This is a genomic window from Bradyrhizobium sp. SZCCHNRI1009, assembly GCF_032487575.1.
Taxonomy (GTDB): domain Bacteria; phylum Pseudomonadota; class Alphaproteobacteria; order Rhizobiales; family Xanthobacteraceae; genus Bradyrhizobium.
This window is the reverse complement of record NZ_JAUEUL010000004.1, coordinates 401,727-454,941: the sequence shown is the minus strand read 5'-3', so window position 1 is coordinate 454,941 and position 53,215 is coordinate 401,727. Positions and strand designations below refer to the sequence as shown.

The 53,215-nt window shown below is 66.7% G+C and carries 43 protein-coding genes (1 of these 43 running past the window's edge); 27 read left to right on the top strand and 16 right to left on the bottom strand.

Translation table 11 applies throughout. The features are described from left to right. Positions 1–651: 651 nt before the first annotated feature. The gene (locus QX010_RS10980) at positions 652–1,107 is read left to right on the top strand and encodes a fasciclin domain-containing protein (RefSeq protein ID WP_316179440.1); all 456 of its coding nucleotides are present in this window, start codon (positions 652–654) and stop codon (positions 1,105–1,107) included. 312 nt (positions 1,108–1,419) lie between these two features. Here the strand turns inward: QX010_RS10980 and QX010_RS10975 are convergent, their stop codons facing one another. Together QX010_RS10975 and QX010_RS10970 are read right to left on the bottom strand one after the other, a co-directional pair. Continuing rightward, entirely contained in the window at positions 1,420–2,559 is a 1,140-nt protein-coding gene (locus QX010_RS10975; protein WP_316179409.1) for an acyl-CoA dehydrogenase family protein, read from the bottom strand. Positions 2,560–2,704: 145 nt separating this feature from the next. Further along, positions 2,705–3,889 (bottom strand): acyl-CoA dehydrogenase family protein, encoded by a 1,185-nt coding sequence (locus QX010_RS10970; RefSeq protein ID WP_316179407.1) that lies wholly within the window; start codon positions 3,887–3,889, stop codon positions 2,705–2,707. Between the two features lie 153 nt (positions 3,890–4,042). On the opposite strand from QX010_RS10970, the gene QX010_RS10965 reads away from it, so the two are divergent. Continuing rightward, a complete protein-coding gene (locus QX010_RS10965; RefSeq protein ID WP_316179405.1) occupies positions 4,043–4,588 on the top strand; it encodes a carboxymuconolactone decarboxylase family protein in 546 nt (181 codons plus the stop codon). 271 nt (positions 4,589–4,859) lie between these two features. Here QX010_RS10965 and QX010_RS10960 read toward each other — a convergent pair whose 3' ends face one another. Further along, positions 4,860–6,077, bottom strand: a complete 1,218-nt coding sequence (locus QX010_RS10960) for an MFS transporter (RefSeq protein WP_315801646.1) — start codon at positions 6,075–6,077, stop codon at positions 4,860–4,862. A 209-nt stretch (positions 6,078–6,286) separates the two neighbouring features. On the opposite strand from QX010_RS10960, the gene QX010_RS10955 reads away from it, so the two are divergent. After that, positions 6,287–8,353, top strand: a complete 2,067-nt coding sequence (locus QX010_RS10955) for a prolyl oligopeptidase family serine peptidase (RefSeq protein WP_316179403.1) — start codon at positions 6,287–6,289, stop codon at positions 8,351–8,353. Between the two features lie 197 nt (positions 8,354–8,550). Here the strand turns inward: QX010_RS10955 and QX010_RS10950 are convergent, their stop codons facing one another. Next, positions 8,551–9,228, bottom strand: a complete 678-nt coding sequence (locus QX010_RS10950; RefSeq protein ID WP_316179401.1) for a DUF938 domain-containing protein — start codon at positions 9,226–9,228, stop codon at positions 8,551–8,553. A gap of 188 nt (positions 9,229–9,416) precedes the next feature. Here QX010_RS10950 and soxX point away from each other — a divergent pair, with 188 nt between their 5' ends. From soxX to QX010_RS10905, 9 genes are all read left to right on the top strand, one after another. Continuing rightward, the gene (gene soxX, locus QX010_RS10945; protein ID WP_316179438.1) at positions 9,417–9,710 is read left to right on the top strand and encodes a sulfur oxidation c-type cytochrome SoxX; all 294 of its coding nucleotides are present in this window, start codon (positions 9,417–9,419) and stop codon (positions 9,708–9,710) included. A gap of 18 nt (positions 9,711–9,728) precedes the next feature. Continuing rightward, on the top strand, positions 9,729–10,223 hold the full coding sequence (gene soxY / locus QX010_RS10940) for a thiosulfate oxidation carrier protein SoxY (RefSeq protein WP_316179399.1): 495 nt from the start codon (positions 9,729–9,731) through the stop codon (positions 10,221–10,223). A 15-nt stretch (positions 10,224–10,238) separates the two neighbouring features. Next, on the top strand, positions 10,239–10,550 hold the full coding sequence (gene soxZ / locus QX010_RS10935) for a thiosulfate oxidation carrier complex protein SoxZ (protein WP_315801650.1): 312 nt from the start codon (positions 10,239–10,241) through the stop codon (positions 10,548–10,550). Then, positions 10,547–11,395 (top strand): sulfur oxidation c-type cytochrome SoxA, encoded by an 849-nt coding sequence (soxA, locus tag QX010_RS10930; RefSeq protein ID WP_316179398.1) that lies wholly within the window; start codon positions 10,547–10,549, stop codon positions 11,393–11,395. Before soxZ ends, soxA begins: the two co-directional genes overlap by 4 nt. A 23-nt stretch (positions 11,396–11,418) precedes the next feature. Beyond that, the gene (locus tag QX010_RS10925) at positions 11,419–11,721 is read left to right on the top strand and encodes a hypothetical protein (RefSeq protein ID WP_316179396.1); all 303 of its coding nucleotides are present in this window, start codon (positions 11,419–11,421) and stop codon (positions 11,719–11,721) included. A 137-nt stretch (positions 11,722–11,858) separates the two neighbouring features. After that, on the top strand, positions 11,859–13,610 hold the full coding sequence (soxB, locus tag QX010_RS10920; RefSeq protein WP_316179395.1) for a thiosulfohydrolase SoxB: 1,752 nt from the start codon (positions 11,859–11,861) through the stop codon (positions 13,608–13,610). A gap of 105 nt (positions 13,611–13,715) precedes the next feature. Further along, on the top strand, positions 13,716–14,753 hold the full coding sequence (locus QX010_RS10915; protein ID WP_316179393.1) for an MBL fold metallo-hydrolase: 1,038 nt from the start codon (positions 13,716–13,718) through the stop codon (positions 14,751–14,753). 457 nt (positions 14,754–15,210) lie between these two features. Further along, positions 15,211–16,434: an MFS transporter gene (locus QX010_RS10910; RefSeq protein ID WP_315801655.1), complete on the top strand. Its 1,224-nt coding sequence runs from the start codon at positions 15,211–15,213 to the stop codon at positions 16,432–16,434. 454 nt (positions 16,435–16,888) lie between these two features. After that, positions 16,889–18,607 carry an N-acyl-D-amino-acid deacylase family protein gene (locus QX010_RS10905; protein WP_316179391.1) on the top strand — a complete coding sequence of 573 codons (1,719 nt, stop codon included), beginning with the start codon at positions 16,889–16,891 and terminating at the stop codon, positions 18,605–18,607. 4 nt (positions 18,608–18,611) lie between these two features. Here QX010_RS10905 and QX010_RS10900 read toward each other — a convergent pair whose 3' ends face one another. Beyond that, entirely contained in the window at positions 18,612–19,466 is an 855-nt protein-coding gene (locus tag QX010_RS10900) for a tetratricopeptide repeat protein (protein ID WP_316179389.1), read from the bottom strand. Positions 19,467–19,548: 82 nt separating this feature from the next. Further along, the gene (locus QX010_RS10895; protein ID WP_316179436.1) at positions 19,549–20,853 is read right to left on the bottom strand and encodes an MFS transporter; all 1,305 of its coding nucleotides are present in this window, start codon (positions 20,851–20,853) and stop codon (positions 19,549–19,551) included. Between the two features lie 256 nt (positions 20,854–21,109). Between QX010_RS10895 and QX010_RS10890 the strand changes: the two genes are divergently transcribed. The 4 genes from QX010_RS10890 to QX010_RS10875 are packed head-to-tail and all read left to right on the top strand — an operon-like array spanning position 21,110 to position 25,721. After that, the gene (locus QX010_RS10890) at positions 21,110–21,769 is read left to right on the top strand and encodes an ABC transporter ATP-binding protein (protein WP_316179388.1); all 660 of its coding nucleotides are present in this window, start codon (positions 21,110–21,112) and stop codon (positions 21,767–21,769) included. Further along, a complete protein-coding gene (locus QX010_RS10885; RefSeq protein WP_316179386.1) occupies positions 21,766–24,228 on the top strand; it encodes an FtsX-like permease family protein in 2,463 nt (820 codons plus the stop codon). Before QX010_RS10890 ends, QX010_RS10885 begins: the two co-directional genes overlap by 4 nt. Further along, positions 24,218–25,300 carry a lipocalin-like domain-containing protein gene (locus QX010_RS10880; protein ID WP_316179384.1) on the top strand — a complete coding sequence of 361 codons (1,083 nt, stop codon included), beginning with the start codon at positions 24,218–24,220 and terminating at the stop codon, positions 25,298–25,300. Before QX010_RS10885 ends, QX010_RS10880 begins: the two co-directional genes overlap by 11 nt. A gap of 28 nt (positions 25,301–25,328) precedes the next feature. Then, positions 25,329–25,721, top strand: coding sequence for an MAPEG family protein (locus tag QX010_RS10875; protein ID WP_315801661.1), 393 nt, complete (start codon positions 25,329–25,331; stop codon positions 25,719–25,721). Positions 25,722–25,783: 62 nt separating this feature from the next. Here the strand turns inward: QX010_RS10875 and QX010_RS10870 are convergent, their stop codons facing one another. After that, on the bottom strand, positions 25,784–26,971 hold the full coding sequence (locus tag QX010_RS10870; RefSeq protein WP_316179382.1) for an ABC transporter substrate-binding protein: 1,188 nt from the start codon (positions 26,969–26,971) through the stop codon (positions 25,784–25,786). Between the two features lie 314 nt (positions 26,972–27,285). On the opposite strand from QX010_RS10870, the gene QX010_RS10865 reads away from it, so the two are divergent. The 5 genes from QX010_RS10865 (at position 27,286) to QX010_RS10845 (ending at position 32,064) form a co-directional block, all read left to right on the top strand. After that, positions 27,286–28,836, top strand: coding sequence for an AMP-binding protein (locus QX010_RS10865; protein ID WP_316179380.1), 1,551 nt, complete (start codon positions 27,286–27,288; stop codon positions 28,834–28,836). A gap of 97 nt (positions 28,837–28,933) precedes the next feature. After that, the gene (locus tag QX010_RS10860; protein ID WP_315801664.1) at positions 28,934–29,683 is read left to right on the top strand and encodes a CBS domain-containing protein; all 750 of its coding nucleotides are present in this window, start codon (positions 28,934–28,936) and stop codon (positions 29,681–29,683) included. Positions 29,684–29,695: 12 nt separating this feature from the next. Continuing rightward, positions 29,696–30,004, top strand: coding sequence for a cytochrome c (locus tag QX010_RS10855; protein ID WP_316179378.1), 309 nt, complete (start codon positions 29,696–29,698; stop codon positions 30,002–30,004). 328 nt (positions 30,005–30,332) lie between these two features. Further along, positions 30,333–31,715 (top strand): PAS domain S-box protein, encoded by a 1,383-nt coding sequence (locus QX010_RS10850; protein WP_316179376.1) that lies wholly within the window; start codon positions 30,333–30,335, stop codon positions 31,713–31,715. After that, entirely contained in the window at positions 31,702–32,064 is a 363-nt protein-coding gene (locus tag QX010_RS10845) for a response regulator (RefSeq protein ID WP_315801667.1), read from the top strand. The genes QX010_RS10850 and QX010_RS10845 overlap by 14 nt, the downstream gene beginning before the upstream one ends. A 379-nt stretch (positions 32,065–32,443) precedes the next feature. On the opposite strand, the gene QX010_RS10840 is transcribed toward QX010_RS10845, so the two are convergent. From QX010_RS10840 to QX010_RS10825, 4 genes are all read right to left on the bottom strand, one after another. After that, complete coding sequence (locus QX010_RS10840) at positions 32,444–34,399, bottom strand: acetyl-CoA carboxylase biotin carboxylase subunit (RefSeq protein WP_316179434.1); 1,956 nt, start codon at positions 34,397–34,399, stop codon at positions 32,444–32,446. A gap of 17 nt (positions 34,400–34,416) precedes the next feature. Continuing rightward, on the bottom strand, positions 34,417–36,033 hold the full coding sequence (locus QX010_RS10835; RefSeq protein ID WP_316179374.1) for an acyl-CoA carboxylase subunit beta: 1,617 nt from the start codon (positions 36,031–36,033) through the stop codon (positions 34,417–34,419). Between the two features lie 138 nt (positions 36,034–36,171). Further along, on the bottom strand, positions 36,172–37,770 hold the full coding sequence (locus tag QX010_RS10830; RefSeq protein ID WP_316179372.1) for an AMP-binding protein: 1,599 nt from the start codon (positions 37,768–37,770) through the stop codon (positions 36,172–36,174). 115 nt (positions 37,771–37,885) lie between these two features. Further along, the gene (locus QX010_RS10825; protein ID WP_315801670.1) at positions 37,886–38,752 is read right to left on the bottom strand and encodes a 3-keto-5-aminohexanoate cleavage protein; all 867 of its coding nucleotides are present in this window, start codon (positions 38,750–38,752) and stop codon (positions 37,886–37,888) included. A 188-nt stretch (positions 38,753–38,940) separates the two neighbouring features. Here QX010_RS10825 and QX010_RS10820 point away from each other — a divergent pair, with 188 nt between their 5' ends. Then, entirely contained in the window at positions 38,941–41,526 is a 2,586-nt protein-coding gene (locus QX010_RS10820; protein WP_316179370.1) for a cation-translocating P-type ATPase, read from the top strand. Here the strand turns inward: QX010_RS10820 and QX010_RS10815 are convergent. The 4 genes from QX010_RS10815 to QX010_RS10800 all read right to left on the bottom strand — a co-directional run bounded on the left by QX010_RS10815 (position 41,493) and on the right by QX010_RS10800 (position 45,574). Next, on the bottom strand, positions 41,493–42,287 hold the full coding sequence (locus QX010_RS10815) for a helix-turn-helix domain-containing protein (protein WP_316179432.1): 795 nt from the start codon (positions 42,285–42,287) through the stop codon (positions 41,493–41,495). The two genes, QX010_RS10820 and QX010_RS10815, sit on opposite strands and share 34 nt — an antisense overlap. A 177-nt stretch (positions 42,288–42,464) precedes the next feature. Beyond that, positions 42,465–43,121, bottom strand: a complete 657-nt coding sequence (locus QX010_RS10810; RefSeq protein WP_316179368.1) for a glutathione S-transferase family protein — start codon at positions 43,119–43,121, stop codon at positions 42,465–42,467. After that, positions 43,121–44,290: an acyl-CoA dehydrogenase family protein gene (locus tag QX010_RS10805; RefSeq protein ID WP_316179366.1), complete on the bottom strand. Its 1,170-nt coding sequence runs from the start codon at positions 44,288–44,290 to the stop codon at positions 43,121–43,123. Before QX010_RS10805 ends, QX010_RS10810 begins: the two co-directional genes overlap by 1 nt. Positions 44,291–44,434: 144 nt before the next feature. After that, positions 44,435–45,574 carry an acyl-CoA dehydrogenase family protein gene (locus QX010_RS10800; RefSeq protein ID WP_316179364.1) on the bottom strand — a complete coding sequence of 380 codons (1,140 nt, stop codon included), beginning with the start codon at positions 45,572–45,574 and terminating at the stop codon, positions 44,435–44,437. Positions 45,575–45,843: 269 nt separating this feature from the next. Here QX010_RS10800 and QX010_RS10795 point away from each other — a divergent pair, with 269 nt between their 5' ends. After that, entirely contained in the window at positions 45,844–47,076 is a 1,233-nt protein-coding gene (locus QX010_RS10795; RefSeq protein ID WP_316179363.1) for an ABC transporter substrate-binding protein, read from the top strand. 990 nt (positions 47,077–48,066) lie between these two features. On the opposite strand, the gene QX010_RS10790 is transcribed toward QX010_RS10795, so the two are convergent. Next, entirely contained in the window at positions 48,067–48,840 is a 774-nt protein-coding gene (locus tag QX010_RS10790; RefSeq protein WP_316179362.1) for a helix-turn-helix transcriptional regulator, read from the bottom strand. A 200-nt stretch (positions 48,841–49,040) separates the two neighbouring features. Here QX010_RS10790 and QX010_RS10785 point away from each other — a divergent pair, with 200 nt between their 5' ends. The 4 genes from QX010_RS10785 to QX010_RS10770 form a co-directional block, all read left to right on the top strand. Further along, a complete protein-coding gene (locus tag QX010_RS10785) occupies positions 49,041–51,308 on the top strand; it encodes a marine proteobacterial sortase target protein (protein ID WP_316179361.1) in 2,268 nt (755 codons plus the stop codon). Positions 51,309–51,408: 100 nt separating this feature from the next. Further along, a complete protein-coding gene (locus QX010_RS10780; protein ID WP_316179360.1) occupies positions 51,409–51,978 on the top strand; it encodes a class GN sortase in 570 nt (189 codons plus the stop codon). A 114-nt stretch (positions 51,979–52,092) separates the two neighbouring features. Further along, on the top strand, positions 52,093–52,809 hold the full coding sequence (locus QX010_RS10775) for a DUF1614 domain-containing protein (protein ID WP_316179358.1): 717 nt from the start codon (positions 52,093–52,095) through the stop codon (positions 52,807–52,809). Positions 52,810–52,866: 57 nt separating this feature from the next. Beyond that, a protein-coding gene (locus QX010_RS10770; protein WP_316179356.1) for an MlaD family protein crosses the window boundary here: on the top strand, positions 52,867–53,215 show its start. The gene runs 473 nt beyond the window's last position; the window shows 349 of its 822 coding nt (coding positions 1–349); its start codon is at positions 52,867–52,869; its stop codon lies beyond the right edge, outside the window.

Genomic DNA, 53,215 nt, shown 5'->3' with positions numbered 1-53,215 from the left:
GTGGCGCGCCTTCGCGCCAGCCTTGAGGCCGGCCGATCACCGGTCTACAAAAAAGACAGTTGCTCCCCGGTGTCCGGCCTGTTAGCCACCGTCGTCGTTCGGGATCACTCCCATCGACTTGACGCCAGCATCGGGGCGCCAGGACCACGCGCTTTTACGTCCGCATCGTCATCGTTCGTCGGCGCGATCTCGCGCGCTGCGATCCGATGCGTCCATCGCGTCGCCGGCCCACGTTTCGTAACGATCGCGAAGCGTCCCTCTTGCGGGCCGTGACGGCGGTAAATGTGCGGCTGATTTGCCCGACGACACAACGCCCGTCGGGTTGCGACAAAATGGCACGACGGGCAATGCGGATGCTCCTGCAAAGCAATTAGTCCCGCGGATTCATGGCTCTCGGACGCACTGCCCTGCAGGCCTCAGAGGCGGCTCACGAGTTCGTGAACTCATCCTCAAATCCATCCGAACGCAGCGATCGTAACGAGCCTGACCAATCCGGTCGGGGTGATGCGACCTGGAGGACAGGGCGAACAGGGGCCGCAAATCCCTTTTGCGCATCAACCAACTCATTAGTTCAGTTCACAGGGAAAAATTCGAATGACGCTGGGAATCCGTTCGTTCGTGGCCGGCGCGTTGATGCTGGGCGCGCTCTCCATGTCCGCCACCGCCGCTCGTGCGGCCGATATCGTCGACACTGCCGTCGGTGCAGGCCAGTTCAAGACGCTGGTGGCGGCCGCCAAGGCCGCAGGCGTCGTGCCGGTGCTGAAGAGCAAGGGCCCGTTCACCGTGTTCGCCCCGACGGACGCGGCGTTCGCCGCGCTGCCGCCGGGCACCGTCGAGGATCTGCTCAAGCCGAAGAACAAGGCCAAGCTCGCCGCGATCCTCAAGTACCACGTGATTCCCGGCGCGGTGAAGGCCGGCGACGTCGCCGGCAAGAAGCTCAGCGTGAAGACCGCGCAGGGCCAGAAGGTCGATATCGACGGCACCTTCTTCGGCGTGCAGGTCAACGACGCGCATGTGGTGCAGGCCGACGTCATGGCCTCGAACGGCGTCATCCACGTCATCGACAAGGTGCTGCTGCCACCGGCGAAGTCGGCGACGCATCATTGATGCGACGAGGGCGCGCCATCGGTGATGGCGCGCTCTTTGTCAGTGATCTCTGAGATCGCGACGTTGAAGATCGCGGGGACGCAAATGGCCGATGAGGGCCGATATCGTCCCAACAACATCGGTGTCGTCCCGGCCTTGAGCCGGGACCCATAGCCACCGTCCGGGATTTGGCGAAGGCTGAAGCTGCCAGCGCGGGTCACCACGTCATCCTGTGGTTATGAGTCCCGGCGTTCGCCGGGACGACGGCGCTGGGTGTGGCACGGGTTGGGCCGTACCTGTGGAGAGAGTGATGTCTCGCGAGCGCAGCCTTATTCAATACCCCCTCAGCTGCGCCAATTGCGCCGCGTGGTAGTTGGCGTCGCCGAACATCTCCTCGCAGACGCGGGCGCGCTTCATGAAGAAGCCAATGTCGAACTGGTCGGTCATGCCCATGCCGCCATGCATCTGCACGCCCTCCTGGACGGCGCGGGTCGCGGTCGTGCCGGCGCGTGCCTTGGCGACCGCCACGGCCGCCGGCGCGCCGGCAGGATCGGCATCGAGCGCCTGCAGCGCCTTCAGCACGGCGGCGCGCGTGATCTCGATCTCAATGTAGAGCTGCGCGGCACGATGCTGCAGCGCCTGAAATTCGCCGATCGCCTTGCCGAACTGCTTGCGCTCCTTGAGATAGGCAACGGTGCGGCCGAACACCTCCTCGCTCAGTCCCACCATCTCGGAGGCAACCGCGCCGCGGCCGAGATCGAGCACGGCGCTGAGCGTGGCAGCGCCCCCATCGACCTCGCCGAGCACGTGATCCGCGGTGACCTCGACATTGTCAAAGTTGATGCGCGCGGCGTTGTGCGCGTCGACCATGATGGTGCGCTCGATCGCCACGCCCTTGGCCTTGGGATCGACCAGGAACAGCGTGAGGCCATCGCGCTCGCCGGGCGCGCCGGCGCTGCGGCCGACGACCAGCAGGAGATCGGCGACATGGCCGTCGACCACCATCGCCTTGGCACCGCTGAGCTTGAAGCCGTTGCCGGAGCGCGCGGCCTGCAGCGTTGTGTGCAGCGGACGATGTTTCGCACCCTCGTCCAACGCCAGCGCGGCGAGCAGCGCACCGTTGGCGATCTTCGGCAGATACTCCGACTTCTGGGCGGCCGAGCCGGCGCGGGTGAGCGCCGAGGCTGACAGCACGGCAGTGGCGAAAAACGGCGACGGCATCAAGGTGCGGCCGATCTCCTCCATCACGACGCCGGCTTCGACCGCGCCGAGGCCGGAGCCGCCGTGCTCTTCCGGCACGAGCAGTCCGGCAAAGCCCATCTCGGCGAAGGTGGCCCAGAGCTCCCTGGAGAAGCCGGTCTCGTCTCTGACGTCACGCAGCTTGCGCAGGTGCGACACCGGCGCCTTGTCGTTGATCAGCCCGCGCGCGCTGTCGCGCAGCATGGATTGTTCTTCGGTGAGGAGGAGAGGCATGGGGTGTTTCCAAGAATTTTGTTTGTTGGATGCGGGCTCTCTCCACTCGTCATGCCCGGGCTTGACCCGGGCATCCATGTCTCACGTCACGAGGAAAGACGTGGATGGCCGGGTCAAGCCCGGCCATGACGGAGAGAGTGATGAACTACGCCCCCGGCAGATCGAGGATGCGCTTGGCGACGATGCCGAGCATGACCTCGGAGGTGCCGCCTTCGATCGAGTTGGCCTTGGTGCGGAGCCAGGCGCGCGGGCGGGCGCCTTCATGGGAGCGTTCGCTCTCCCATTCCAGCGCGTCGATGCCGCCGGCCGACATCAACAGCTCATACCGGCGCTTGTTGAGCTCCGTACCGTAATACTTCATCGCCGAGGAGAACGCCGGATGGCCCTGCCCCGCCTTGGCGAGATCGACCATGCGCTCGGCGGCCGCCGCGAGCGCCGCCTCGTCGACATCGAAGGTCGCGATCTCGGCGCGCAGCAGCGCGTCGTCGAGACGGCCCTGCCCGTCGCTGCCGACGGAGTCGGCCGCGACCTGGCCGAGCGGCCGGCTGCCCCCGCGCTCGCCCATGCCCGAGATCATCGCGCGCTCGTGTTGCAGCAGGTACTTCGCAACGTCCCAACCACGGTTGACGGTGCCGAGCACGTTCGCCTTGGGCACCCGGACATTGTCGAAGAAGGTCTCGCAGAACGGCGAGCGGCCGGAGATCAGGAGAATCGGCTTGGTCGACACGCCCTTCGACGTCATGTCGAACAGGATGAAGCTGATGCCGTCATGCTTCTTCGCCGCGGGGTCGGTGCGCACCAGGCAGAAGATCCAGTCGGCGTAGTTGGCGTAGGAGGTCCAGATCTTCTGGCCGTTGATGATGTAGTCATCACCATCGCTCTCGGCGCGGGTCTGCAACGAGGCGAGATCGGAGCCGGCGTTCGGCTCGGAATAGCCCTGGCACCAGCGGATCAGGCCGGCGGTGATCTTGGGCAGGTGCTCGCGCTTCTGGTCGTCGGTGCCGTATTTCAGCAGCGCCGGCCCGAGCATCGAGATGCCGAACGAGGTGATCGGCGCGCGCGCCCCGATCGCCGCCATCTCCTGGCGCACGATCTTGGCCTCCTCGCCGTCGAGGCCGCCGCCGCCGTATTCTTTCGGCCAGTGCGGCACGGTCCAGCCCTTGTCGCGCATGCGCTCAAACCAGATGCGCTGCGGCTCGGAGGAGAATTTCGCATTGCGGCCGCCCCAGAACGTATCCTCCTCGGAGGTCATCGGCCGGCGCATCTCCGGCGGACAATTGGCCTCCAGCCAGGCCCGCGTTTCGCGGCGGAATGTGTCGAGATCGGCCATGCCAGGTCCTCACGCGTTTCCATGATTGCTGTCGTTGGCAAGACCTAACCTCAGCGCTTGGCGGAATTCAACATCGATGTCGCCGCGGGCACCCTCGCCTTGCCGGGCGTTCTATGGTCATGATGCCGCCGCGTGAAATACGAGGAAACGAACATGCGCCTGAAACTTCTTTCGCCTGGCGAAATGAGCGCCGACCAGCGCCAGACCTACGACGAGTCGATCGCCAGCAAGCGCGGCTCGCCGCCGCCGCCGATGATGGCCTGGCTCAACAGTCCCGAGATGGCGCGGCATGCAACACGGCTCGGCGCCTTCCTGCGCTACGACACGGTGTTTCCCGCAGCATTGTCGGAGATCGCGATCCTGGTGACGGCGCGGCACTGGACCGCGCATTACGAATGGTACGCGCACAAGCGCCTCGCGCTGGCCGGCGGATTGGACATCAGGATCATCGACGCCATCCGCGACCGCCGCACGCCGGAGTTCTCCGATCCCAAGGCGAAAGTGATCTACGACGTCGCCAAGTCGCTGCATGAGGGCCATGGGCTGACGGATGCGCTCTACAAGGACGCGATCGCAACGCTCGGCGAGCGCGGCGTCGTCGAGATCATCGGCCTCTGCGGCTACTACACGATGGTCTCGATGACGCTGAACACGTTCGAGTTCGATCTGCCGGAGGGCGAGGTTTCGGAGTTGAAGTGACCCAAATCGCTCGAGTGCGCATAGTAGCGCGCTGCCCATGACTGCGCCCTCTCCCCTTGTGGGAGAGGGCTACACAGACGTCAGCGACGAACTCACTCGGGTGAGGGGTTCGTGCCACATATTCAGGTCTGAGCCCGGGGCGACCCCTCACCCGGCTTTCATGCTGCGCATGAAAGCCACCCTCTCCCACAAGGGGAGAGGGTGCACCACCCGTGCCGCTTGATACTCAGCATTCTCGTAGAAGTACCTGCTAGTCTAACTCCGCCAAACGTCAGCCCGCCGCCGCCTCGCGGCGCTTCGACGACCACACCAGCGCGAGCACGCACAGGCCCAGCAGCACCGGCGGGAACACCACGAGGTTCACCGCCGACCAGCCGAAATGGGCGAGCAACTGGCCCGAGGAGAACGAGCCCAGCGCCATCAGGCCGAAGATCAGGAAATCGTTGAACGCCTGCACCTTGTTGCGCTCGGCGGACGTATGCGTCTCCAGCACCAGGGCGGAGGCGCCGACGAAGCCAAAATTCCAGCCGACGCCGAGCATGACCAGTGTGGCCCAGAAGTGCATCGCGGTCAGGCCGGACAGGCCGATGACGGCCGCGACCGCTTCGAGCCCCAGGCCCAGCGCGACGATGGCCGGCGCACCGAAGCGCGCGATCAGCGACCCCGTGAAGAAGCTCGGGCCGTACATCGCGACGATGTGCCATTGCAGGCCGAAATTGGAATCCGACACCGTCAGCCCGCACATCTGCATCGCCAGCGGCGCCGAGGTCATCACCAGGTTCATCACCGGATAGGCGATGGTGCCGCACAGCGCGGCTGCGATGAAGCGCGGCTGGCGCACGATCTCTGACAGCGGCCGGCCGCCATGCAGATCGGCAGCTTCAGGCTTCGGCAGATCGACGCCGGCCACGATCCCCATCGCGACCAGCGCGACCGCCGCCTGGATCAGATAGCTGAACGCGAACAGATAGGGCTGCCAGACGTCCATGGTCCATTGCACGAGCTGTGGACCGAGCAGACCGGCGAAGATGCCGCCTGCCATCACCCACGACACCGCCTTGGGCCGGAACGCGGCGCTGGCGCCGTCGGCAGCAGCGAAGCGATAGGATTGCGCGACCGCGCCATAGAGGCCGCCGAGGAACGTCGCCAGGCAGAACAGTGCGAACGAGCCGCGCAGAATCGCGAGGCAGCCGAGCACGCCGGTGACGGCGCCGCAGCCGGTACCGATGAGGAAGGCCGCCCGGCGGCCATAGCGCCGCGAGATCGCGCCGGTCGGCAGGGTGCCGGCGGCGAGGCCGACGACGTACATCGAGATCGGCACCGTCGCGAGCCCGATGTTCGGGGCAATGGTGACGCCGACGATCGCGCCGGTCGCGAAGATCACGGCCGAGTTGGCGCCGGTCAGCGCCTGGGCGGCCGCGAGCCGCGCCACGTTGCGGCGAGCGCGGGCATCATCGGAAGTGTCTTCGCTCACGGTCAGATCGATCATCTCAGGTATCCGGGGGCGTGGCGCGCACGCTTCGCCTTGCTGGTTCAGCCGCACTATTGGGGGAAGCACGCGCCCGAGGCAACGGGCGCGAACGGAGACAAGCCATGCGGCAGCGGCCGCGCCACCGAGCGTGATTCGACACTCCCGACCCGCCCGGCTAATCAAGCCGACGGTATTCTCGCGTCAACGGCGCCCGCGGAGCTTGAGCCATGTCAATCGACGATCGTCCGACCATCGCGGCGCCCGATGACGATCCGTATCTGTGGCTCGAGGAGATCGACGGCGAGCGCGCGCTCGCCTTCGTCGCGGCGCAGAACCAGCGCACGCTCGCCGCGTTCGGCGATGCGGCCTTCGCACGCGACCGCGACGCACTAGCTGCCATTCTGGACCGGCCCGACAACATCCCGTTTGTGAGCCGACGCGGCGGGCTGCTGTACAATCAATGGAAGGATGCGGCGCATCCGCGCGGCTTGTGGCGGCGTACGACGCTGACGGAGTTCCGCAAGGCGCAACCGCAATGGGAGGACCTGCTCGACATCGACCGACTCGCCGCCGACGAAGGCGAGGACTGGGCACTGAACGGAGTCTCGAGCCTGCCGCCGGCCCATGAGCACGCCATCCTGAGCCTGTCACGCGGCGGCAGCGACGCCGTGGTGCTGCGCGAGTTCGACCTCGCGGCGAAGCGCTTTGTCACGGGCGGCTTCACGCTCTCGGAGGCCAAGGGCAGCGCCGCCTGGCTCGATGCCGACACGCTGCTGCTGGCGAGCGCGTTCGGCCCGGGCATGGCGACGCCGTCCGGCTACGCCCGGACGGTGCGGCGCTGGCGGCGCGGCCAGCCGGTCGAGCAGGCGGAGGTGATCTTCAGCGCCGAAGGCAGCCAGTCGACATGGGTGCATGTCGGCGTCGATCGCAGCGTCGCGCCGGCACGGGTGTGGTTCGCCGAGGGCATCGACTTCTTCAACCAGCATCTCTGGCTCGGCGACGGCGACGGCGCGCGGACCAGGCTCGATCTGCCGACCGACTGCTGGATGTCGGCGCATGGCGACTGGATGGCCATCAAGCTGCGCCAGCCCTGGAGCCTCGGCGAGGTCACCCATCCTGCGGACGTGGTGCTCGGTCTCCGGCTGTCGGCATTCCTTGCCGGGCGCTGCGATTTCACCCGCGTGTTCGAGCCCGCGCCGCGACGCGCGCTGCAGGGCCTGTCCTGGGCCGGCGGCCGGCTGGTGCTGTCGATCCTTGACGAGCTCAGGGCCAGGTTCGAGGTGTGGACGCCGTCGCAGGAGGCGTGGAGCTGCGAGCGGCTGCCCGGCCTGCCGGAGATCGCGACCGTGGACGTCTGGCGCCTGGACACCGACGAGGCGGAAAGCAACGGCGACCTGCTCGCCAATGTCCAGGATCCGCTGACGCCGCCGTCGCTGCAACTGATCGAGGGCTTCGCTGCACCCGTGATCCTGAAGCAGGCTCCTCGCACCTTCGCCGCCGAGGGCCACGTCGTCACACGGCACGAGGCGATCTCGGTGGATGGCGAGCGCATTCCCTACACCCAGACCGGACCGGCCGAGCTGACCGGCGACGCGCCGGTGCACATGAGCGCCTATGGCGGCTTCGGTCACACGCTGCGTCCGGCCTACAATGCGGCACTGGGCAAGCTGTGGCTCGAGCGCGGCGGCACGCTGGTCGAGGCCAACATCCGCGGCGGCGGCGAATTCGGCACCGCCTGGCACGACGCCGGCCGCTATGCCGGCAAGCGGCTCGCGCATGATGATTTCGCCGCGGTCGCCGCCGATCTCGTCCGCCGCGGCGTCACGGCGCCGAAGCGCATCGCGGCGCAAGGCGGCTCCAATGGCGGCATCCTGATCACCAACATGCTGGTGCGCTACCCCGAGCGCTTCGGCGCGCTGTTCTGCACCATCCCGCTGATCGACATGCGCCGCTATACCAAGCTGCTCGCCGGCGCGAGCTGGATCGCCGAATATGGCGATCCCGACCAGGACGCGGATTGGAGCTGGCTGCAGACCTATTCGGCCTATCACACCGCCACGCCCGGGCAGCCCTATCCGCCGATCCTGATCGCGACCACGCGGCGCGACGACCGCGTCCATCCCGGCCACGCCCGCAAGATGACCGCCAAGCTGCAGGCCATGGGCTACGACGCGTGGTTCTACGAACCCGCCGCCGGCGGCCATGGCTACGGCACCGACAACCGCGAGCGCGCCAGCTTCATCACACTCGGCACGCGGTTTCTCGCGCGGCATGTCGGGCTGGAGATGGCGTAGCGCCTACGCTCCGTTACCGTGCTGCCGGCCCCACCCACCGCTGTCGTCCCGGCGAACGCCGGGACCCATACTCCGCGGCAGGAGTTTGTCGCGAGGGCAGATGTCACGCCGATCTCGCGTCACAACTGGACCCTGTGGCTATGGGTCCCGGCGTTCGCCGGGACGACGGCGGAATTCGGAGCAGCGCCGTCGACAACTCACGACGTCCGACCGAACACCAGGATCATGTTGTTGGCCGGCATCTCCACCGTCTCGCGCAAGACGAGCCCGTTGCGCGCGGCGAGCGCGTCGAGATCGGTGATGTCGCGCACGCCCCAGTCCGGATCGCGCTCGCGCAGGGAGGTGTCGAACACGGCGTTGCTGACCGCGGTGTGCTTGCCGTCACGCTTGAACGGGCCGTAGAGCACCAGCACGCCGTCCGCCGACAGCGCCTGCCCGGCGCCGGCGAACAATCCCTCCGCCACCGCCCAGGGCGCGATGTGAATCACGTTGGCACAGAAAATCGCGGCGAGCTGCGACGGGCCGCCCGCGGCGCGGAACACTGCAGGCCAGCCGGGATCGGACAGGTCGATGCGCTGGGCGTCGCGGATGTTGGACCGCCCGGCATGCCGGCGCCACGCCGCGATGCTGGCGAGGTGGTTGGCGTTGAGATCGCTCGGCCACCACGTCAGGTCCGGGCGCTGGGAGGCGAAATGCACGACATGCTGGCCGGTGCCGCTGCCCGCCTCCAGCACGTCGCCGGTCTTGCCAGCCAGCAGCCGGCCCAGCACCGCCCAGATCGGCTGGTGGTTGCGGTGGAACGCGGCCGCGTCGAGCCGTCCGTCCGGTTCCACCGGCCGGCCGTCCCGGCCGAACTCCACGACATACTCCGCCATGCCCACTCTCCCGGCGCCAGATGAACGGCCTTCGTTAACCGCGTTGCGGCGGCCACCATAGCTGCATTGTCAGCCGATGGTCTTTATGCTTTGCAGCTCCTATATTACCGAGATCACCGAGACGTCGGAATTCCACCTTGATCACACCTGTCCTGCGTACCGCCCTGGCGATGGGGCTCTCGCTCGCCATGTCCATGGCCGCTCACGCCCAGTCCGGTGCCGCCGACGGCCAAAAGCTCGCCTTCGACCGCGGCAAGGGCAACTGCCTGACCTGCCACGAGATCAAGGGCGGCGACCTGCCGGGCTCGATCGGCCCGAAGCTGGAGAACCTCAAGGCGAGATACGACCGCGCCGAGCTGATCGCGATTCTCAACGACGAGACCAGGCGCAATCCGCTGACGGTGATGCCGCCGTTCGGCCGCAACCGCATCCTGACCGAGCAGGAAATCAGCGCCATCGTCGATTTCCTGCAGACCCTCTGATTCCGTTTGGAGACCGCCATGACTGCCTCGTTCGGCCCGTTGGCCCACCGCCGCCTGTTCCTGAAGGGCGCCGGCCTCGTCGCGCTGATCGGCCTCGGCAACGCCGTGCTGCATGCCGCGCCGGCCTTTGCCGCGACCAACGACAACAAATATCCGGAAGACGCCTTCAAGCAGAAGAACGCGGGCGACGCGGTCAAGGCGCTGTACGGCCGCGACCACGAAGCGTCCGACAAGATCAAGCTCGACGCGCCGGAGATCGCCGAGAACGGCGGCGTGGTGCCGATCGCGGTGACGACCACGCTGCCGAACGTCACCTCGATCGCTTTCATCGTCAGCGAGAATCCGTTCGCGCTGGCGGCGTCGTACCACATCCCCGACGGCACCGTGCCCGCGGTGGCGAACCGGCTCAAGATGGCCAAGACCTCCAACGTGATCGCGCTCGTCGAATCTGGCGGCAAGCTCTACAGCGCGACCAAGGAGGTCAAGGTCACCGTCGGCGGCTGCGGCGGCTAAGGTCAGGAGATCGTCATGGCATCGAGCATCCGCGTCCGCGCCGTCCTGAACGGCGACATCGCCGAGGTCCAGACCCTGATCCAGCACCCGATGGATACGGGCCTGGTCAAGGACGCCAAGGGAGAGCTGATCCCGGCGCACTACATCCAGCAGGTCACCTTCGTGCACAAGGACAAGACGGTGTTCCTGGCCGATTGGGGCACCGCGGTCTCGAAGGACCCCTATGTCAAGTTCGCCTTCAAGGGCGCGGCCAAGGGCGACGAGCTCAAGGTGAGCTGGGTCGACAGCAAGGGCGCGACCGACAGCCTGACGGCGACGATCCAATGAGGGCGCCGTGCCTCGCGCTGACTGTCGCGGCCGCGCTCGCTCTCGGCGCCTGCGGCGCCGCGGCCGCGGACAAGCCGAACCCGGCCGCCGACGCCAAGGCGTTCCAGGATTACTTCGTCAAGAAGTTCCCGAAGGTGGCGTTCGATGATTTCGTCAACGGGCCGTATTCGATGAACGCCGACATGCGCAAGCAATGGGAAGAGAAGGAGGAGTTCCCTCCTTACGAGTTCGCGCTCGATGCCGGCAAGGAGATGTTCGCCAAGCCGTTCAAGAACGGCAAGACCTATGCCGACTGCTTCCCGAACGGCGGCATCGGCATCCGCCAGAACTATCCCTATTTCGACGACAAGGAAGGCAAGGTCATCACGCTGGAGCTGGCGCTGAACCGCTGCCGCGAGGCCAATGGCGAGCAGCCCTACTCCTACGTCAAGGACGAGATGGCCTCGCTGACCGCCTACATGGCGTTCACCTCGCGCGGCAAGCGCTTCGACATCAAGATCCCCGATGACCCGCGGGCGCTCGAGGCGTTCGAGAAGGGCAAGGAGTATTTCTACACCCGCCGCGGCCAGCTGAACTTCTCCTGCGCGAGCTGCCATGTGCAGAGCCCGGGCGAGCGCATCCGCGCCGAGATCCTGGCGCCGGCGCTCGGCATCCTCAACGCGATGCCGATCTACCGCTCGGAATGGAGCGGCATGGGCACGATCAGCCGGCGCTTCGTCACCTGCAACAGCCAGACCCGCGCCGTGCCGCTGGAGCCGCAGTCGGACGAATACCGCAACCTCGAATATTATCTGTCCTACGTGTCGAACGGCCTGCCGGTTTCAGGACCGGGAGCGCGGCCATGAAAAATGTCACGATAGCAGGCGTCATGAAAAAGATCGTGTTCGCCATGATGGTATCCGCGGTCGGCGCCGGCTCCGCGCGGGCCGCGTCGGAGGCCGACTATCTCTCGGCGGTCGCGGCGGCCGAGAGCGCCAACAAGGGAGCCGGACGTCTGCGCAACCAATGGACCGTGACCCAGGCCGCACTCACCGCTGCGAAGAAGGCAGCGGATTCCGGCAATTTCGATTCTGCGCTGAAATCGGCGCAGGAGGCCGAGGCGCTCGCCAAGGCCTCGATCGTCCAGGCCACCAGCGAGAAGCAGCGCTGGAAGGACATGGAGATCCGCTAGAGCATGATCCGGAGACGTGGCAACCGGTTCTCCCTCGCGACAGCCGCCGAAGGCGTTTGCGCGGAGATCATGCTCACACAAAGGGATGGATCATGATGCGATTCCATGGAATCGCATCATGATCTAGAACGCTGGCCATGACGATGCGGCGCCGGGATTTTCTGAAAGTATCGGCTGTCGCGGCCATCGCCGCGCCGGCGCTGCTGCGCAGCGCGACCGCCGCCGACACCGTCAGCCTGTACGACATCGAGAAATTCGGCAACGCGCGCATCCTGCACATCACGGACACGCATGCGCAGCTGCGGCCGCTGTTGTTCCGCGAGCCCAGCGTCAATCTCGGCATCGGCGAGATGTGGGGACGGCCGCCGCATCTGGTCGAGCGCGCCTTCCTCGACCGCTACGGCATCCGGCCCGACAGCGCCGAGGCTTATGCCTTCACCTCGTTCGAGTTCGAGAAATACGCCGTTCGCTTCGGACGGATGGGCGGCTTCGCGCATCTGAAGACGCTGGTCGACAAGCTGCGCGCCGATGCCGGCGACCATCGCTCGGTGCTGCTCGATGGCGGCGACCTCTGGCAGGGCACCGGGCTCGCCAATGCGATGCGCGGCGCCGACATGGTGAGCGCGGCCAATTTGCTCGGCATCGACGCGATGACCGGGCATTGGGAGTTCACCTATGGCGAGGAGGCGCTGCGCGCCAACCTCGCCCGCTTCAAGGGCGAGTTCCTGGCGCAGAATGTGTTCCTGACCGAGGAGGCCGCGTTCAACGACGCCAAGGCGTTCGACCCCGGATCGGGGCGCGTGTTCAAGCCGGCCACCATCAAGGAGATCGGCGGCGCCCGCATTGCCGTGATCGGCCAGGCTTTCCCCTACGTGCCGATCGCGCATCCGCGCCGCTTCACGCCGGACTGGACGTTCGGCATCCGCGAGGAGGAGTTGCAGAAGCTGGTCGATGGCCTGCGCGGCGCCGACAAGGTCGATGCCGTGATCCTGCTGTCGCATAACGGCATGGATGTCGATCTCAAGCTCGCGAGCCGCGTCACCGGCATCGACGTCATCCTCGGCGGCCATACCCATGACGCGGTTCCGCAGCCGGTCGCGGTCAGCAACGCCAAGGGCGCGACCTTGGTCACCAATGCCGGCTCGAACGGCAAATTTCTCGCCGTGCTCGATCTCGATGTCGGCAAGGGCCGCGTCGCCGATGCACGCTACCGGCTGCTGCCCATCTACTCGGAGCTGCTGAAGCCCGATCCCGCGATGCAGGCGCTGATCGACCAGACGCAGCAGCCGCAGGTCGCGGCCTGGAGCGAGAAGCTCGCGACATCGGACCGGCTGCTGTACCGGCGCGGCAATTTCGAGGGCGCGACCGACGACCTGATCTGCGCGGCGCTGCGCCGCGAGCTCGACGCCGAGATTGCGCTGTCGCCCGGATTCCGCTGGGGTCCGACCTTGCTCGCCAACCAGTCCATCCTGCTGGAGGACGTGCTGGCGCAGACCGCCATCACCTATCCCGAGACCTATGTGCAGCGGATGACCGGCGCAGAGATCAAAGACGTGCTCGAGGACGTCTGCGACAATCTGTTCAACGCCGATCCCTATCTGCAGCAGGGCGGCGACATGGTGCGCACCGGCGGGCTGTCCTACCGCTGCGCGCCCGCCGAGCCGATCGGCCGCCGCATCTCCGATCTCACGCGCGACGATGGCCGCCCGCTCGACGCGCGCAAGAGCTACAAGGTCGCCGGCTGGGCCTCGATGAACGCGCAAGACGGCAAGCCGGTGTGGGACGTGGTCGCCAACCACCTGCGCGACGGTCAGCTGGTGCTGGTCGGAACCAACAAGGTCACGCTCTCGGGCGTCGACGGCAATCCCGGATTTGCATCGCAATCGTGACCGCGGATGGCGCGGTGCAATCCGGCCTGCCGAGCGTCCGCCGCATTGGTGACATCGGGCCGATCGTGCTAATGCCACGACGATCCTGATCGAAAGGAGGCGCCGATGATCTTCCGCCAATTGTTCGACAGCGTCTCCGGCACCTACAGCTACATCCTTGCCAGCCGCACCGGCGGCGAGGCTGTCATCATCGATCCCGTGCTGGAGAAGGTCGACCGCTACTGCCAGCTGTTGCGTGAGCTCGATTTGCGCCTGGTGAAGGCCGTCGACACCCACCTGCATGCGGATCACGTCACCGGCCTCGGCGCTTTGCGCGACCGCACCCATTGCGTCACCATCATGGGCGAGCAGACCAAGGCCGATGTCGTGGCGATGCGCGTCAGCGAGGGCGACCGGATCGCGATCGAGGGCATCAGCCTGGACGTGATGTACACGCCCGGGCACACCGACGATTCCTATAGTTTCTCGATGGGCGACCGCGTCTTCACCGGCGACACGCTGCTGATCCGAGGCACCGGCCGCACCGATTTCCAGAACGGCGATGCGCGGCAGCAGTACGACTCCATCTTCAACAGGCTGCTGCGGCTGCCCGACGACACGCTGGTCTATCCCGCGCACGACTACAAGGGCGACACCGTCTCCACCATCGGCGAGGAGCGCCGCTACAATCCGCGCCTGCAGGTCAAGTCGGTCGACGACTACGTCGCGCTGATGGCGAATCTGAAGCTGCCGAACCCGAAGATGATGGATGTCGCGGTGCCCGCCAACATGCGCGTCGGGCTGCATCAGGAGGAACTGGCGAAGCAGGGCCTGTCGCTGTCGGCACGTGAGGCGATCGAATGCCTGGGACGTCCCGACGTGCTGCTGGTCGATCTGCGCGAGGCCGCCGAGCGCGCCAAGCACGGCACGCTGTCCGGCGCGCTGCACGCGCCCTATCCTGCGATCGCCGACAATCTCAAGCCCGGCGGCATGCTGCGCGAGGTCGCCGCCGCCACCGGCCGCCGCATCGTGTTCTTCTGCGCCTATGGCGAGCGCTCGGCGATGGCCGTGCAGACCGCGCAAGCGGCGGGGCTTGCGAATACGGCACATATCGAGGGCGGACTGGACGCGTGGAAGAAGGCCGGCGGACCGGTGGTGCCGTAGGGAGTTACGCTCTCGCTCTCCTCTCCCACCTTTCGGCAGCCTTCGACCGCGCCCCACACTCGCTGTCGTCCCGGGCAAGACCGTTGACGCGAAGCGTCAGCGGGCGCCGACCCGGGACCCATACCGCGTGATCCGTCTTGAGGCAGGCTGCGTGTTGCACGACTCGCGCAACAAACATCCGCCGGTGGTTATGGGTCCCCGCGTTCGCGGGGACGACACCTGTGGTGGGGACACACCGTGCCTTTCTGCCCACAACCCCGGAACGGCGGCGGGTGACTTGCCGCCCCTCGGCCGCCGGCCATCCCGCGCAGGTGCCATGCGCGGGCGTTCATGGACAATGAACCGCAATCCGATAGTGTGGCGTTGTGTCGCGCGCCTCTGTTTAGGCAGCATCGGCGGTTTGCCGGCAACGCGTCCTCTTTTCCATCGCTGACGACCGGAGCCACACGGATCGACCATGGCTGACGTTCTCGCCGCACCGCAACATGTCCGTGCTCCGGTCCGGGCCGCCTCCCCGCTGCGCACGCTGGCGCTGATCTCGCTGGCGCATTGGGTCAGCCACCTGCACATGCTGGTGCTGCCGATGCTGTTTCCCTACCTCAAGGAGAAGCTCGGCGTCGGCTATGTCGAGCTCGGCTTTCCGCTCACCGTGTTCGCTGTGGTGTCGGCGCTAACGCAGGCCCCGGTCGGCTATCTCGTCGACCGCGCCGGCGCCCGCCGCATCCTGCTGCTCGGCCTCACGCTCGGCGGCCTGTCGCTGGCGCTGCTCGGGTTCTACCTGACCTACACGAGCCTCGTCGTCTCGGCGGTGCTGCTCGGCCTCGCCAACGCGGTCTACCATCCCTCGGACTATGCCCTGCTGTCGGCCCACATGGACGAGAAGCGGATGGGCCGCGCCTTCGGCGTGCACACCTTCGCCGGCTATCTCGGCGGCGCGGTCGCGCCCGCCGTGATGGCGGCGCTGGTCACCACCGTCGGCGGCTCCGGCGCGCTGATCGCGGCCGGCCTGGTCGGACCGCTCGCGGCGCTGCTGCTGCTCGTCGGCAACGTGCCCGAGGTGCCGCCGCATCCGCACCACACCGCTGCCGATGGCAGCAAGGCGAAGCAGCCCAGCCTGCTGACGCCGATGCTGATGCTGCTAACCGTGTTCTTCATGCTGCTCAGCCTGTCCAACGCCGGCATCGCCAGCTTCGGCGTGGTCGCGTTCATGAACGGCTACGGCATCTCGTTCTCGACCGCCAATATCGCGCTGACCGCATTCCTCGGCGCCAGCGCCGTCGGCGTGCTCGCCGGCGGCCAGCTCGCCGACCGCATCAGGCATCACAACCTGGTCGCGGCCGTCGCCTATGCGATCAACGCCGTGCTGGTGCTGATGATCACTTTCATCAACCTGCCAACCGTGCTGCTCACGGCGATTATGCTGGTCGCCGGCTTCATGAGCGGCGTGATCGCGCCGTCGCGCGACATGCTGGTGCGCAACGCCGCCCCTCCGGGCGCCGCCGGCCGCGCCTTCGGCATCGTCTCCACCGGCTTCAACTTCGCCGGCGTGGTCAGTCCGCTGCTGTTCGGCTGGATCATGGACATGAACGCGCCCCGTTGGGTGTTCGGCGCCTCGGTCGTGTTCATGCTGCTGACCATCGTGCTGGCGTTCTTCACCGAGCCGAAGAAGGCCAAGGCGTAGTTGTCGACGTAGGGTGGGCAAAGCGAAGCGCGCCACCATTTGTCACCGACACCACAGCTACCAACGGTGGGCACGCAACGCCTGATGGCGTCGCTTTGCCCACCCTAGGGACAGTAAGCTATTAGTTCGTCCGCGCTGCCCGATGCAGCGCCCTCTCCCCTTGTGGGAGAGGGCATCGCCGGCGCATCGGCGCACTCCGTCGGGTGAGGGGTCTCTCTCGGCGAAGGAAGCTGGCGGAGAGAGACCCCTCACCCGACCGAGCTTGCTGATCTGTCCTACATGCCCTCTCCCACAAGGGGAGAGGGCGCAATGATGAGCACCTCTGATAGTTGCGCGACGCTTGAGACGCGCATTCCACCTCTCCATGCAACGCTGATGTCTCTTCCCGCGTGTTGACATCATCGTGCATGCATCGATGATGTCCCGATAATGACAATATCGGGGAAGACACGCCATGACCCAGCCAGATCTCGTGATCCGCGGTGGAACCGTTGCCGATGGCTCGGGCGGCGAGCTGCGTGAGGCGGATGTTGCAATCGCGGACGGCCGCATCCTCGAGGTTGGCAAGGTCACAGCCTCAGGCCGCGAGGAGATCGACGCGCATGGCAAGCTGGTCACGCCCGGCTTCGTCGACGTCCACACCCATTACGACGGCCAGGTCACCTGGAGCCACGACATCTCGCCGTCGTCGCAGAACGGCGTCACGTCAGCGATCATGGGCAATTGCGGCGTCGGCTTCGCGCCGTGCCGGCCGGCCGATCATCAGCGGCTGATCCAGTTGATGGAGGGCGTCGAAGACATTCCCGAGCCGGTGCTCGAGGCCGGCATTCCCTGGGAATGGGAGAGCTTTCCGGACTACATGGAGTGGCTGGGCAAGCGTGAATTCGATCTCGACATCGGCGCGCAACTGCCGCATGCGGCGCTGCGCGTCTATGTGATGGGCGAGCGCGGCGCGCGGCGGGATCCCGCCACTGCCGACGACAACCGCGCGATGGCGGCGCTGGCGCGCGACGCGGTCAAGGCCGGCGCGCTCGGCTTCTCGACCTCGCGCACGCTCAACCACCGGACCTCGACCGGCGACTACACGCCGACCTTGAAGGCCGGCGAGGACGAGCTGACGACGATCGCGCAGGCCATGCACGGCGCCGGCCGCAGCGTGCTGCAATTCGTACTCGACATTTCAACCATCCATGAAGACCTGCCGATGATGCTGCGCATTGCCGAGGCAACGAAATGCCCGATCTCGTTCTCGGTGACGCAGAACGACCGCGCGCCGCAGCGCTGGCGGCAGACGCTGGCCGAGATCAACGCCGCCGCTGCGCGCGGCCTGTCGGTAACGGCGCAGATCGCGGCGCGGCCGGTCGGGCTGCTGCTCGGGCTGGAGCTGTCGCGCAACCCGCTGCAGACGCATCCGAGCTATCAGGCGATCGCGCATCTGCCGCTGGCGGAGCGCGTCACCCGGATGCGCGATCCGCAGGTTCGCGCGGCGATCCTGAGCGAGCAGGCCAGCGCGACCGACGACCCGCTGTTCTTCAAGCCGAACTACGACAAGATGTACCTGCTCGGCGATCCGCCCGACTATGAGCAGCCGCCCGAGCGGTCGCTCGGCGCCCAGTCCCGCGCCCGCGGCTGTCGCCCCGAGGAACTGGCCTATGACGCGATGCTGACGGACGGCGGGCGCGGCATGCTCTACGTGCCGTTCCTCAACTATTCCGACGGCAATCTCGATGCCACCTACGAGATGCTGCGTGACCCGCGCAGCGTGCCCGGCCTCAGCGATGGCGGCGCGCATTGCGGCATCATCTGCGATGCCAGCTTCCCGACCTATCTGCTCACGCACTGGACCCGCGACCGCAAGCGCGGCGACAGACTGTCGATTCCCTTCGTCGTCGCCGCGCAGTCGCGCAAGACCGCACTCTCCGTCGGCCTCGACGATCGCGGCCTGATCGCGCCGGGCTACAAGGCGGACGTCAACGTCATCGACTACGACCGGCTGCACCTGCATCCGCCGAAGGTGCATTACGACCTGCCGGTCGGCGGCCGCCGCCTGATGCAGGAGGTCGACGGCTACGACGCGACGATCGTGTCCGGCGTGGTCACGCGGCGCTACGGCGAGGCCACCGGCGCACGACCGGGACGGCTGGTCAGGGGGGGGGCGCGCCGTGTGAGCTGAGACATCAACTGGCCGCGGCGACCGTCTCGGCGAGCCTTGCAAGCTCGGATCGTGCGGCCGAGTATTCGTTGAACCATGGCGGCAACGAGCGCAGGGCGATTTCGAGTGCTCTTGCGGCCTCGTCGTGGCGGCCGTTCAACAGATGCCACTCACCGATGTAGAAATAGGCTTCAGCCTGTTCGGGAGCCGTTGCGGTCGCATTCAGCACCTGCTGCGCCGTCGAACGCTCCATCAGCAGATCGAACACCGGTCCAGGCCACTGCGCCGCAGTCCAGCGCGATGCGACAGCGGCGAGGTCCGGCCTGGCGCGCCCCGACAACCAGGCGAGCGACAGGTAAAGAAACAGAACCGCATAGGGATCGAACTCGAGCGCGAGCGATCTTTCCATGTCCGCTGCCGCGGCATCGAACCTGCCGCGGCAAAACTGGATATAGCCACGCCCCCTCTGCATGATGGGGTCATTGGGTGCGAGGCCGATCGCCGTCGTGCTCTCGACGATCGCGCGATCCGAATCGCCCTTCACGTGATGAAGGAACGCGAGTTCGCCATGAGCCGCGGCGACCCTGGGGTCGAGAGCGAGAGCTCGCGTCTGGTCATCAAAGGCGCCGTCGAAGTCGCCAAGGAGTTTCCGCGACACGCCCCGGGCGCCGAATGTCTGCGCGTTCGGCTTCAGCTTGAGGGCCAGGCCGAAATCCGCGATCGAACTGGCGTGGCTTCCCATGCCCTGAAGGGCGACGCCACGATTATGGTAGGCGTAATAGTTGCGCGGGTTGAGCTGGATCACCTTGCTGAAGTGGAGGATGGCGCCTGGGAAGTCCTCGATCTTCAGGCATCGCGCACCGCGCCAGTAGTGCAGCATATGATAGAATAGGCGCATCGTGCAGGACCTCAGCAAGGATGAATGCGAGGCCGCCTCCTGATGACCCCCGGCAGGGGTTGTATCACGCAAATTCCGGCGCGGCAGCCTGCTGCGCCTGCAGGCGGGCGCGTTCGCTGTTCGGCCAGAGCAGCGCCAGGCCGAGCAGGCCGGAGATCACCATGATCACGGCGTTGATGGTGAAGCCGGACATGTAGCCTTCGAGCAGGCTGCCGGAGGCCTGGATCATCTTGCCCATCACCACCGGCGCCACGATGCCCGCCAGCGTATAGAGCGCGCCGTAGATCGCCATGGCGGCGCCCCGCTGCGTGACCGGCGTGAACTCGCCGATCATCGGCGGGCAGACGACGTAGATCGAGCCGCACAATCCCGATCCGACCACGAGCAGTGCGATCTTGGCCGAAGCGGCGTCGACATGCGGCATCATCGCCATCAGGGCGCCGCCGATCACGAGCGGCGTCGCGCCGAGCACGCCGCGGGCCATGCGGGTGGACACGCCGCGCGCCATCAGCGTCTGCGACACGAAGCCCGTGGTCAGCACGACGCACGCGCCGAAGATCCAGGGGAGGATCGAGATGAAGCCGGCCTGCTGCTGCGAGAAGCCGAGCCCCTTCACCAGGAACGGCGTGAACCAGGTGAGCCCGAGCGACAGCGCCCAATAGGCGCCGAAGGTCGCGGCGACGCAGCCGACGAAGGTGCGCGACGTCAGCAATTGCAGATACGGGACGCGCTGCTCGCGCAGGCCGGCGAGTTCGACCTCGGCCAGCGGCCCTTCCTTGCCCAGCCACAGCCACGCCACGCTCCACATCAGCCCGACCAAGCCCAGCGCGCCGAAGGCATAGTGCCAGCCGTGATTGACGATGATCCAGTTCAGCGCGGGCACTGCGAGGATCACACCGAACGCCGACCCCTGTGACAGGATCGCGGTCGGCATCGCCCTCTTCTCATCGGGAAACCATTTGTAGATGGCGTGAACGGCCACGGACGCGGCGGGACCTTCGCCGGCGCCGAGAATGACGCGGCAGATCAGCAGCGTGGTGAAGCCGACGGTGCCGACCATCGGGAATTGCGCCACCGCCCAGATCAGCGCGAGCACCAGCAGCACCCAGCGCGTCGGCACCTTGTTGACGACGAAGCCGACGACGATGGCGGAGATCGAGAACAGGAAGAAAAAGGACGAGCCGAGCAGGCCGAACTGCTCGGCGTTCAGGTTGAGCTCGGTCATGATCGGTACGCCGGCGAGGCCGACCACGATCTTGTCGGCGAAGTTCACCAGCATGAACAGGAACAGCAGGAAGGTGATCTTCCAGGCGCCCTTCGGGGTCGCGCTTGCGCGGGATGTGCCCTTCAGCGTCGTCGGCGCGGCCATGGTCGTTCCCCGTTCTGTCATGATCCGCCCCTGTCATCCGGGCGTTTCGACGATGCTACCCACGAAGCGGCTCCGCAGGCAACCGGCTCGCGCGCTAAGTTGTTGCTGCAACGCGGGAATCCGCCCTCTTGGGCTGCATCGCGATACCCTCGCAACCTGATTGCGCGCGGCCGGCATCACATCGGCGGCGTCACGACGAACGAGCAGGTGATGTTCGCGTTGGCCCTTGTTATGTTGTGACGCAACAACCTCGATCATGCTCGTGCTCAGCGTCCGTCATCTCACCAAATCCTACCGATCCGGCGGCGAGCCGATCCACGTCCTGCGCGGCGTCGACCTCGACGTCTCCTCCGGCGAGCGCGTCGCGCTGACCGGCGAATCCGGCTCCGGCAAGAGCACGCTGCTGCATCTCATCGCCGGGCTCGATGCCGCCGACAGCGGCGACATCCTGCTCGACGGCGCTGCGGTCGGCGCGCTCGACGATTCGGCACGCGCGGCGGTCCGGCGCGAGCGGCTCGGCCTCGTGTTCCAGCAGTTCAACCTGGTGCCGAGCCTGTCGGTGCAGGACAATCTCAGCTTCCAGGCGCGGCTGGCCGGTCGGCATGATCCGGCGTGGCACAGCGAGCTGGTCGAGCGGCTCGGGCTGAAGCCGCTGCTCAAGCGCTATCCCGAGCAATTGTCGGGCGGGCAGCAGCAGCGCGTCGCGATCGGCCGCGCGCTGGCGATCAAGCCGGCGCTGCTGCTTGCGGACGAGCCGACCGGCAACCTCGACGAGGACACCGCCGACGAGGTGATGGCGCTGACGCGCGACCTCGTCGCGCGCACCGGCTGCGGCTTCCTCATGGTGACGCACAGCGCGCGGCTCGCGGCGATGCTCGACCGTCACGTCCACCTGCATGCCGGACGCATCGCATGAGACGCGCGCTGTGGATATTAGCGGTGCTGCTCAGCCACTGGCGCCGGCATCCGATGCAACTCGCGACCTTGCTGATCGGGCTGATCTCGGCGACCGCGCTGTGGAGCGGCGTGCAGGCGCTGAATCAGCAGGCCCGCAGCTCGTATGATCGCGCCGCCGCGATCTTCGGCGGCGCGCGCACGCCGATGCTGGTCGCGACCGACGGCAAGATGCTGCCGCAGAGCGTGTTCGCGGAATTGCGCCGCGCCGGCTGGCCGGTGTCGCCGGTGCTGGAGGGCCGCGTGCAGATCGACGGCCATTCGCTGCGGCTGCTCGGCATCGAGCCGTTCAGCATCCCCCGGGAGGTCGGCGATGCGCCGAGGGTCGGCCGCAGCGAGCTCGAGGCGTTCCTGACACCGCCGCATCGGACGCTGATCTCGCCGGAGACGCTGGCCGATCTCGGTCTCAAGGACGGCGCGACGCCGCGGCTCAGCAACGACGCGCTGCTGCCGCCCGTGATGGCGCAGCAGCAGCTCGCGCCCGGCGTGCTCGTGGTCGATATCAGCGACGCGCAGCGGCTGCTCGGCAAGCCCGGCCAGATCTCGCGGCTGCTGGTCGGCAAGGCGACGGGCAAGCGAGACGCTTTGCAATCATTCGCCGGCGGCCGGCTGCAGCTCGTGCAGCCGGAGGCCGAGACCGACCTGGAGCGGCTGACCGACAGCTTCCACCTCAACCTCACCGCCTTCGGCCTGCTGTCGTTCGTCGTCGGCCTGTTCATCGTCAATTCCGCCATCGGCCTTGCCTTCGAGCAGCGCCTGCCGGTGCTGCGCACCTTGCGCGCCTGCGGCGTGTCGGCGCGGCAGCTCAATGGCGTGCTGATCGGCGAGCTCATCGGCTTTGCCTTGGTTGCGGGCCTGGCCGGACTGGTGTGCGGCTACATCATCGCCGCCGCGCTGCTGCCGAACGTAGCGGCATCGCTGCGCGGGCTGTATGGCGCGCAGGTGCCGGGCGAACTGAGCCTGCAGCCGGAATGGTGGCTTGCGGGCCTCGTCATCAGCATCGCCGGCGCGCTCGCCGCCGCGACCACGAGCCTGATCAAATCGATGCGGCTGCCGATCCTGTCCACCGCGCAGCCCTATGCGTGGCAGGAGGCGCAGCGGCGCTGGCTGCGCTTGCAGAGCGCCATCGCGCTCGCCTTCTTCGTCGCAGCAGGTCTGCTGCTGTGGCTCGGACAATCGCTGCTGGCCGGCTTCGGCGTGCTCGCGGCGATGATGCTCGGTGCCGCGCTGCTGCTGCCGGCGGTCCTGGAGCTCGTGCTGCGGCTCGGCGAGCGCGGCGCGCGGACGGCGTTGGCGCAGTGGTTCTGGGCCGACAGCCGCCAGCAGATCTCGGGCCTGTCGCTGGCGCTGATGGCGCTGCTGCTGGCGCTCGCCGTCAATGTCGGCGTCGCGACGATGGTCGAGACCTTCAGCCGCACCTTCCTGGTCTGGCTCGACGGCCGGCTCGCCGCCGACGTCTACATCAGCGCAGCGGATGAGGCGCAGGCGCGCGAGATTCAAAGCTGGCTGCGTACACGGCCTGAGGTGCAGGCCGTGCTGCCCGGCGGCCGCGCCGAGACGCAGTTGGCGGGCGCGCCGATCGATGTGCTCGGCCTGCCCGATCACGACACCTATCGCGCGCACTGGCCGCTGCTGCAGGCCGACGCCAACGCGTGGAAGCAGCTGGTGCGCGGCGACGCAGGCTTCGTCAGCGAGCAGTTGGCGCGGCGGCTCAATCTGTCCGTCGGCGACAGCATCGACCTCGCCGCGCCGACCGGCGATTGGCGCATCACTGTCGCGGGTATCTATGCCGACTATGGCAATCCGAAGGGCCAGGTCACGGTCAACGTCGCCGCGCTGACGCGCCGCTTCCCGGCGACGCCGATCACGCGCATGGCCGCGCGCGCGGCGCCGGCCGACGTGCCGGGACTGATCGCTGCTCTCAGCGACAGGTTCGGCCTCGACGGCCGCAACGTCATCGACCAGGCGACCGTGAAGCAGGAGTCGAAGCAGATCTTCAACCGCACCTTTGCGGTGACCGGCGCGCTCAACACCTTCACGCTGGGCGTCGCCGCGATCGCGCTGCTGACCAGCCTGCTGACCCTCGCGAACTCGCGGCTGCCGCAGCTCGCGCCGCTCTGGGCGATCGGGCTGACGCGGCGGCGGCTCGCCGAGGTCGAGCTGCTGAAGACGCTGTCGCTCGCCGGCCTGACCGCGCTTCTGGCGCTGCCGCTCGGGCTCGTCGTGGCGTGGTGCCTGATCGCGATCGTCAACGTCAAGGCGTTCGGCTGGCGGCTGCCGTTCGACGTGTTTCCGCTGCAGCTCATCCGGCTGCTGATCGTCACGCTGGTGGCGGCGGTGATCGCCTCGCTGCTGCCGGTGCTGCGGCTGGCGCGGATGCAGCCGGCCGATCTGGTCAGGACCTTCACCATTGAGCGCTAGAGCGATCATCACGCGGCGCGGGCTGATCGGCGGGCTCGGCCTGCTGGCGCTGCCGCGGCTCGCGCGCGCGCAGGGCTTTGCGGGCCTCAGCGACAGCGCCGACGGCTTTGCGGCGGTGACGCCGGGCAGGACGTTCTCATTCCCCGCTGACCACAGCCCGCACGACGATTTCCGCATCGAATGGTGGTACGTCACCGCGAATCTCAGCGACGCCAGCGGCTTGGCCTACGGCCTGCAATGGACGCTGTTCCGCTCGGCGGCGCGGCCGGGGCCGCAAGGCGAAGGCTTCGACAATCAGCAGCTGTGGATGGCGCATGCCGCGGTGACGCGCGCCGACAGCCACCGCTCGACGGAAAAGTTCGCGCGCGGCGGTGTCGGCCAGGCCGGCGTCGAGGCCAAGCCGTTCCAGGCCTGGATCGATGATTGGCAACTGCGCGGCACCGCCGCGACCGACGATCGATCGCTGGCGCCGCTCGACATGCGCGCCGCGGGACCGGACTTCTCCTACGCGCTGCATCTCGAGGCCGATCGTCCCGTGGTGCTGCAGGGCATCGGCGGCTACAGCCGCAAATCCGAGCGCGGCCAGGCCTCCTACTACTACAGCCAGCCGTTCTACCGCGCCCGCGGCCGCATCAGCTTCGACGATCAACCGGTCGAGGTCTCAGGCCAGGCTTGGCTCGACCGCGAATGGAGCAGCCAGCCGCTGGCCTCTGACCAGAGCGGCTGGGACTGGTTCGCGCTGCATTTTTTCGGCGGCGAGAAGCTGATGCTGTACCGGATGCGGCAGGGCAACGGCGACTACACGTCCGGCACCTGGATCCCGGCCGACGGCGCCTCGCGCCCACTCGGGCCCGGAGACATTGCCATGAGCCCAAAGGAGACGGTCACGATCGGTGAGCGCAAGCTGCCGGTCGGCTGGCGCGTCGAGATCGCCGCGCTCGGCATCGCCATCGACACCGCGCCGCTCAACCCCAAGGCCTGGATGGGCACCCGCGTGCCGTATTGGGAGGGACCGATCAGCTTCAAGGGCAGCCACACCGGGGTGGGCTATCTCGAGCTGACGGGATATTAACAGGCCGTCATCAAGGGGGGAACCGCGCATGTATCATTTCACCGCACTCGTCACCGTGCTCGCGCTCATGCTGTATTTCTACATGGCGGTCCGCGTCGCGCAGGCGCGCGCCCGGTTCGGCGTGAAGGCGCCGGCCGTCACCGGCAATCTCGATTTCGAGCGCACCTATCGCGTGCAGGTGAATACGCTGGAATGGCTGCCGATCTTCCTGCCGGCGCTGTGGCTGTTCGCGATCTATGTCAGCGACACGATCGCGGCCCTGATCGGCCTCGTCTGGATCGCGGGCCGCGCGATGTACATGTTGTCCTACGCCAAGGCCGCGGAGAAGCGGGGCCCCGGCTTCGGCGTGCAGGCGCTCGCCGCCTCGGCGCTGCTGGTCGGCGCGCTCATCGCCATTCTCTGGCGCATGCTGCACGGCTGATTTCCGCATGCACTGCTGTGGTCCCGGCCCCGAGCCGGGACCACACCGGTGGTGGGACGGGCCTACTTCGTCAGCGGGCAGCCGCTCTCCTTGGCGGTGAAGAACGCCTTGTCGCCGGGCACCGTGGCGAGCTGTTTGTAGTAGTCCCACGGCTTCTTCGATTCCGACGGCTTCTTGACCTCAAACAGATACATGTCGTGGACCATGCGACCGTTGGCGAGCACCTTGCCTTGAGCAAAGGCGTCGTCGACCGGCAGCTCCTTCAGCTTCGCAGCCACCGCGTCGGAGTCCTTGGTTCCGGCGGCCTTCACCGCCTTCAGATAGGACAAGGTCGCGGAATAGGTGCCGGCGTGGATCATGCTCGGCATCCGGCCGGTGCGCTTCATGAAGCGCTCGCCGAAGGCGCGGGACTTGTCGTCACGATCCCAGTAGAAGCCTTCGGTGAGGATCAGGCCCTGCGCCGCCTCCAGCCCGAGGCCATGCACCTCGGACAGGGTCATCAGCAGGCCGGCGAGCTTCTGCCCGCCCTTGACGATGCCGAACTCGGCCGCCTGCTTGATCGAGTTGGTGGTGTCGAGGCCGGCATTGGCAAGCCCGATGATCTTGGCCTTCGAGCTCTGCGCCTGCAGCAGGAAGGAGGAGAAGTCCGACGAGTTGAGCGGGATGCGCACCGAGCCCAGCACCTTGCCGCCCTTCGACGTCACGATGTCGCTGGTGTCCTTCTCGAGCGCATAGCCGAAGGCGTAGTCGGCGGTCAAGAAGAACCAGGTGTCGCCGCCGGATTCGACCAGCGCGCCGCCGGTGCCGACCGCGAGCGCGCGGGTGTCATAGGCCCAGTGGAAGCCGTAGGGCGTGCAGGCATCGCCCGATATGCGCGAGGTCGCGGCGCCGACGACGATGTCGATCTTCTTCTTCTCCTTCGACAGCTCCTGGATCGCCAGCGCGACCGAGGAGGTCGTCAGCTCGGTGATCATATCGACACCCTCGGTGTCGTACCAGCGCCGCGCGATCGTGGAGGCGAGATCGGGCTTGTTCTGGTGGTCGGCGGTGACCAGCTCGACCTTCTGCCCCAGCACCTCGCCGCCGAAATCCTCGATCGCCATCTTGGCCGCTTCGACGGAATATTTGCCGCCGTAGTCGGCATAGACGCCGGACTGGTCATTGAGGATGCCGATCTTGACCTGTGCCGACGCCGGCGCCGCCGCCAGCAGCGCACCGACGGCCGCAATAGCCAGCAAACCCGATTTCATATGGTCTCTCCCCGCATTTCTTGGTCTTGAGATGTCATTCGTTGGAATGCGCGCTCATGTTATGCCAGAACCCCGGCCGCGCCCATCCCCTTCGCGCCTCGGTCAGTCGGCTGACAGCCATGTTGAGAGAGGCGGGCTCCTCCGCTACATTCGCGCCAAACAACGAGCCGTCCCGCCGGGATGGTGCGCAGGGACGGAAACCGCCTGGACGCGTGAGGCAGCATCGTCTGCATCGCGTCGCCATGCCGAGGTGCCGCGGCAGGCGCCTCCCGCCCGCGCGCCGCGGCGAGCTGCGCGCATCGGCAGGAGGACACATGTACACCGGCAAGCACGCCCGGCTGCGCCCACTGCAGCCTGCCTTCATCATGGCCTCGACCGGCGAGGCGGTGACCTATCGCGAGCTGGAGGCGCGCAGCAACCGGCTGGCGCATCTGTTCCGCCAACGCGGCCTGAAGCGGCTCGACCACTATTCGATCTTCATGGAGAACAACAGCCGCTATCTGGAGGCGTGCGGCGCCGGCGAGCGCTCCGGGCTGTATTTCACCTGCGTGAACTCCTACCTCACGCCCGGCGAGCTGACCTACATCCTCAATAACAGCCGGTCGCGGCTCCTGATCACTTCCCTCGCCAAGCTCGACGTCGCGCGCGAGGCGCTGAAGGAGGCGCCCGGCATCGAGCTGTGCATCGTCGCCGATGGCGCAGGCGAGAGCGAGGGGATCGTCGGCCTCGCCGAGGCCACAGCCGGCCTGCCGGCGACGCCGATCGCCGACGAATGCGTCGGCACCGCAATGCTGTACTCCTCCGGCACCACGGGCCGGCCGAAGGGCATCCTGCGGCCGCTGCCCGAGCAGCCGCCGGTGCAGCAGCTTCCGATCTTCGACTTCCTGGAAAGGCTGTGGCGCTACCGCGAGGGCATGATCTACCTGTCGCCGGCGCCGCTCTATCACTCCGCGCCGCAGGCCGCGGTCAACCTCACCATCCGCGTCGGCGGCACCGCCATCATCATGGAGACGTTCGATCCCGAGCGTTATCTCCAGCTCGTCGAGCAATGGGGCATCACGCACACCCAATTGGTGCCGACGATGTTCTCGCGCATGCTCAAGCTGCCGGAGGACGTTCGGACCCGCTACGACCTCTCCTCGCTCGAGGTCGCAATCCACGCCGCAGCGCCCTGCCCGGCACAGGTCAAGGAGGACATGATCAGATGGTGGGGGCCGATCATCCACGAATATTACGGCGCCACCGAAGGCCTCGGCTTCACCGCCTGCGACAGCGCGGAATGGCTCGCGCATCGCGGCACGGTCGGCAAGGTGCTGTTCGGCGACCTGCACATCCTCGACGAAAACATGCAGCCTTGCCCGGTCGGGACCGCCGGCACGGTGTGGTTCAAGACGGGCTCGCCGTTCGAATACTTCAACGACCCCGAGCGCACCAAGGAGGCCCGTTCGGCCGACGGCAGCATGAGCACCGTGGGCGACGTCGGCTATGTCGATGCCGACGGCTATCTCTATCTCACCGACCGCGCCACCTTCATGATCATCTCCGGCGGCGTGAACATCTACCCGCAGGAATGCGAGAACCTGCTGATCACGCATCCGAAGGTCGCCGATGCCGCCGTGTTCGGCGTGCCCAACCTAGATCTCGGCGAGGAGGTGAAGGCGGTGGTCCAGCCGATGTCGGGCATCATGCCCGGGCCTGAGCTGGAAGAGGAGCTGATCGCGTTCTGCCGGCAGTCGCTGTCGCGGCAGAAGGTGCCGCGCTCGATCGATTTCGAGAAGGAGCTGCCGCGGCTGCCGACCGGCAAGCTCTACAAGCGCCTGCTGCGCGACCGCTATTGGGGCAACAAGACGTCAAGGATCGTGTAGGGCGGCACGACCTCGGATTGATCCTGGTCAAGCGCGCGCGATGCCGCGGAGCTATTCTCCATCGATTGCGACCGTAGCGATTGCACGAGACGACGACATGCGCGCTCATCAAATCATGACCAGATCCGTGATCGCGGTGACGCCCGGAACCCCGGTGGCCGAGGCAGCGCGGATCATGCTGCACAACCACATCGGCGGGCTGCCGGTGGTCGACGCGTCCGGCACGCTCGTCGGCATGGTGACGGACGGTGATTTCCTGCGCCGCGCCGAGCTCGGCACCGAGCGCAGGCAAGGCCGCTGGCTCGACCTCCTGGTCGGCCGCGGTCGCATCGGCGCCGACTTCGTCCATTCCCACGGCCGGACGGTCGGCGACATCATGAGCCAGCCTCCGGTCACCGTCAGCGCCGATGCCAGCCTGGCGGAGATCGCCGAGATCATGGAAAAGCGCAACATCAAGCGTCTCCCGGTGATGAGTGGCGACCGGCTGGCCGGCGTGGTGACACATACGGATTTCCTGCAAACCGTGGCCGACCTCGCCACTGCCGTTCCGGGCCCCACCCCCGACGATGACGGCATCCGCAGCGCCATCCTCGATTCACTCGACCAGGCCGCCTGCAAGCATTGCCGCTTCAACGTCGTCGTCCGCAACGGCATCGCGCATCTCACGGGGGCGGTGCGCAACGAGAAGGAGCGGGCCACGGCGATCGTGGCGGCCAAGAGCGTCCAGGGCGTCAGGAGCGTGCGCGACCACATGTGGGTCTATCCGCCGCCAGAGGACGAGTTCGGCGGCGGTGACATCGTCTCGCTGCAGGACCAGCCGTCGACCGACGACGACCAGCCGCTGTGAGGAGAACCGGGCGTGCGACGTGCCTCCGTACCATCGCTGCTGCTGCTGCTGGTCCTGCTCTCCGCTCCGGCGGCCGCCGAGGATCTCGACCACGGCCGCCAGCTCGCCGAGCGCTGGTGCGCCGCCTGCCACGCGGTGGCCACCAAGCCGACCAAGTTCCGGCGCGCCCGGCCGTTCGTCGCCATCGCGGCCAGGGACGACGTGACGAAGGAGATGCTGACCAAGTTCCTCCTGCTTCCCCACGCAACGATGGCCAACAATCCGCTCAGTGCGAATGATGCGGCCGACCTGGCAGGCTACATTCTCAGCCTGAGGAAGTAATTAAGGCCACATTCGCCAATGGGTTGAGCCGCAGCCCCTAGCCGGCGGCGTCCGGCTGCAAGCGCACCCTGGCGCCGGTTCGGCGGCAATTTAACAGGATCCCTTGGAACAAACCGCCCAAGCCTGCGTTCTTGGTGTTCGCCGTCGTGAGCTGGAGCACGTCGCACGGCCCCTGGGGGGTCTGCTGGCGGCAAGTCGTCCTGTCCTCGTTGCCGGAAAAACCAACAACAAGCAGCGATCGAGATAGCCCTTGCATTTGTACACAAACAAGTTGGTAATCCCGTGCGCGGCGTCTTCTCTGTCGACCTGTTAGCAAGGAGCCTGCGACGTGCACGGAATGCCCGGCGCCTCCCCCGCCCCACGCGTAACCGACGACGATACGGCCTATCTGGCGGCGATCGTGGAGTGCTCGGCCGACGCCATTGTCGGCACCACCGCAGACGGTATCATCCGCAGCTGGAATGCGGCTAGCGAACGGATGCTGGGGTTCACCGCGGCTGAAATGATCGGCAGACCCGTCTCCGAGATCATACCCCCCGAGCTGGCGGAAGAAGCGAGCGCCTTGCGCGCCAGGGTCAACGCGGGCGAAGCGATCGAGAGCTTCGAGACCGTCCGGCTGACCAAGCCGGGACGCCCGATCGAGGTTTCCATCACGTTTTCACCGATCCGCAGCAGCACCGGCGTGATCGTCGGCATCTCCAAAATCATCCGCGACGTCACGCTGTCGAAGAAGGCCGAGCGTGCGTCGGCGATGCTCGCGGCCATCGTCGCCTCGTCCTCGGACGGCGTCGTCAGCAAGACGCTGGACGGCACGATCACCAGCTGGAACAAGAGCGCCGAACGCATCTTCGGCTTCTCGGAAGGCGAGATGATCAACCACTCGATCCGCACGATCATCCCGCAGGAGCGCCAGGCCGAGGAGGACCGGATCCTTGCCACCGTGCTGTCCGGCGAGATCATCGACAATTTCGAGACCATCCGCCTGCGCAAGGATGGGGCACTCATCGACGTATCGGTGACGGTCTCGCCGGTCCGGGATTCCAGCGGCCGCATCATCGGCGCCTCCAAGATCGTGCGTGACATCACCGACAAGCGCCAGACAAGGGAGCAGTTGCGCACCTTGCTGGCCGAGGTGAACCACCGCAGCAAGAACCTGCTGTCGCTGGTGCAGGCGATCGCCCGGCAGATGACCCGTCACGGCCGCCAGCTCGACCTCAACCGCTTTCTGGAGCGCCTGCAGGCGATCGCGAGCAATCAGGATCTCCTGATTCAGAACGATTGGCGTTTCATTCCGCTCGACGGGCTCGTCCGCTCGCAACTCGGCGCGTTCAACGACCTGATCGGCAACCGCATCGCGATCGACGGACCATCGATCGAGCTGACGCCGGAGGCCGCGCAGTCGATCGGCATGGCGGTTCACGAGCTCGCCACCAACGCCGCCAAATATGGTGCGCTGTCGAACGACGACGGACGGATCGCGATCCGCTGGCTACGCATCGATGACAGCTTCGACATGACCTGGGTCGAGAGCGGCGGGCCTGAGGTCGCGCCGCCGGAGCACACCGGTTTCGGCAGCCGGGTGATTTCCGACCTGGTGCGCGCCGGCCTGGATGGAACGGTCGAGGTCGAGTTCCTGCCGGCCGGACTGCGCTGGCACCTGAGGTGCCCCCTGCAACGCCTCTGCCGCGACCGTCATCATGCGCGCCAGTGAGAAGACTCATCTCCTGATCGTCGAGGACGATCCCATGATCGGCTTCGACCTCGCGGTCGAGCTGGAAGCCGCCGGATTCACGGTGGTCGGCGTGGCGCCGACCGTGCACAAAGCCCTCCATCTGCTAGAGCGGAATCATTGCGATCTTGCCGTGCTCGACGTCAATCTCGGGCAGGAAACATCGGCGCCGATCGCGCGCGCCTTGGCGGCGGCCGGCGTGCCCTTCGTCGCCGTCACCGGCTATTCCGTCGATCAATGCCCGGAGGAATTCGCTACGGCACCGCTGCTGTCGAAGCCGTTCCAGACGTCACGGCTGGTCGCCGCGCTGAGGCGGCAATTGCACGAGTGAGAGTCGCAAGCGACCGAGCTAAAATCCCGCTGGTTCGCGTACTTTCCTCTTTGCGACGAATTCGTTTGCAAACAGCTGGAGACGAGACACGCGCAGAGACGAGAAGCGAGCCATTTCGGCACGGACGGTAGGCTCCCTCGCCCCGTTCTTACGGGGAGAGGGGTGGGGTGAGGGGCAGCCGCACGAGAAGTATACGTGGATAGACCTGTACCCCCCTCACCCGGATTGCATCTGACGATGCAATCCGGCCTCTCCCCGCTTGCCGCGAGCGGGGAGAGGTGCACCGAGCAAGCCGCAAGATGTCGGCACACACGCGCTGCGACAAGTAATGATTGCCTTCGTCGCAGATCTTCCCGTAGCTCACTCCCCTGCCCGACGATCAGGCCGCAATCTCCGCCACGATCCGGCCCGTCGTCACCTGGTCGCCCTCGGCAACCTCGATCGCGGTCACCGTTCCGGCGATGCCGGCGGTGTGGACGTGCTCCATCTTCATCGCCTCGAGCGTCACCACCGGCTGTCCCACAGCCACGCTGTCGCCCGGCTTCACCAGCACCGCGACCACACGACCATTCAACGCCGCGCGAACCCTGCCATCACCGCCGCCAGCCGCTGAGGATTGCGGCCTAGCCAACGTCACGTCGCGCAGCGCCAGCGTCTGGCCGCGATGCTGGACGAACAGCCGATCGTTGTCGCGGACGAAGCGCACGCTCTCGACGATCTCGGCGTGACGAACCCGAATCGCATCATCCGTGAGCGATACGATCTCGAAGCGATGCTCTGCATCGCCACGCGTCACGCGATAGATTCCATCACGCTCGCGCAGCAGCTCGCACTCGGCCACCTCGCCGGCGATCTCGAACCGGAGCGGCGTCGCGAAGGCGGCCGCGAGCGAGCGGCCGCGGCGGACGGGATGCGCGAGCGGATGGCTGACGGAAAGCAGCAGCGCGCCCAGCGCGAGGTCTGCCGCTTCGGCGGCCGGCGCACGCAGCTCGTCGCGATGCGCCGCGATGAATGCGGTGGTCGCCTTGCCCGCGGCGAAGGCCGGATGCCGCAGGCAGGACATCAGGAAGGCCCGGTTGGTCGGGACGCCCAAGGCAACGGCCTGCTCCAATCCGGCGATCAGCCTTGCGCGCGCCTCCTCACGAGTCGCAGCATGGCTGATCAGCTTGGCGATCATCGAATCGTAATGGGGCGGGATCTCCGCGCCGGACTCCAGCGCATGCTCGACCCGGATCGTCTCGGGCATCTGCCACAGCGCCATCCGCCCGGACTGCGGCATGAAGTCGTGCGCCGCATCCTCGGAGCATAGTCGCACCTCGATCGCATGACCCGAGAAGCTGATCTGCTCCTGGCGTAACGGCAGCGGCTCGCCGGCGGCGACGCGCAATTGCCATTCGACGAGATCGAGTCCCGTCAAGGCCTCTGTCACGGGATGCTCGACCTGCAGCCGCGTGTTCATCTCCATGAAGTAGAACTGCCCGTCACCGTCGAGCAGGAATTCCAGCGTCCCCGCTCCCTCATAGCCCAGCGCCTTCACCGCCTGCACCGCCACCGCGCCCATGCGCGCGCGCAGCTCCGGCCCGACCGCCGGCGACGGCGCCTCCTCGATCAGCTTCTGATGCCGCCGCTGTACCGAGCAGTCGCGCTCGCCGAGATGGACGGCATTGCCGAACGAATCGCCGAACACCTGGATCTCGATGTGGCGCGGATTGGCGATCGCCTTCTCGAGGATGACGGTGCCGTCGCCGAACGCCGTCGCGGCTTCCGAGCGTGCGCTGCGCAGCAGGTCGGGAAAGGCGTCCGCATCCGTCACCAGCCGCATGCCGCGGCCACCTCCACCGGCCACGGCCTTGATCATCACGGGAAAGCCGATGCGGCGCGCTTCGCGCAGCATCGCCTCGTCGCCCTGGTCCTCGCCCTGATAGCCGGGCACGCAGGGGACCCCGGCGCGGTGCATGATGTCCTTGGCGCCGGCCTTGTTGCCCATCGCCGCGATCGCCACCGGCGATGGTCCGATGAAGACCAGCCCCGCCTCCTCGCAGGCCTGCGCGAATCCTTCGTTCTCGGCGAGAAAGCCGTAGCCGGGATGCACGGCATCGGCCCCGCTCGTCTTGGCCGCAGCAATGATCGCGGCGATGTTCAGATAGGATTGCGCCGGCGGCGGCGCGCCGATGCGGACCGCCTGATCGGCAAGCCGGACATGCGGCGCATCATGATCTGCATCGGAATAGACGGCGACCACGCCGTAGCCGAGCCGGCGCGCGGTGCGCATGATCCGCAAGCCGATCTCGCCGCGGTTGGCGATCAGCACCTTGTGGAACGGCCTGCGTTGCATTCCCGTCATCTCTCCGCTCATGGCCTGGACACCGAGAACTGCATGCGCTGCGGGTGTCGCGCCTCCGCCTCGCGGCAGATCGCCAGCACCTCCGACAGCACCGCGCGGGTGTCGCGCGGATCGATCACGCCGTCATCGAGGACGCGCGCCGAGGTCGCAAACACGTCCATCTGGCTGTCGAACACGCCGATGATCTGCGCCTTCATGGCGTCGAGCTTCTCGCGTTCCACCGGCTTGCCGCGGCGGGCCGCGGCCGCTTCGGTCACGATCGCCATCGTCTCCGCCGCCTGCTCACCACCCATCACGGCGGTCTTGGCGTTGGGCCAGGAGAAGCAGAAGCGCGGGTGGAACCCACGGCCACACATGCCGTAATTGCCGGCGCCGAACGAGGCGCCGCAATAGAGCGTGATCTGCGGCACGGTCGCCGAGGTCACCGCCTGGATCATCTTGGAGCCGTGCTTGATCATGCCGGCCTCCTCATAGGCGCGGCCTACCATGTAGCCTGTGGTGTTGTTGAGATAGAGGATCGGCGTTCGGCTCTGGCAACAGGACTGGATGAAGTGCGTCGCCTTGTTGGCGCCGGCAGGATCGAGCGGGCCGTTGTTGGTGACTATGCCGATCGCCTGGCCCTCGACGCGGGCATGGCCGCACACCGTGGCCGGTCCGTAGTTCGGAGCCATCTCGACGAAGTCACTGTCGTCGACGATGCGCGCAATGACCTGGCGCATGTCGACGGGACGCTTGTGGTCGAGCGGCATGATGCCGAGCAGCTCCTCCTGATCGTAGCGCGGCGGCTTGACCGGCGACGGCTCCTGCGATGGCCGGTCCCAGTTGAGCTTGCCCATGATCTCGCGCGCGATGCGCAGCGCGTCGCGATCGTCCTCGGCGAGATAGTCGCCGAGCCCGGAGATCGAGGTGTGCATCTCGGCGCCGCCGAGCTCCTCCTCGGTGGCGATCTCCCCGGTCGCGGCCTTCAGCAGCGGCGGTCCGGCGAGGAAGGCGCGGGTGCGGCCGCGCACCATGACGATGTAGTCGGACAATCCGGTCTGATAGGCACCGCCCGCGGTCGACGAACCATGCGTCACGGTGACCACCGGCAGGCCGGCCGCCGAGAGTCGCGCCAGGTTGCGAAAGATGTTGCCGCCGCGGACGAAATCCTCGACGCGGTAGCGCAGCAGGTTGGCGCCGGCGCTCTCGACGAGCTGCACGTAGGGCAGCTTGTTCTCCAGCGCCAGCTCCTGCACGCGCAAGGTCTTGTCGAGGCCGTAAGGCTGCAGCGCGCCGGCATCGATGCCGGCATCGTTGGCCGAGACCACGCAGCGCACGCCGGCGACGAAGCCGATACCCGCAATGACGCCGCCACCCGGCACGCTCCTGGCCGGGTCCGGCGTATCGAACATGTAGCCGGCAAGCGTCGACAGCTCCAGGAACGGCGCGCCAGGGTCGAGCACCAGGGCGACGCGCTCGCGCGGCAGCAACTGGCCGCGCTGATGGAAGCGCTCCTTGGCCGCCGCGGAGGCATTGCGCGTGCGCGCCTCGAGATCGCGCATCCGCGCGATCAGGCCGAGCATGCCGTCACGGTTGGCCTGGAAGGCGGCGCCGGACGGAGAGATGGTGTTGTCGATCACGGCCACGGACGGGTTCTCTCATTTGGCGTCATTCCGGGGCGCGCGGAGCGCGAGCCCGGAATCCATCGCCACGATGGGGAGTATGGATTCCGGGCCTGGCCCTTCGGGTCATCCCGCAATGACGGAGGAAGTCGAGTAGACGGCTCACGCGCTCTTCGCCGCGAAATGCTCGCCATAGGCCTGGCGCAGCTCGACCTTGCGCAGCTTGCCGGTGGCCGTCATCGGCATCTCCTCGAGCACCCGCACCAGCTTCGGCACCTGGAAGCCGCCGAGCGACTTGCGGCAGTGCTCGAGCAGCTCGGTCTCACTGGCCTGCGCGCCGGGCTTGAGCTTGACGAAGGCCGACACCGCCTCGCCCCATTGCGGATGCGGCAGGCCGACGACGGCGGCATTCTGCACCGCCGGATGCGCCAGCAGGGTCTCCTCGATCTTGACCGAGGCGACGTTCTCGCCGCCGGACTTGATCATGTCCTTCTTGCGGTCGAGGAACAGCACCTCGCCGTTGTCGATGACCGCGAGATCGCCGGTGTGGTGCCAGCCGAACTTGCGGGCGTCCTCGGTCGACTTCGGATCCTTGTAATAGCCCAACATCACGTTCGGCCCGCGATGCACCAGCTCGCCGATCTCGCCCGGCGGCAGCAGATTGCCGGCATCGTCCATGATCGCGGTCTCGTTGACGAACAGCGACTCGCCCCAGTAGTTGCCGAAGCGGTTGAGCTGGACCTCGGGCCGCGACATCGTCGTCGCGGGATACATCTCGGTCTGACCGCTGGTCAGCGCGAAGTTCGGACACAGCTCCTTGATCGCGCGCTCGAGCAGCGGCCGACCCATCGGCGCCATGGTGTAGAGGCAGGTGCGCAGATGCGAGAGGTCGAACTCCTTGCGCCGCGGATGATCGAGGATGGCCTGGTACATCAACGGCAGACCGACGAACACGGTCAGCCGATCGCGCACGATCGCCTCCATGCAGGCGACCGGGTCGAAGCCGCGCATCAGCGCCATGCGGCCGCCGACCGAGAGATAGCTGAGCAGCAGCACGTGACCGGCACAGTGGAACAGCGGGAACTGCCCGGTGATGCCGTCGTCGCGCGAGAGCTGCATCTCGATGCAGTTGCTCATCACGGCCATCACCACGGCGAGGTGGCAATGCATCGCGCCCTTCGGCCGCGACGTCGTGCCCGACGTGTAGATGATCATCGCGAGATCGCGGTCGTTGATCTCGATCTCGGGCTCGACGTCCGAATGCCCCTGGATGAGGTCGTTGAAGCTGGCAAGCCCCGCGGTCCTCGCCGTCCCGGTGAGATCGACGGCGATCAGCTCGACGCCGCGCTGTTCCAGCGCCGCCCGCCGCTCCGGCTGCGCAAACAGATTGTCGTCGATGAGCGCGAACCGCACCTCGGCATGGCCGAGGATGTAGTCCATGTCGGCGGGCCCGAGCATCGTATTGATCGGCACCCAGACGAGACCGGCGCGATGGATGCCGAACAGCGCTTTGACGAACTCGATCGAGTTGTTGCAGACGGTCGAGATTGTCTCGCCCGGCTTCAGCCCCTTGGCGAGGAGATGGTTCGCGAACCGGTTGGCATCGCGCTCGAGCTCGGTGAACGTCACTTGGCGGCCGCCATCGGTGATCACAACCCGATCCGGGAAGCGCCGCGCCGCGCGCTTCAGGAGATCGCCGATCGCAACCCGGCCGATCCGGCCCGGACCGGGCACGCCGCCGGTGGTCTCAAGATTGGTCATTGATTTACTCCTCCCCATCGGCGTCATTGCGAGGAGCGCAGCGACGAAGCAATCCAGGGCCCCGCCCACGACTCTGGATTGCTTCGCTGCGCTCGCAATGACGGAGCACTTCGCATCAGTTGACGGTGCCGAACATCTGCCGCGCTTCGGCGGGGCTTGCGATCTCGCGGCCCGCCCGCCTTGCGCAGGCGGCGATCGCCTCGATCAATTGGCCGTTCGAGGTCACCTTGGTGCCGTCGGCGAGATAGAACGTGTCCTCCAGTCCGGTGCGGAGATGGCCGCCGAGCTCGGCGCAACGTTGGTGCAGCGGCCAGATCTCGGCGCGGCCGATCGCGGTGACCTGCCAATGCGCCTCGGCGAGCTTCAGCTTGAGCAGGATCGGCAGCAACTCGGGATCAGCCGGCATGCCCGACGCGACGCCCATCACGAAGTTGTATTCGAGCGGGCCGTCATACATGCCGGTCTGGCGATACATCCCGACACAGCGCACGATGCCGACATCGAAGCATTCGAATTCCGGGATCGTGTGCGCGTCCTTCATCGCGGCGAGATAGTCCTGGATCTTCTCGACCGAATTGTCGAACATCATCGGCGGCCAGGCCCAGGTGTTGTCGGCCTTGACCTTGAGGTAGTTCAGCGAGCCGGCATTGCAGGCCGCGATCTCCGGCCGGGTCTGCCGGATGCAGTCGAGCGCGCCTTGATAGTCCGGTCCCGACACGCCCGAGGTGTGATTGATGATCACGCCGGGGCAGGCCTCGCGGATCGCCTGCTGGATCTCGCGGGAGACGTCGACGTCCCAGGACGGCAGATGCCCCTTGCCAGCGGCCTGCTGGCGCAGATGGATGTGCATAATCGCCGCACCCGCGTCATAGGCGCGCCGCGCCTCGCGCGCCATCTCCTCGGGCGTGACCGGCACGTGATGCTGCCTGGGATCGGTGAGCACGCCGTTCAGCGCGCAGGTGATGACGGCTTTGTCGCTCATGGCACTCGTTCGATGGGCTGCGCGCAGGCGGCGCTGTGCTGATAGGGTCCGTATATGACGGTCGCACGCCGGGATCTGCTTGCGTTGACTCGCTGGTGACATGCAGCGCAACCGGATATTGCTTTGCGTCAAGTCCGCGGCCGGAAACGGCGCTAAGCGGTTCCTGCTCTCCTCCTCACGGGCGTGCAATGTCGACCGACCCACAACCTGCGCCGATGTTTCCCGATGGCTTGAGCGCGGCGGAAGCCGCGCGCCGGCTGCAGACGGAGGGCTTCAACGAGCTGCCGCAAGCAGGCTCGCGCTCGATGCTGCGCCTCGTCGCCGACGTTCTGAAGGAACCGATGCTGCTGTTGCTGCTGGGCGGCGCCGGCATCTATCTCGCGCTGGGCGACATGGCGGAGGCGATCCTGCTCGGCGTATTCGCCTCGGCTTCCGTCTTCATCACCATCGTGCAGGAGGCGCGGACCGAGCGCGTGCTGGAATCGCTGCGCGACCTGTCCAGCCCGCGCGCCCTGGTGATCCGCGACGGCGAGCGCATCCGCATCGCCGGCCGCGAGGTGGTGCGCGGCGATCTCATCGTGCTCTCGGAGGGCGATCGCGTCGCAGCCGATGCGGTGCTGCGCGACTGCGACGATCTGCTCACGGACGAATCGCTGTTGACGGGCGAATCGGTGCCGGTGCGCAAGCGGCCGGCCGCCGGCGAAGCGATGGACGCGGCAACCGTGGCCGGCGGCGACGACCAGCCCTTCGTCTTCTCCGGCAGCCTGGTGGTGCGCGGCGGCGGCATCGCCGAGGTGATGGCGACGGGGCCGCACACGGCGATCGGCAGGATCGGCCAGTCGGTGACCGCCCTGGAGACCGAGACGCCGCGGCTGCGGCAGCAAACCCGGCGCCTGGTGGTGGCGTTCGCGATCGGCGGCGCCATCGTGGTTGCGATCACGGTCGTGCTCTATGCGATGTATCGCGGCGGCTGGCTGGAGGGAATCCTCGCCGGCATCGCGCTGGGCATGTCGATGCTCCCTGAGGAATTCCCGGTGGTGTTGACGGTGTTCCTGGCGATGGGCGCCTGGCGCATCTCGCAGGCGCGGGTGCTGACGCGGCGCGCCTCGGCAATCGAATCGCTCGGCGCCGCCACCGTGCTGTGCTCCGACAAGACCGGCACCCTGACGCAAAACCGCATGATGGTGGCCCGGCTGGTGCTGCCGGACGGCGGCGTGCTGCAGCCTGCGACGGCGACGCCGGAAGCCATCGCACCGCCGTTCCGCGATCTCGTCGCCACCGCCGTGCTCGCCTGCGACCCGCAGTCGCATGATCCGATGGAGAAGGCGCTGCACGCGCTCGGCGCCGACGCCACCGCGGGCGCCACGTTGCAGCGGCGCTACGGTTTGCGCCCCGACCTGCTGGCGATGACCAACGTCTGGTCGCGCGACGGCGCCGGTGTCGCGGCGGCCAAGGGTGCTCCGGAAGCGATCGCGAAGCTGTGCGGCGTCGACGGCGGCGCGCTGGCGGCGCTGCAGGCGCGCGTCGAGACGCTCGCCGCCGAGGGCCTGCGCGTGCTCGGCGTCGCCGAGGCGAGCTGGAGCGGCGAGGCGCTCCCCGACGCGCAGCAGGACTTCGCGTTCTCATTCCGCGGTCTCGTCGGCTTCGCCGACCCGCTGCGCCCGGAGGTGAAGGATGCCGTCGCCGAGTGCCGCGCCGCCGGCGTCCGCGTCATCATGATCACCGGCGACTATCCCGCGACGGCCACCGCCATTGCGCGGCAGGCCGGGATCGATCCCGAGCGCGTCATCGCGGGCCCCGAGCTTGCCGATCTCGACGACGACGCCCTGGCGCTTGCGGCGCGCGCGCCGACGGCGTTCGCGCGCATCATGCCGGAGCAGAAGCTGCGCATCGTCACCGCGCTCAAGGCCGACGGCGAGATCGTCGCGATGACCGGCGACGGCGTCAACGACGCGCCGTCGCTCAAGGCCGCGCATATCGGCATCGCCATGGGCGGCCGCGGCACCGACGTCGCGCGCGAGGCCTCGGCGATCGTGCTGCTCGACGATGATTTCGGCTCGATCGTCAAGGCGATCCGGCTCGGCCGGCGCATCTACGATAATCTGCGCAAGGCGATGAGCTTCATCCTCGCCGTGCACTTTCCCATCGCCGGGCTGGCGCTGCTGCCGCTCGTCACCGGCCTGCCGCTCCTGCTCGGACCCGTGCACATCGCGTTTCTCGAGATGATCATCGATCCCGTCTGCTCGCTGGTGTTCGAGGCCGAGACCGAGGAGAGCGACATCATGCGGCGGCCGCCGCGCGATCCGCAGGAGCCTTTGCTGCCGCGGCCGCTGGTGCTGTGGGGGGCGTTGCAGGGCATCCTGGCGATGCTCGCCACGGGTGGCGTACTGCTGCTTGCACACCGCAACGGCATGCCGGACGACGAGCTCCGCGCGCTGGTGTTCTTCAGCCTGGTGTCGGTGATCGTCAGCCTGATCTTCGTCAACCGCTCGTTCTCGAGCTCGCTGCGCGAGGCGCTGCTGCGGCCGAACCGCATGCTGCTGCTGGTGATCGGCTTCGTCGTCGCCGTGCTCGCGACAAGTCTGACGCTGCCTGCCGCTGCGGCGCTGTTCCGGTTCGGACCGCTGCACGCCGACGATCTCGCGCTGACTGCAGCCGCCGCGATCACGACGCTGATCATGCTCGAACTGTCGAAGTTTCCGCTGCGCGCCGCCCTGTCGCGGCGCGCGGACAAGCCGGATCAGGTGGTCAAGGCCGCCTCGCCGGCGCGGTAGATCGCGAGATCGCGCGAGCCGGAGAAGATCGCGCGCGGCTTCAGCCCGTAGAAGCGGCGGATCGAGTGGCTGAAATGCGTGGAATCGGGATAGCCGATGTCCTGCGCGAGATGCGCCAGGTTGAGGTCCTGGTTGGCGTAGTTGAGCAGATGCCGCGCGCGCTTCCAGGCGCGGAACGAGCGGAAGGAGATGTCGGTCTCCTCCTTGAACAGATGCAGGAAGCGCGACGTCGAGAGCCCGACGGCGGCGGCGCAGCTCTCGGCGGTCGCCGGCTCGCCGGAGAAGCGGCTGATCAGGCCGATCGCCTTGACCACACGGGGATCGAGCGTCCGCTGCGGCAGCACCTCGCCGAAGCACAGCCGGTCGAACACGGCGCTGGTGACGTCGCCGCTCAGCGGCCGCTGCACCAGCTCCTCATAGGCGGCGCGGATGCGGCAGGCATAGGCCTCCGCCTCACGCGCGACCTTGCTGGCGAAGCGGTCCAAGGTTCCGATCGGCACGCTCTCCGGCTCGATCGTCACGACGATGACGGTCCGATAATCACTCTCGATCGTGTGCTGCCTGTTGGGCGGCACGACCAGCAGCTCGCCGCAACGCTCCTCGCCGCCATCGGGAATCAGCCGCAGGCTGCCGGTGAGCGCGACGTAGATATGGCACGCGCCCGAGCAGCGCTGGCGCGGACGGCCGAGCAGCCCGGCGTAGAAGACGCGCTCGGGCGTGATCAGCATGAGATGGCCGGAGTCCCGGCGCGTCACGTCCATGGTCTTCACATCCATGGTCTTCCTCCTGAGGCGCGGCTCTGTCGGCCGCTTCTTTGGAAGAGAACCATAGCGCAATTCGCGTCGCTGTCATCGGCGATGACTGCCGATTTTTGTCGCGGTTAACCCAGTGCTCAAGGATGCATCCGTCATCCGGGACGCCCGAATGACGTGCGCAACTCACGGCCTGACACGCGGCTTGATGCCCTGCTCCACGCCTGCACGCTGCTCGGCGGCGCGCGCCCTCTGGTAGCCATCGCGCTGCTGCAGGCGCGCCCAATAGGCCGCCACATTCGGCCCGAACTCCTTGGAAAGGCCGAGCGTGTCGGCGAGCCACAACGCATAGCCGATCACGATGTCGGCCGCGGTGAAACGACCGGCGCACAAGAACTCGGCATTCGCGGTCGCTGCCTCCACCGCGCGCAGCCGGCCCAGGAACCATTTGGCGTAGTCGGCGGCGACTTGCGGCGAACGCCGCTCTTCCGGCTCGAGCTGAGTGTATCGCAATACCAGCGTCTGCGGGAACGTCAGCGTCGCGTCGGAGAAATACATCCAGTTAAGGAACGCACCGTAGGCCGCCTCCTCAGGTCCGACCATCAGCGGCGTCGGGCCGTGCTTGATGCCGAGATAGTGACAGATGCCGGAGGACTCCGTCATCTTCGTCTCGCCGTCGATCAGAAGCGGGATCGTGCCCAGCGGATTGATCGCCAGATATTCCTTCGCCAGCACCCGTGGCGGGAACGGCAGCATCTTCAACTCGTAGTTAAGTCGAAGCTCTTCCAGCATCCACAACGAGCGAAACGAACGGGCGCCGTCGCAATGATACAGCGTGATCATCAGGCGTTCCCCGCTTTGCCGGTGCCGGGCAAAGTCCCCATCATCTTGCACAGGATGGTCAACATGACCTCGTCGGCGCCGCCGCCGATCGAGCTCAGGCGCGAATCGCGATAGGCGCGGCTGACCGGGGTCTCGTTCATGAAGCCCATGCCGCCCCAATATTGCAGGCAGGCGTCGGTGAGCTCGCGGCCGAGCCGGCCGGTCTTGAGCTTCACCATGGTTGCGAGCCGCGTCACGTCCTCGCCGGCGATCATCGCCTCCGCGGCCTGATAGGTCAATGCGCGCAGCAGCTCGACCTCGGTCTGCATCTCCGCGAGCTTGAAGTGGACGACCTGGTTGTCGAGGATCGAGCGGCCGAAGGCCTTGCGGTTGCGGGTGTACTCGATGGTCGCATTGATGATCGCCTCATGCGCCTTGAGGCAGGCGGCGCCGGCCCACAGCCGCTCCTCCTGGAACTGCATCATCTGATAAGTAAAACCCTGCCCCTCCTCGCCGACGCGGTTGCGCTTGGGCACCCGGACATTGTCGAAGAAGATCTGCGCGGTGTCGGACGAGCGCATGCCCATCTTGTCGAGCTTGCGCGCGACCTGCACGCCCTTGCTCTTCATCGGCACGCAGATCAGCGACTTGTTGCGATGGACAGGTCCGTCGCTGGTGTTGGCGAGCAGGCAGATGAAATCGGCCTGGGTACCGTTGGTGATCCACATCTTGCCGCCATTGATGACGTAGTCGTCGCCATCGGAGCGCGCCTGGGTCTTGATCGAGGCGACGTCGGAGCCGGCACCGGGCTCGGACACGCCAATGCAGGCGACGTAGTCGCCTGAGATGGCGGGCGCCAGGTACTCCTTGCGCACCTCGTCGGAGCCGAACCGCGCCAGCGCCGGGGTCGCCATGTCGGTCTGCACACCGATCGCCATCGGGATCGCGCCGCAATTGATGGCGCCGAGCTCTTCCGCCATCATCAGCGCGTAGGAATAGTCCAGCCCCTGGCCGCCGAACTCGACCGGCTTGTTGAGGCCGAGAAAGCCGAGGTCGCCGAGCTTCTTGAACAGCTCATGCGCGGGGAAGATGCCGGCCTCCTCCCATGCGTCGACGTGAGGATTGATCTCGGCGGCGATGAACTTCTGCAGGATGCGGCGCGGTTCGTCGTGGTCGGCGGTGAAGAGCATGTTTCATTCCCTGTCATTCCGAGCGGTCGCGCAGCGGCCGACCCCGGAATCTCGCTATGTCTTATCTAACTGCTTCACGATCGTCAGTCCGGGGCAAGGCCGCAGGCCTTGAACCTGGAATGACGGGCTTGGAGAGGCCGCGACTCACAATCCCATCTGCCGGCTGGCCAGATCTTTCATGATCTCCTCCGTGCCGCCGCCGATGGCGTTGACCTTGACCTCGCGATAGATCCGTTCCACGCGGACACCCCGCATGAAACCGGCGCCGCCAAAGATCTGCACGGCTTCCGAGGCGCAGTAGGCCATCGTCTGCGTCGCCTGGTTCTTCATCATGCAGATCTCGGCGACCGGATTGTCGCCCTGTTCGAGCCGCCACGCCAGCATTTCCAGCATCGCCTGCGACGCCGCCACGCGCTGCGCCATGTCGACCAGCTTGTGGCGGATGACCTGGTGCTGGGCGAGCGGCTTGCCGAAGGTGTGGCGCTCCCGGGCGTAGGCGATCGCATCGTCGAGGCAGACACGGGCGTAGGCCGTGCAGCTCGCCGCCATGCCCATCCGCTCGCTGTTGAAATTGTGCATGATCAGCTTGAAGCCCTGCCCTTCCTCTCCGATCAGGTTCTCGACCGGCACGCGGCAGCCGTCGAAATGCAGGGTCGCCGTGTCCGACGCCCACCAGCCCATCTTGTCGAGCCTGGTGCGCGTCAGCCCCGGCGTGTCGCCGGGCACGAGCAGCAGACTGACGCCCGCCGGCCCCGGTCCGCCGGTGCGCACCGCGACGGTGACGTAGTCGGCCCGCATCCCGGAGGTGATGAATGTCTTCTCGCCGCTGACGACATAGTGATCGCCGTCGCGGACGGCCCTGGTCCTGAGATTGGCAACGTCAGAGCCACCGCTCGGCTCGGTGATCGCCAGCGCCGAGATCTTGCGCCCCGCAAGAATCTCCGGCAGCACGCGCGCCCTCACCTGCGGCTGCGCGGCGCGCGCGATCGGCGGCGCGCCGATCGTATGGCTCATCAGGCTGGCACTGATGCCGCCGGCCCCCGCACGCGCCAATTCCTGCGACGATACGATCTTCATGAACTGGTCGGCCGGCACGCCGCCGAATTCCTCCGGGAAGCCGAGCCCAAGCAGGCCGATCTCCGCCGCCTTCAGATACAGCGCGCGCGGAAATTCGCCGGCCTCGTCCCACGCGCTCGCGAACGGCGCGATCTCCTTGTCGACGAAGCGCTTGATGACGTCGCGGAAGGCCTCGTGCTCGGCCGTATAGAACGGGCTTTTCGTCATGGCGGTGCCGGGAGGATCCTGCTTCGTGCGCCTCAGAAGATGCGCCGGAAACGCCCGTATCAACTTGCGTGGAGTGGCTGGCTGGCAAAATCACCTGCGGCGCGCCCGGTCGGCCCGGCCGGCTTCCCAGGGCCAGCGCCTGGACGCAAGACAGTGCATTGCACACATCTGCCCACTCGTTGTGGTGAGCGGCCTTGCACGGTCGCCATCGCCGCAGGCCAAGAGCAAGAACGACAATCACGAAAATTCAACCAGAGGAAGCCCAGGGAATGTTGCCGATGACGACCAGGACACTGCTCTCATTCGCGGCCGCGGCCGCCTTTTCCGTACTGGCGAGCCAGAGCGCCCTTGCGCAAAAGAAATACGACACCGGCGCCACCGACACCGAGATCAAGATCGGCAATGTCGAGGCCTATAGCGGCCCGGCCTCGGCCTACGGCATCATCGGCAAGACCGAGGAAGCCTATTTCAAGATGATCAACGACCAGGGCGGCATCAACGGTCGCCGGATCAACTTCATCTCCTATGACGACGGCTACAGCCCGCCGAAGACGGTCGAGCAGGTGCGCAAGCTGATCGAGAGCGACGAGGTGTTCCTGGTGTTCAACGCGCTGGGCACGCCGACCCAGACCGCCGTACAGAAATATCACAACGCCAAGAAGGTGCCGCAGCTGTTCCTCGCCACCGGCGCCAGCAAGTGGAACGACCCCAAGGAATTTCCGTGGACGATGGGTTTCCAGCCCAGCTACCGCGTCGAGGCGCGGATCTTCGCCAAGTACATCCTCAAGGAGAAGCCGAACGCGAAGATCGCGATCTTCTATGCCAATGACGATTTCGGCAAGGACTATGTCCTCGGCATCAAGGAGGTACTGGGCGACAAGGCTAAGACCATGATCGTGGCCGAGGAGAGCTACGAGACCTCGGAGCCGTCGATCGATGCTCATATCGTCAAGCTGAAGGGCACCGGCGCCGACGTGTTCGTCAACATCGCGACGCCGAAATTCGCAGCCCAGGCGATCAAGAAGATCGCCGAGCTCGAGTGGAAGCCGATGCACCTGATGACCGACGTCTCGATCTCGATCGGCGCCGTGATGAAGCCGGCCGGCCTCGAAGCCTCCGAGGGCGTGCTCTCCGCCGGCTATCTCAAGGACCCGTCGGATCCGCAATGGAAGGACGACGAGGGCATGAAGAAGTTCATGGCCTTCATCGACAAGTACATGCCCGGCGCCAACATCTCCGACGCCAACCTCGCCTATGGCTATGCCGCGGCGCAGACCATGGTGCAGACCCTGAAGCAGTGCGGCGACACTCTGACCCGCGAGAACGTCATGAAGCAGGCCGCCAGCCTGAAGGATTTTGCGCCTGACACCCTGATCCCCGGCATCAAGGTCAACACCGGCCCGAATGATTTCGCCCCGATCGAGCAGCTCAAGATGATGCAGTTCAAGGGCGGCAAGTGGGATCTGTTCGGCGACATCATCAGCGCTGACGTCGGGGGGTAGGTTCACGCACGCGCCGGGTGGTAGACCCGCGCGCAATTGATGCCCACGTTCTATCCACGATACCGGTCGACTCCCCTCCCCCTTGCGGGGAGGGAGTCGACCGGTATCGGGTCAAATTCTGCCAAGCAAAATCTTCTTGCTATTTTTCCGAATCCATGTTTCTCTCTCGCCATCCCGCCTCACTGCGGAGGGGCGTTACGCGCGATCGTCACGACACGCGAGGCGGGGATGCGGTGGCCGCGAGAGATCGCAGCGTCTTCTTACGAAGGCGCGGACGAACGATCGCTTGCGGACGTGAAGTCGCAGCGTCCTGACACCCCGAAGCTGGTGTCTCCCGCGCAACGCGCAAGCATTGTCGCGGCATGGTGGCCAACAAGCCGGTGCACCAGGGAGACTGCGTATAAGCGTTCAACCCATCGCGCAGGGAATGCCGGCGTGCTCGGCTTTGCCTGTGGTACCTGCCGCCTGCATTTTTTTCGCAGGCGGGCCATGGGTGAGGCCTTCACCCGGCATTCCCTGCGCCCTCTGCACGTGAAGAGGGACGGACTGATTGAAACCTCGGGCGAGTGTCGCCGCGAGACTGCGATGACACGTCCTTAGTCGATTGTCTGCTGATCGATCCGATCTGTCGTTGAGACGTTCGGCTGCTTGAACGTCGCGCTGTTTGATCCCGTGAATCCGCCTCACCCCACCGCCGTCGTCCCGGACAAGCCGTGACGCGCGAAGCGCGGCACGGTGCCGATCCGGGACCCATACTCCGCGGCGGTGATGTGGCGCGAAAAAGCCAATGACCAGCCGGACTCAAACCGCTCCCTGGGGGTATGGGTCCCGGCGTTCGCCGGGACGACGCTGCATGGCTAGAAGCACGGCGGCAACTACAAACTCCGTCATTGCGAGCGAAGCGAAGCAATCCAGGGCCGAGTTCACGACTCTGGATTGCTTCGTCGCTTCGCTCCTCGCAATGACGGTGGTTAGTCGTGTGCCCAAATCTCACGGCACGCCCTGCACGAACAGCGCAAACGGCTCCTCGACGGTCTTGCGCAGATGCTCGCGATAAAACCCGTAATGTAGATCGTCAGTCCCTAGTCTGCCGAAGCTCGGCTCCACCACATTGCGCAGCGGCAGCAGCGCGATCGGCGCGGCGATCGGTGTCAGCAGCGAGCCGCGGCCCGCCAGGAGCGTCGTGATGATGCCGTACATCTCACCGGTGATTGTCGGCCTGGAGACCGTGATCAGGCGGTGCTGGCCGTGGCGGTTGGTGACGAGGTAGACGAAGCCGGACTGGTTGGGCACCGCAACCTCGCCGAACTGCGTGAACGCCGCATCGAGCCGCGCGCCTTCGCGAAACACCAGCGCCGACGCGGCATCGTCCCAGACGATGTCGGTGCGGTAGGCGTAGATCGCGTCCTTGTCGCCGAATGACGGCCGCAAGGTGACGTAGGTGCCCTCGATCCACTCCACAGCCCGCCGCGAATAGGAGCCGAGGCTGTCGGGTGCAATGCCGCCGCTTGCGGCAGGCGCGACGAGAGGTGCGCTCGGCGCCTTGCGCAGGGATATGCCGAGCGCCTGCTCGAGCCGGACAATGGTGGCGAGCGTGAACGGACGACGGCCACCGAGCGCCTTCTCGAGGGTCGAGAGGCTCAGCTTCGCCTGCTCCGCCAGCGCCTGCCGCGACATCCGGCGCCGCGCGATCTCCTCGCGGACCGTCTCGGCGACCTGCCGGCTCTGCTCGTCGGAAAGCTCGCTGTTGTCCGGTATCGACATCCTGTCCCCTGCCGCGTGATGCACACCTCTTCTAGCAGACGGACAAATCAGCACAAACCCGGACGGATCAGCCGCGCTCTCGACCGCCACCGGACAGGCGCGGGCGGGCGGCGGCCGAACAAGACCGACCATTCCGCTCGCGGTGCTGGCGCGATGCGCCCAGTCTCGGCATGCCGAAATTGATCGTTGCGGAGGCAATGATGAGCGAGACGATGGACCACGATATCAGAAGCAGCACCCATCCGGTCCGGTCGTGGATCGTGACCATGCTGCTATTCCTGCTGCTGCAGGCTGCCGCCGTGCTGCTGGTCGGGTTCACGGCGTTGTTTCTCAGCGTCACCCCTGGCTGGTCCGCCGAAGGGCCGCTGCCGCCGCTGACCAGGCCGGGCGATGCCCGCTCCGGCGCACTGCTGTTCAAGTCCGACGGCAGCTATGCCGAGGCGCCGCGGCTCGGCATCGGAGTCGACATCGTCGTCTCCGGCCCGACCGCGCGGGCGCGCGTGACGCAGCTGTTCAAGAACACCAGCTCGCAATGGATGGAGGCGGTCTATGTCTATCCGCTGCCACCCGACAGCGCGGTCGACACGCTGAAGATGATCGTCGGCGACCGCGTCGTGGTCGGCGACATCAAGCCGCGCGAACAGGCCAAGGTGATCTATGAGCAGGCCAAGCGCGACGGCAAGACCGCGGCGCTCACCGAGCAGGAGCGACCGAACATCTTCACCAACTCGCTCGCCAATATCGGCCCCGGCGAGACCGTGCTGGTGCAGATCGAATATCAGCAGCCGGTGGCCGCGAGCGGCGGCGAGTTCTCGCTGCGGGTGCCGCTGGTCGTGGCGCCGCGCTACAATCCGGCGCCGATCGTGCAGAGCGTCGATCTGCGCCCGGGCGGCAACGGCTGGGGCGCAGCGAGCAACGATCCCGTGCCTGATCGCGACCGCATCTCGCCGGAGGTGCTCGACCCAGCCAAGACCGATCCGGTCAATCCGACGAGGATCACGGTGCGGCTGCAGGCAGGCTTCGTCATCGGCGAGGTCAAGAGCCACCATCACCAGGTGACGATCGACAGCCCCGATGCGAAGACGCGTGTCGTGACACTCGCCGAGGGCGTGGTGCCGGCCGATCGCGATTTCGAGCTGACCTGGAAGCCGGCGGCCGCCGCGACGCCGTCGGTCGGCCTGTTCCACGAGCAGGTCGGCGATGCCGACTATCTGCTCGCCTTCGTCACGCCTCCCGCAGTGACGGCGTCGGCACAGCGTCCGCAGCCGCGCGACGTGATCTTCGTGATCGACAATTCCGGCTCGATGGGCGGCACCTCGATCCGCCAGGCCAAGGCCAGCCTGCTCTATGCGCTGAACCGCCTGCAGCCGGGCGACCGCTTCAACGTGATCCGCTTCGACGACACCATGACCGTGCTGTTTCCCGCCTCGGTGCCGGCCGATGCCGAGCATGTCGGCAGCGCGACCAGCTTCGTCAGTGCGCTCGACGCGCGCGGCGGCACCGAGATGGTGCCGGCGATGCGCGCGGCGCTGACCGACGACGGCAGCGACTCCGACCGCGTGCGTCAGGTGGTGTTTCTGACCGATGGTGCCATCGGCAACGAGCAGCAGCTGTTCGAGACCATCACCGCGATGCGCGGCCGCTCGCGCATCTTCATGGTCGGCATCGGCTCGGCGCCGAACACCTATCTGATGACGCGCGCCGCCGAGCTCGGACGCGGCGCCTTCACCCATATCGGTTCGGTCGAGCAGGTCGAGGACCGCATGCGCGATTTGTTCGCCAAGCTGGAGAACCCGGTGGTGACTGGGCTGAGCGCGACGTTCTCCGAAGCCTCTGCCGACCTCACGCCCGCGGTGCTGCCGGACGTCTATCGCAACGAGCCGCTGGTGCTGGCCGCCAAAATCGATCGCCTCGCCGGCTCGCTGCAGCTCAAGGGCCGCATCGGCGACCAGCCCTGGACCATCACGCTGCCGCTGTCGGGCGCCGCCGAGGGCAAGGGCCTTTCAAAGCTGTGGGCGCGGCGCAAGATCGGCGATGCCGAGGTGGCGAAGACGATGCGGCAGATGACGCCGGAGGAAGCCGACGGCGCCATTCTGAAGCTCGCGCTGGAGCACCGGCTGGTGAGCCGCCTGACCAGCCTCGTCGCCGTCGACAAGACGCCGCGCCGTCCCGACGGCGAGCCGCTGAGGCTCGCCGAACTGCCGATCAACCTGCCGGCCGGCTGGGACTACGAGAAGGTGTTCGGCGAACGCGGCCGGATGCCGGCGATGCCGAAGGAGCGCCGCGCTGAAGCAGACCGCAACGTCCAGCTCGCCGCGCTGAAGCGGCCAGTGGTGCCGGCAGCGCCGGCGACGGTCACGCTGCCGAAGACGGCGACCGATGCGGAGCTCAGCATGCTGCTCGGGTTGGGCCTGCTGATGCTCGAACTGATCTGGCTCGTCGCGATCAGGCGGCGGGCGGCCAACTAAGCAATGTCGTCATTGCGAGGAGCGAAGCGACGAAGCAATCCAGGGGCTGCACAACGACTCTGGATTGCTTCGCTTCGCTCGCAATGACGGAGGAGAGAGAATGCCACGATTTGTCATCCCGCTCGCAGTCGCGCTTGTCGGCCTCATCCTGTTCGGCCACGGCGCCCTCATCCATGCCAAGGCGATCGTCGCGCAGGTGCTGCTCGATCGTGCCTTCTCCCAGACCATCGCTACGGGACATCCGGTCAAGCCGTGGTCCTGGGCCGACATGGTCCCGGTGGCGCGCATCGAGGTGAAGAGCCTCGGCGTCTCCACCATCGCGCTGGCCGGCTCGAGCGGCCAGGCATTGGCCTTCGGCGCCGGCCATGTCGAGGGCAGCGCCGAGCCGGGCGAGCCGGGTGTCGCCGTCTACTCGGGCCATCGCGACACGCATTTCCGCTTCCTGAAGGACGTCAGCATCGGCGACGAGATCGACATCGTCAGGCGCGACGGCAAGACCTTCCGCTATCGCGCCGACGGGGCCAGCGTCGTGCGTTTCGATGCGTCCGGCATCGATCCGGACACCGAACGCCCTGAGCTCGTGCTCTCCACCTGCTGGCCGTTCGACGCGCTGACACAGGGCCCGGAGCGCTACGTGCTGCACGCCACGCTGATCGCGTCTGAAGAATGAACGAGACCATGGCTGCCCTTGGGAACTAGGCGCCGAATGACCATTTGTCACCCTGTCGCCCGCGTGAGATGATCCTGCGCGGGCAGCACGGTCCATCATCGAAGCGCTTTCGACATGCATTCCCAGATCCAATATCTGCCGATCACGCCCATATTCTTTGCGATCCTGGTGCTCGCCTTCGGCGTCCTGATCGTCCTGATCCAGTTCGGCATCCTGCGCTACGCCTACATGAAGCTCGGCGTCAGCTCGGGCACCGCGATGCTGCTGCTGTTCGGCTCGCTGGTCGGCAGCTATTTCAACATCCCGATCACCATGCTGCCTGGGCAGGTCGCGCGCTCTGGCGAGATCATCGACTTTTTCGGCATGCAATATGTCGTGCCGTTGGTGCATCAATGGCCGGGTACTCTGCTCGCCGTGAATGTCGGCGGCGCGGTGATCCCGACGATCATGTCGACCTATCTCATGCTGCGCTACCAGCTCTGGCTGCGCGCCGCGATCGCGGTGCTGGTGATCGCCGTGATCATCCACGCGATGGCGACGCCGGTGCAGGGCGTCGGCATCGCCGTGCCGGTGTTCGCGCCGGTGGTCGTGACCGCGATCCTGGCGTTCCTGCTGTCGCGCGAATATGCCGCGCCGCTGGCCTATATCGGCGGCTCGATGGGCACGCTGGTCGGCGCCGACCTGATGAACCTCGACAAGATCGGCAGCCTCGGCGCGCCCGTGGCCTCGATCGGCGGCGCCGGGACGTTCGATGGCATTTTTCTCACCGGTATCCTGGCGGTGCTGCTGGCCGGCCTCGCCGCGCCCTCCCGGCCGGGCCTCGCGCGCTGAGCTTTCAACCGGGAGACATAGCGGCTAAAATCGAGCCAAGGCAGCAGTGGACACGGAATGCGCGCGATCAATCTTATCGTGGGAACCCTGACGATCGCGGCCGTCGCGGCCGGGATCAGCGGCGTCCTGATCAAGCAGAAGCGCCGCATCGCCGAGCAGCGCAGCACCATGCGCGTGGTGTTCGACGGCGGTTCGGCGGCCGGCCTCCGCAAGGGCGGGCCGGTGAATTTCGATGGCGTGCAGGCCGGGCAGATCCTCTCGATCAATCTCGAGAGCCCGCGCAAGATCGTTGCCATGATCACGCTCGACAAGTCAGCGCCGATCCGCAAGGACACCACAGCGGGCATCGAGTTCCAGGGCCTGACCGGTATCGCTGCGATCTCGCTGGTCGGCGGCGCGCCGACCG

Bases quoted from the DNA above. Each gene is read 5' to 3' on its own strand.
- QX010_RS10960 (WP_315801646.1), bottom strand. From the start codon at position 6,077: ATGATCGATCTGACCGTGAGCGAAGACACTTCCGATGATGCCCGCGCT.
- QX010_RS10925 (WP_316179396.1), top strand. From the start codon at position 11,419: ATGAAAAAGATCGTGTTCGCCATGATGGTATCCGCGGTCGGCGCCGGC.
- QX010_RS10955 (WP_316179403.1), top strand. From the start codon at position 6,287: ATGTCAATCGACGATCGTCCGACCATCGCGGCGCCCGATGACGATCCG.
- soxY (WP_316179399.1), top strand. From the start codon at position 9,729: ATGACTGCCTCGTTCGGCCCGTTGGCCCACCGCCGCCTGTTCCTGAAG.
- QX010_RS10875 (WP_315801661.1), top strand. From the start codon at position 25,329: ATGTATCATTTCACCGCACTCGTCACCGTGCTCGCGCTCATGCTGTAT.
- QX010_RS10975 (WP_316179409.1), bottom strand. From the start codon at position 2,559: ATGCCTCTCCTCCTCACCGAAGAACAATCCATGCTGCGCGACAGCGCG.
- soxX (WP_316179438.1), top strand. From the start codon at position 9,417: ATGTCCATGGCCGCTCACGCCCAGTCCGGTGCCGCCGACGGCCAAAAG.
- QX010_RS10860 (WP_315801664.1), top strand. From the start codon at position 28,934: ATGCGCGCTCATCAAATCATGACCAGATCCGTGATCGCGGTGACGCCC.
- soxA (WP_316179398.1), top strand. From the start codon at position 10,547: ATGAGGGCGCCGTGCCTCGCGCTGACTGTCGCGGCCGCGCTCGCTCTC.
- QX010_RS10795 (WP_316179363.1), top strand. From the start codon at position 45,844: ATGTTGCCGATGACGACCAGGACACTGCTCTCATTCGCGGCCGCGGCC.
- QX010_RS10820 (WP_316179370.1), top strand. From the start codon at position 38,941: ATGTCGACCGACCCACAACCTGCGCCGATGTTTCCCGATGGCTTGAGC.
- QX010_RS10800 (WP_316179364.1), bottom strand. From the start codon at position 45,574: ATGACGAAAAGCCCGTTCTATACGGCCGAGCACGAGGCCTTCCGCGAC.
- QX010_RS10980 (WP_316179440.1), top strand. From the start codon at position 652: ATGTCCGCCACCGCCGCTCGTGCGGCCGATATCGTCGACACTGCCGTC.
- QX010_RS10950 (WP_316179401.1), bottom strand. From the start codon at position 9,228: ATGGCGGAGTATGTCGTGGAGTTCGGCCGGGACGGCCGGCCGGTGGAA.
- QX010_RS10780 (WP_316179360.1), top strand. From the start codon at position 51,409: ATGCCACGATTTGTCATCCCGCTCGCAGTCGCGCTTGTCGGCCTCATC.
- QX010_RS10845 (WP_315801667.1), top strand. From the start codon at position 31,702: ATGCGCGCCAGTGAGAAGACTCATCTCCTGATCGTCGAGGACGATCCC.
- QX010_RS10970 (WP_316179407.1), bottom strand. From the start codon at position 3,889: ATGGCCGATCTCGACACATTCCGCCGCGAAACGCGGGCCTGGCTGGAG.
- QX010_RS10840 (WP_316179434.1), bottom strand. From the start codon at position 34,399: ATGCAACGCAGGCCGTTCCACAAGGTGCTGATCGCCAACCGCGGCGAG.
- QX010_RS10910 (WP_315801655.1), top strand. From the start codon at position 15,211: ATGGCTGACGTTCTCGCCGCACCGCAACATGTCCGTGCTCCGGTCCGG.
- QX010_RS10790 (WP_316179362.1), bottom strand. From the start codon at position 48,840: ATGTCGATACCGGACAACAGCGAGCTTTCCGACGAGCAGAGCCGGCAG.
- QX010_RS10865 (WP_316179380.1), top strand. From the start codon at position 27,286: ATGTACACCGGCAAGCACGCCCGGCTGCGCCCACTGCAGCCTGCCTTC.
- QX010_RS10830 (WP_316179372.1), bottom strand. From the start codon at position 37,770: ATGACCAATCTTGAGACCACCGGCGGCGTGCCCGGTCCGGGCCGGATC.
- QX010_RS10815 (WP_316179432.1), bottom strand. From the start codon at position 42,287: ATGGACGTGACGCGCCGGGACTCCGGCCATCTCATGCTGATCACGCCC.
- QX010_RS10895 (WP_316179436.1), bottom strand. From the start codon at position 20,853: ATGGCCGCGCCGACGACGCTGAAGGGCACATCCCGCGCAAGCGCGACC.
- QX010_RS10905 (WP_316179391.1), top strand. From the start codon at position 16,889: ATGACCCAGCCAGATCTCGTGATCCGCGGTGGAACCGTTGCCGATGGC.
- QX010_RS10775 (WP_316179358.1), top strand. From the start codon at position 52,093: ATGCATTCCCAGATCCAATATCTGCCGATCACGCCCATATTCTTTGCG.
- QX010_RS10900 (WP_316179389.1), bottom strand. From the start codon at position 19,466: ATGCTGCACTACTGGCGCGGTGCGCGATGCCTGAAGATCGAGGACTTC.
- QX010_RS10890 (WP_316179388.1), top strand. From the start codon at position 21,110: ATGCTCGTGCTCAGCGTCCGTCATCTCACCAAATCCTACCGATCCGGC.
- QX010_RS10805 (WP_316179366.1), bottom strand. From the start codon at position 44,290: ATGCTCTTCACCGCCGACCACGACGAACCGCGCCGCATCCTGCAGAAG.
- QX010_RS10915 (WP_316179393.1), top strand. From the start codon at position 13,716: ATGATCTTCCGCCAATTGTTCGACAGCGTCTCCGGCACCTACAGCTAC.
- soxB (WP_316179395.1), top strand. From the start codon at position 11,859: ATGACGATGCGGCGCCGGGATTTTCTGAAAGTATCGGCTGTCGCGGCC.
- QX010_RS10885 (WP_316179386.1), top strand. From the start codon at position 21,766: ATGAGACGCGCGCTGTGGATATTAGCGGTGCTGCTCAGCCACTGGCGC.
- QX010_RS10965 (WP_316179405.1), top strand. From the start codon at position 4,043: ATGCGCCTGAAACTTCTTTCGCCTGGCGAAATGAGCGCCGACCAGCGC.
- QX010_RS10810 (WP_316179368.1), bottom strand. From the start codon at position 43,121: ATGATCACGCTGTATCATTGCGACGGCGCCCGTTCGTTTCGCTCGTTG.
- QX010_RS10785 (WP_316179361.1), top strand. From the start codon at position 49,041: ATGAGCGAGACGATGGACCACGATATCAGAAGCAGCACCCATCCGGTC.
- QX010_RS10825 (WP_315801670.1), bottom strand. From the start codon at position 38,752: ATGAGCGACAAAGCCGTCATCACCTGCGCGCTGAACGGCGTGCTCACC.
- soxZ (WP_315801650.1), top strand. From the start codon at position 10,239: ATGGCATCGAGCATCCGCGTCCGCGCCGTCCTGAACGGCGACATCGCC.
- QX010_RS10870 (WP_316179382.1), bottom strand. From the start codon at position 26,971: ATGAAATCGGGTTTGCTGGCTATTGCGGCCGTCGGTGCGCTGCTGGCG.